The organism is Anaerotignum lactatifermentans DSM 14214 (assembly GCF_900142265.1).
In the GTDB taxonomy this organism is placed as follows: domain Bacteria; phylum Bacillota; class Clostridia; order Lachnospirales; family Anaerotignaceae; genus Anaerotignum; species Anaerotignum lactatifermentans.
In genome coordinates this window covers 1-51,950 of record NZ_FRAH01000018.1, presented here as the reverse complement: position 1 = coordinate 51,950, position 51,950 = coordinate 1, and the positions used below count along the sequence as shown (strand labels likewise).

General features: G+C 44.2%; 50 protein-coding genes, 2 tRNA genes and 1 other RNA gene. 10 read left to right on the top strand and 43 right to left on the bottom strand.

Features of this window, described 5'->3' with window-relative positions; genetic code table 11:
* Nucleotides 1–158: transposase (locus BUB35_RS06695; protein WP_143158952.1), on the bottom strand; the 158-nt coding region annotated here is incomplete at its 3' end.
* Nucleotides 159–234: 76 nt separating this feature from the next.
* Nucleotides 235–519 carry a hypothetical protein gene (locus BUB35_RS18835; RefSeq protein ID WP_143158951.1) on the bottom strand — a complete coding sequence of 95 codons (285 nt, stop codon included), beginning with the start codon at nucleotides 517–519 and terminating at the stop codon, nucleotides 235–237.
* A 137-nt stretch (nucleotides 520–656) separates the two neighbouring features.
* On the opposite strand from BUB35_RS18835, the gene BUB35_RS06690 reads away from it, so the two are divergent.
* Both BUB35_RS06690 and BUB35_RS06685 read left to right on the top strand, forming a co-directional pair.
* Nucleotides 657–1,133: a YbaK/EbsC family protein gene (locus BUB35_RS06690; RefSeq protein WP_072850301.1), complete on the top strand. Its 477-nt coding sequence runs from the start codon at nucleotides 657–659 to the stop codon at nucleotides 1,131–1,133.
* A 30-nt stretch (nucleotides 1,134–1,163) separates the two neighbouring features.
* On the top strand, nucleotides 1,164–1,589 hold the full coding sequence (locus BUB35_RS06685) for an RrF2 family transcriptional regulator (RefSeq protein ID WP_022254550.1): 426 nt from the start codon (nucleotides 1,164–1,166) through the stop codon (nucleotides 1,587–1,589).
* A gap of 39 nt (nucleotides 1,590–1,628) precedes the next feature.
* Here BUB35_RS06685 and BUB35_RS06680 read toward each other — a convergent pair whose 3' ends face one another.
* From BUB35_RS06680 to BUB35_RS06620, 14 genes are all read right to left on the bottom strand, one after another.
* Nucleotides 1,629–3,959, bottom strand: coding sequence for a SpoIID/LytB domain-containing protein (locus tag BUB35_RS06680; protein ID WP_072850300.1), 2,331 nt, complete (start codon nucleotides 3,957–3,959; stop codon nucleotides 1,629–1,631).
* A gap of 136 nt (nucleotides 3,960–4,095) precedes the next feature.
* Nucleotides 4,096–4,285, bottom strand: a non-coding RNA gene (gene ssrS, locus BUB35_RS06675) — 6S RNA.
* A 92-nt stretch (nucleotides 4,286–4,377) separates the two neighbouring features.
* Nucleotides 4,378–4,824: a signal peptidase II gene (lspA, locus tag BUB35_RS19025; protein ID WP_072850298.1), complete on the bottom strand. Its 447-nt coding sequence runs from the start codon at nucleotides 4,822–4,824 to the stop codon at nucleotides 4,378–4,380.
* Complete coding sequence (locus tag BUB35_RS19020; RefSeq protein ID WP_072850296.1) at nucleotides 4,821–5,147, bottom strand: hypothetical protein; 327 nt, start codon at nucleotides 5,145–5,147, stop codon at nucleotides 4,821–4,823. Before BUB35_RS19020 ends, lspA begins: the two co-directional genes overlap by 4 nt.
* 113 nt (nucleotides 5,148–5,260) lie before the next feature.
* The gene (locus BUB35_RS06660) at nucleotides 5,261–6,619 is read right to left on the bottom strand and encodes an MATE family efflux transporter (protein ID WP_072850294.1); all 1,359 of its coding nucleotides are present in this window, start codon (nucleotides 6,617–6,619) and stop codon (nucleotides 5,261–5,263) included.
* A 184-nt stretch (nucleotides 6,620–6,803) separates the two neighbouring features.
* Nucleotides 6,804–7,691: an MBL fold metallo-hydrolase gene (locus BUB35_RS06655; protein ID WP_072850292.1), complete on the bottom strand. Its 888-nt coding sequence runs from the start codon at nucleotides 7,689–7,691 to the stop codon at nucleotides 6,804–6,806.
* A gap of 166 nt (nucleotides 7,692–7,857) precedes the next feature.
* Entirely contained in the window at nucleotides 7,858–8,805 is a 948-nt protein-coding gene (gene fba / locus BUB35_RS06650) for a class II fructose-1,6-bisphosphate aldolase (RefSeq protein WP_072850290.1), read from the bottom strand.
* A 2-nt stretch (nucleotides 8,806–8,807) separates the two neighbouring features.
* On the bottom strand, nucleotides 8,808–8,969 hold the full coding sequence (locus BUB35_RS19015) for a hypothetical protein (RefSeq protein ID WP_159432867.1): 162 nt from the start codon (nucleotides 8,967–8,969) through the stop codon (nucleotides 8,808–8,810).
* A gap of 26 nt (nucleotides 8,970–8,995) precedes the next feature.
* On the bottom strand, nucleotides 8,996–9,409 hold the full coding sequence (locus BUB35_RS06645; protein ID WP_072850288.1) for a DUF3788 domain-containing protein: 414 nt from the start codon (nucleotides 9,407–9,409) through the stop codon (nucleotides 8,996–8,998).
* Between the two features lie 120 nt (nucleotides 9,410–9,529).
* Entirely contained in the window at nucleotides 9,530–10,777 is a 1,248-nt protein-coding gene (gene hisS, locus BUB35_RS06640; protein WP_330391119.1) for a histidine--tRNA ligase, read from the bottom strand.
* Nucleotides 10,774–12,225 (bottom strand): coproporphyrinogen dehydrogenase HemZ, encoded by a 1,452-nt coding sequence (hemZ, locus tag BUB35_RS06635; RefSeq protein ID WP_072850285.1) that lies wholly within the window; start codon nucleotides 12,223–12,225, stop codon nucleotides 10,774–10,776. The genes hisS and hemZ overlap by 4 nt, the downstream gene beginning before the upstream one ends.
* A gap of 15 nt (nucleotides 12,226–12,240) precedes the next feature.
* The gene (gene dtd, locus BUB35_RS06630; RefSeq protein WP_072850283.1) at nucleotides 12,241–12,693 is read right to left on the bottom strand and encodes a D-aminoacyl-tRNA deacylase; all 453 of its coding nucleotides are present in this window, start codon (nucleotides 12,691–12,693) and stop codon (nucleotides 12,241–12,243) included.
* Nucleotides 12,694–12,710: 17 nt separating this feature from the next.
* Nucleotides 12,711–14,963 carry a RelA/SpoT family protein gene (locus BUB35_RS06625; RefSeq protein WP_072850281.1) on the bottom strand — a complete coding sequence of 751 codons (2,253 nt, stop codon included), beginning with the start codon at nucleotides 14,961–14,963 and terminating at the stop codon, nucleotides 12,711–12,713.
* An 89-nt stretch (nucleotides 14,964–15,052) separates the two neighbouring features.
* Nucleotides 15,053–16,213, bottom strand: coding sequence for a glycoside hydrolase family 3 protein (locus BUB35_RS06620; protein ID WP_072850279.1), 1,161 nt, complete (start codon nucleotides 16,211–16,213; stop codon nucleotides 15,053–15,055).
* 139 nt (nucleotides 16,214–16,352) lie between these two features.
* On the opposite strand from BUB35_RS06620, the gene BUB35_RS06615 reads away from it, so the two are divergent.
* The 5 genes from BUB35_RS06615 (at nucleotide 16,353) to BUB35_RS06595 (ending at nucleotide 20,595) form a co-directional block, all read left to right on the top strand.
* The gene (locus tag BUB35_RS06615; RefSeq protein WP_072850277.1) at nucleotides 16,353–17,075 is read left to right on the top strand and encodes a tRNA 2-thiocytidine biosynthesis TtcA family protein; all 723 of its coding nucleotides are present in this window, start codon (nucleotides 16,353–16,355) and stop codon (nucleotides 17,073–17,075) included.
* Nucleotide 17,076: 1 nt separating this feature from the next.
* Nucleotides 17,077–18,138, top strand: coding sequence for a tyrosine-type recombinase/integrase (locus tag BUB35_RS06610; RefSeq protein WP_072850275.1), 1,062 nt, complete (start codon nucleotides 17,077–17,079; stop codon nucleotides 18,136–18,138).
* Between the two features lie 5 nt (nucleotides 18,139–18,143).
* Nucleotides 18,144–18,785, top strand: coding sequence for an NUDIX hydrolase (locus tag BUB35_RS06605; RefSeq protein ID WP_072850273.1), 642 nt, complete (start codon nucleotides 18,144–18,146; stop codon nucleotides 18,783–18,785).
* 215 nt (nucleotides 18,786–19,000) lie between these two features.
* Nucleotides 19,001–19,669, top strand: a complete 669-nt coding sequence (locus BUB35_RS06600; RefSeq protein WP_072850271.1) for an SMI1/KNR4 family protein — start codon at nucleotides 19,001–19,003, stop codon at nucleotides 19,667–19,669.
* A gap of 14 nt (nucleotides 19,670–19,683) precedes the next feature.
* Complete coding sequence (locus BUB35_RS06595; protein ID WP_072850269.1) at nucleotides 19,684–20,595, top strand: hypothetical protein; 912 nt, start codon at nucleotides 19,684–19,686, stop codon at nucleotides 20,593–20,595.
* 53 nt (nucleotides 20,596–20,648) lie between these two features.
* Here the strand turns inward: BUB35_RS06595 and BUB35_RS06590 are convergent, their stop codons facing one another.
* The 6 genes from BUB35_RS06590 to BUB35_RS06565 form a co-directional block, all read right to left on the bottom strand.
* The gene (locus BUB35_RS06590; protein ID WP_072850267.1) at nucleotides 20,649–21,395 is read right to left on the bottom strand and encodes an amino acid ABC transporter ATP-binding protein; all 747 of its coding nucleotides are present in this window, start codon (nucleotides 21,393–21,395) and stop codon (nucleotides 20,649–20,651) included.
* Entirely contained in the window at nucleotides 21,385–22,074 is a 690-nt protein-coding gene (locus BUB35_RS06585; protein WP_072850307.1) for an amino acid ABC transporter permease, read from the bottom strand. The genes BUB35_RS06590 and BUB35_RS06585 overlap by 11 nt, the downstream gene beginning before the upstream one ends.
* Nucleotides 22,075–22,206: 132 nt before the next feature.
* Nucleotides 22,207–23,016: a transporter substrate-binding domain-containing protein gene (locus BUB35_RS06580; protein ID WP_072850265.1), complete on the bottom strand. Its 810-nt coding sequence runs from the start codon at nucleotides 23,014–23,016 to the stop codon at nucleotides 22,207–22,209.
* Nucleotides 23,017–23,339: 323 nt separating this feature from the next.
* The gene (locus BUB35_RS06575) at nucleotides 23,340–24,599 is read right to left on the bottom strand and encodes a chloride channel protein (RefSeq protein ID WP_072850263.1); all 1,260 of its coding nucleotides are present in this window, start codon (nucleotides 24,597–24,599) and stop codon (nucleotides 23,340–23,342) included.
* Nucleotides 24,600–24,841: 242 nt separating this feature from the next.
* Complete coding sequence (locus BUB35_RS06570) at nucleotides 24,842–27,178, bottom strand: MFS domain-containing histidine kinase (RefSeq protein WP_072850261.1); 2,337 nt, start codon at nucleotides 27,176–27,178, stop codon at nucleotides 24,842–24,844.
* Nucleotides 27,153–27,851: a response regulator transcription factor gene (locus BUB35_RS06565; RefSeq protein ID WP_022254573.1), complete on the bottom strand. Its 699-nt coding sequence runs from the start codon at nucleotides 27,849–27,851 to the stop codon at nucleotides 27,153–27,155. Before BUB35_RS06565 ends, BUB35_RS06570 begins: the two co-directional genes overlap by 26 nt.
* Before the next feature lie 391 nt (nucleotides 27,852–28,242).
* Here BUB35_RS06565 and BUB35_RS06560 point away from each other — a divergent pair, with 391 nt between their 5' ends.
* Complete coding sequence (locus BUB35_RS06560; protein WP_072850259.1) at nucleotides 28,243–31,668, top strand: S-layer homology domain-containing protein; 3,426 nt, start codon at nucleotides 28,243–28,245, stop codon at nucleotides 31,666–31,668.
* A 171-nt stretch (nucleotides 31,669–31,839) separates the two neighbouring features.
* On the opposite strand, the gene addA is transcribed toward BUB35_RS06560, so the two are convergent.
* From addA to BUB35_RS06530, 6 genes are all read right to left on the bottom strand, one after another.
* A complete protein-coding gene (gene addA, locus BUB35_RS06555; protein WP_072850257.1) occupies nucleotides 31,840–35,526 on the bottom strand; it encodes a helicase-exonuclease AddAB subunit AddA in 3,687 nt (1,228 codons plus the stop codon).
* 21 nt (nucleotides 35,527–35,547) lie between these two features.
* Entirely contained in the window at nucleotides 35,548–36,126 is a 579-nt protein-coding gene (locus BUB35_RS06550) for a hypothetical protein (RefSeq protein ID WP_143158949.1), read from the bottom strand.
* A 172-nt stretch (nucleotides 36,127–36,298) separates the two neighbouring features.
* Nucleotides 36,299–36,490, bottom strand: coding sequence for a hypothetical protein (locus BUB35_RS06545; protein ID WP_022254577.1), 192 nt, complete (start codon nucleotides 36,488–36,490; stop codon nucleotides 36,299–36,301).
* A 91-nt stretch (nucleotides 36,491–36,581) separates the two neighbouring features.
* Nucleotides 36,582–36,854 carry a hypothetical protein gene (locus BUB35_RS06540; RefSeq protein WP_072850253.1) on the bottom strand — a complete coding sequence of 91 codons (273 nt, stop codon included), beginning with the start codon at nucleotides 36,852–36,854 and terminating at the stop codon, nucleotides 36,582–36,584.
* 18 nt (nucleotides 36,855–36,872) lie between these two features.
* Nucleotides 36,873–37,340, bottom strand: coding sequence for a transcriptional regulator NrdR (gene nrdR, locus BUB35_RS06535; protein ID WP_022254579.1), 468 nt, complete (start codon nucleotides 37,338–37,340; stop codon nucleotides 36,873–36,875).
* A gap of 91 nt (nucleotides 37,341–37,431) precedes the next feature.
* Nucleotides 37,432–37,695 carry a YlmC/YmxH family sporulation protein gene (locus BUB35_RS06530; protein WP_072850251.1) on the bottom strand — a complete coding sequence of 88 codons (264 nt, stop codon included), beginning with the start codon at nucleotides 37,693–37,695 and terminating at the stop codon, nucleotides 37,432–37,434.
* Nucleotides 37,696–37,955: 260 nt separating this feature from the next.
* On the opposite strand from BUB35_RS06530, the gene BUB35_RS06525 reads away from it, so the two are divergent.
* On the top strand, nucleotides 37,956–40,304 hold the full coding sequence (locus tag BUB35_RS06525; protein ID WP_072850250.1) for an anaerobic ribonucleoside triphosphate reductase: 2,349 nt from the start codon (nucleotides 37,956–37,958) through the stop codon (nucleotides 40,302–40,304).
* Between the two features lies 1 nt (nucleotide 40,305).
* Nucleotides 40,306–40,803 (top strand): anaerobic ribonucleoside-triphosphate reductase activating protein, encoded by a 498-nt coding sequence (nrdG, locus tag BUB35_RS06520; RefSeq protein ID WP_072850248.1) that lies wholly within the window; start codon nucleotides 40,306–40,308, stop codon nucleotides 40,801–40,803.
* An 81-nt stretch (nucleotides 40,804–40,884) separates the two neighbouring features.
* On the opposite strand, the gene BUB35_RS06515 is transcribed toward nrdG, so the two are convergent.
* The 15 genes from BUB35_RS06515 to BUB35_RS06445 all read right to left on the bottom strand — a co-directional run.
* Nucleotides 40,885–41,703 (bottom strand): histidinol-phosphatase, encoded by an 819-nt coding sequence (locus BUB35_RS06515; RefSeq protein ID WP_072850246.1) that lies wholly within the window; start codon nucleotides 41,701–41,703, stop codon nucleotides 40,885–40,887.
* A complete protein-coding gene (gene hisIE, locus BUB35_RS06510; protein WP_072850245.1) occupies nucleotides 41,700–42,350 on the bottom strand; it encodes a bifunctional phosphoribosyl-AMP cyclohydrolase/phosphoribosyl-ATP diphosphatase HisIE in 651 nt (216 codons plus the stop codon). Before hisIE ends, BUB35_RS06515 begins: the two co-directional genes overlap by 4 nt.
* A gap of 15 nt (nucleotides 42,351–42,365) precedes the next feature.
* Complete coding sequence (gene hisF / locus BUB35_RS06505) at nucleotides 42,366–43,124, bottom strand: imidazole glycerol phosphate synthase subunit HisF (protein ID WP_072850243.1); 759 nt, start codon at nucleotides 43,122–43,124, stop codon at nucleotides 42,366–42,368.
* Nucleotides 43,121–43,846 (bottom strand): 1-(5-phosphoribosyl)-5-[(5-phosphoribosylamino)methylideneamino]imidazole-4-carboxamide isomerase, encoded by a 726-nt coding sequence (gene hisA, locus BUB35_RS06500; protein WP_072850241.1) that lies wholly within the window; start codon nucleotides 43,844–43,846, stop codon nucleotides 43,121–43,123. Before hisA ends, hisF begins: the two co-directional genes overlap by 4 nt.
* A gap of 14 nt (nucleotides 43,847–43,860) precedes the next feature.
* Entirely contained in the window at nucleotides 43,861–44,478 is a 618-nt protein-coding gene (gene hisH, locus BUB35_RS06495) for an imidazole glycerol phosphate synthase subunit HisH (RefSeq protein ID WP_072850239.1), read from the bottom strand.
* Nucleotides 44,478–45,065 carry an imidazoleglycerol-phosphate dehydratase HisB gene (hisB, locus tag BUB35_RS06490; RefSeq protein WP_072850236.1) on the bottom strand — a complete coding sequence of 196 codons (588 nt, stop codon included), beginning with the start codon at nucleotides 45,063–45,065 and terminating at the stop codon, nucleotides 44,478–44,480. The genes hisH and hisB overlap by 1 nt, the downstream gene beginning before the upstream one ends.
* Nucleotides 45,062–46,135, bottom strand: a complete 1,074-nt coding sequence (gene hisC, locus BUB35_RS06485) for a histidinol-phosphate transaminase (protein ID WP_072850234.1) — start codon at nucleotides 46,133–46,135, stop codon at nucleotides 45,062–45,064. The genes hisB and hisC overlap by 4 nt, the downstream gene beginning before the upstream one ends.
* The gene (hisD, locus tag BUB35_RS06480; protein ID WP_072850232.1) at nucleotides 46,132–47,415 is read right to left on the bottom strand and encodes a histidinol dehydrogenase; all 1,284 of its coding nucleotides are present in this window, start codon (nucleotides 47,413–47,415) and stop codon (nucleotides 46,132–46,134) included. The genes hisC and hisD overlap by 4 nt, the downstream gene beginning before the upstream one ends.
* Nucleotides 47,416–47,425: 10 nt before the next feature.
* Nucleotides 47,426–48,064 (bottom strand): ATP phosphoribosyltransferase, encoded by a 639-nt coding sequence (gene hisG, locus BUB35_RS06475; RefSeq protein WP_191344923.1) that lies wholly within the window; start codon nucleotides 48,062–48,064, stop codon nucleotides 47,426–47,428.
* Nucleotides 48,057–49,175 carry an ATP phosphoribosyltransferase regulatory subunit gene (locus tag BUB35_RS06470; RefSeq protein ID WP_072850230.1) on the bottom strand — a complete coding sequence of 373 codons (1,119 nt, stop codon included), beginning with the start codon at nucleotides 49,173–49,175 and terminating at the stop codon, nucleotides 48,057–48,059. Before BUB35_RS06470 ends, hisG begins: the two co-directional genes overlap by 8 nt.
* Nucleotides 49,176–49,402: 227 nt before the next feature.
* The gene (locus tag BUB35_RS06465; protein WP_072850228.1) at nucleotides 49,403–50,500 is read right to left on the bottom strand and encodes an anti-sigma factor family protein; all 1,098 of its coding nucleotides are present in this window, start codon (nucleotides 50,498–50,500) and stop codon (nucleotides 49,403–49,405) included.
* Nucleotides 50,497–51,132 (bottom strand): sigma-70 family RNA polymerase sigma factor, encoded by a 636-nt coding sequence (locus BUB35_RS06460; RefSeq protein ID WP_159432866.1) that lies wholly within the window; start codon nucleotides 51,130–51,132, stop codon nucleotides 50,497–50,499. Before BUB35_RS06460 ends, BUB35_RS06465 begins: the two co-directional genes overlap by 4 nt.
* A gap of 127 nt (nucleotides 51,133–51,259) precedes the next feature.
* Nucleotides 51,260–51,333 (bottom strand) — tRNA-Pro (locus BUB35_RS06455).
* Between the two features lie 135 nt (nucleotides 51,334–51,468).
* Nucleotides 51,469–51,542, bottom strand: a tRNA-Pro gene (locus BUB35_RS06450).
* Nucleotides 51,543–51,778: 236 nt separating this feature from the next.
* The coding region (locus tag BUB35_RS06445) for a transposase (protein WP_200777573.1) at nucleotides 51,779–51,950 on the bottom strand (172 nt) is incomplete at its 5' end.

Here is a 51,950-nt window from a genome sequence, read left to right as displayed (position 1 = left end):
CCTTCAATAATTTCTACACCTTTCCATTTACACAAATCTTTAATTATTTTTTGAATATCCGCTCTCAATTCATAATAAATTATTTTTCTTCTATACTTTGGTGTAAATACGATATGATACTTGCATACCCATTTTGTGTGTGCTAAACTGTTTGCCATAAAAGCATCGTCCTTTCTTATGTAAAATATTTAGGCTTGAACACCCTTATTTTACAACAAGGACGATGCTTTTTGCTTAAGCTTTAATCTCACCCGCAGAGCGGGCGGTTGTTAAAGGCTGCTTTGCAGCCTTCAGCACTAAAGTAATAATAAAAAAACGGCTCGCATCCTCCGAGCCGTTTGTAAAAATCAAATTTGTTTCAAAGCATCTCAGAACAATTGCAAGTAACATATGAACATCACAAAAAGCATGCACATCATCATGCCCATGCTCATCATCATATCCATATGCAGTTTTCCAACAAATGTAAATTTCTGCATGTCGAAAACTCCTGTCCGTCGTCTGTGATCTTTTGCCCATTGTAACGCGACCTTTTTTATCTGTCAACACTTTTTTTCTAAATTCTTATGCACTTTATCTTGCATAAAGACTACTTTTCTGCTATGCTATTGCGTATAAGTAAATCTGAATATCCCAAAGAGGAGATGTATGCAACCATGTCTATTGAAAAAGTTAAAGCTTATCTGAAAGATATGAATTGTCCCAAGGAAGTATTGGAATTTGCTACCTCCAGTGCAACTGTAGAACTGGCAGCAGAAGCAGCCGGCGTTATTCCCGCCCGGATTTCCAAAACGCTCTGCCTGATGTCTAAGGAAGGACCCATTGTCATTTCCGTTGCAGGGGACGCAAAAATCGATAACCGCAAATTTAAAGACACCTTTGGTCTGAAGGCAAAAATGCTTTCTCCCGAAGAAACACTGGAAGCAACCGGACATGCTGTCGGTGGCGTTTGTCCTTTCGCACTGCCGGAAGGTACCCGTGCATTTGCCGATGTTTCCATGAAGCGTTTTGACACTGTATTCCCGGCTGCCGGCAGCAGCAACTCCGCAGTTGAACTGACTTGCGACGAACTTTTCCATTACGGCAAATGCGAAGCCTGGGTTGACATCTGCAAAGGCTGGGAAGAAGAATAAACACCCGTTTTTTTAGTAAGGAGTATTTTTATGAAAATATCTACAAAAGGCCGCTATGGCATACGCCTGATGTTAAGTCTGGCTCTCCATTACGACAAAGGCACACTGGCTTTGAAATCCATCGCCAGAGAGCAGGATATTTCCGAAAAATATCTGGAACAGATCATCAATCCACTGACAAAATCCGGTCTGGTAAAAAGCTACCGCGGTGCGCAGGGAGGTTACATTCTCACACGAGAACCAAAAGATATCACCATCGGAGAAGTCCTGAGAATTCTGGAAGGTTCCCTTTCTCCCGTGGATTGTGTGGACAACCCCATGTGCCCCAACTCTGACACCTGCGTTTCTCTTTCCATCTGGAAAAAGATGAAAGAAGCGCTGGATGATGTCGTGGACAACATTTCTTTAGCTGATATGGCAGAAGAATACAAAGAAAAAAATCATATTGAAATCTAAAAAAATAGCACGCAGGAAAAATTCCTGCGTGTTGTTTTTTTATGCAATCACTTGCTGTACGGTTGTTCCTGTATAGTAATGTTCCAGAATTTCTTCTGCTGTTTTTCCATCTTCTGCCATGCCTTTGGCACCATACTGGCTCATGCCCACACCATGACCGTTTCCACCGCCATAAAGAGCAACACCTGTCAATTTTCCTTCCGCATTTTTCATTTCTTTTACGGCAAAAAATCCACTGGGAAGCATGGTATTCCCTGTCAAAGACTCTCCGTCTTTCCTCTGCAAATAAATAGGGTCACCAACTGTCATTTTGGTAGGAGAAAGTACTTGCCGGATGGTATATTCTGTTTTCACCTGCACAGAACCTTTTTCGTAGTCCAATCGCAGTACTTCCATAACGCCGCTTTCTCCACGCTTTGCCACAGAAATTCCTGTGAGCCGTCCCAAATCTTCTGGTGGTGTCTGTGCCTTCCAACTGCCATCCTCCTGCAAAACTTCCACATGGGCTGGATGGGATTTTGCAGCTTCTTTCAGTTTGGCACTGGTGATTTCCGTTAACTGACCCGCACCAAAATATGTTTTCCACCGATACCAAGGGGACGCGTCATCATATCCCTCAATCTCCCAATCCTGCCAGAATGCCAGCCATTCCTCTTCTGTATTCGGTTTTTCCACAGAAATGCCGTAGGTTCCGCCTGTCAAATAGGGTTTGCTTTCTTCTGTGAAAGTACCGTCTGCCGACCATACTTCTTTTGCATCTGCGCCATACCCACAGGAAGTAGAATAAAAATACGTGGTCACCACTTCATTTCCTGCCGTCAGACATTTTCCTGCCGTTGCCTGGATTGCCGCGTCAGACAGTTCTGCCGTATCCGCCCCAAGATAAACCTGACTGGCTACAGTATCTGCCAAATGAGCGCCATATCCGCAATAGCTGTTAGCATAAAACTGATTATAGGCATAACTGCGGGCAGTGATTGCCTGAGCCTCAAGGGCTGTTTCTCCAAAATCCACAGGCATTTCATGAGGAACCACGCCCCGCAGATAGGTTTCCAAGGGCAATTCATTGATGACAGAAATGCCGTCCTGCCGCCGTTCTAACTCTACTGTGCCAAAATACTGACGTTTTATACCATCAGAAAAAGTTACGGATAAGGGGCTTTCTCCCGTTGGAGCCGCTTCCACAATACCGCTGTCAAACCATGGCAAGTCAGCAGTCATCACAGCCTGTTCTCCATTAGAAAATGTTTTTTCTGCTTCACTGCTTTTCAGGGTAAATCCTCCCTCTGCGGAAATGGTCACTTTTGTTTGCCCTGCTCCGCCAACAAGTACGCGGATATTCTCCGGCTGTACTGTCTGGGTAATGATTGCCCCTGCCACTTTTCCATCTTTGAGATAGTAATTTGCTCCCTTTGTGCCGCAAATCAACTTTGATACTTTTTGGCTCGTCCATTCTGTGCCAGTCGCATCATAAATACGAAAATCATCTGCCCAGGAGAGAAGCCCTTGTTCTGCCAGATAAATTTCCTGTCCATTGACTCGTTTTACGGTACAAAGACCTAATTCTGCCGCCTGTACCGCTTCTGTCGCTTTTCCTTCCGAGAGGGTCACATCGCAAATGCCGTTCACTGCCTGTCCTGTATAAGGTCGTGTCACACTGCCTGCGCCTGTTTCCATGTGAATGGTTCCGCCGGAAGCCGTACAGTAGATATTCTCAATGGTAGGGGTAGTATCGGTAACTTCCAGTAACGCCAGAATTTCCCCATCTTTTGCCCAATACCGCAGTGCCGTATTTTCATAGGGCTTCAAATCCAATCCGGCTCCGCCATAATAGCCATTATCAAACATGCCACCGCTATCTTCCGCTGTCAGAAGCACACGGGTTTCTTCCGTAATGCCATAGGCAGAAAGTTCTTCTTCCCTTGCTTCCAAGGCAGTCTGCAATAATTGTATCCATAGACTGTAAGCCACCGGCATATTCTGATTGCTTTCGTCCAGCACCATTCGGCTGTCATAATCGGGTGCCATTCGGTCTAATAACGCTTGTGCCTGTATCAATGTCAAATCTTTTTCTGGATAAAAATTACCGTCCTCATCACCGGATAGCAGCCCCAGTTTCACTGCCCCATTGATGTAGGGGTAAAAAGGGTCTGTCTGAGGCACATCTGGAAAATCTGCCACTTGCTCCAGCCCTTCCAATTCCTCTTTGGTGTAAAAAGTCAATGCCATAGTCTTAGCTGCCATGGCACGGCTGATGGATAAATCATCGCCAATACGTCCTATTTCTGCCATTTCTCCCGTTACTGCATTTCCACAGCCTGTCCAAAACAGGCTTGTCAGTATCAAAAGGAAAAAACAAATCCGTTTCATGTATGTCCTCACACTCCCTGTCAAACTTTATAACAGTATACGGACATGCACCGGAAAATAGAACCTCTTTTTTTATGCACGAAAAAACAGGTATATGAATATTATGCAATATCCATATACCTGTTCTCATACGCACGGAGATCCCGAAATGCCGTTCCCATCTCTTGACACCTAGCCTAAGCCAGGTGGGCAACCGCAGCCAAAGTCTCAGTCTTCCTCCGCCCAAAGGGAATTATCTTGAGGCCTGACATCACTTTAGCTTATAGGAATCCCTTTTCAGTCATGTAGGTTCAATAACGATGGGCTATCGAGCATCTCAGGATGTTTCCTGAGTGTATTATACTACGTTTATCGACATTCTTCAACCCCTAATCTATACAAATACCATAGTTTTTTTAAAAATAAAACCAATTCCTTGTTATCTTTTCCATAAAGAGGCAAGCAATCCCCAGATTCCGCCGCTTACGATGGCAATGTCAGCCAGGTTGAAAATAGGCGCTTTTTTCCACTTGATATAGAGAAAATCTGTCACACCACCACGTCGAATACGATCCCAAAAGTTACCCAAAGCGCCGCCCAACATCACAGAAAGCGACAGGAGCAAATGCTTTTTTTCCTCCTGTTTTGTGAGCATCATACAGAAAGCAGCGAAGCACCAACCGATGAGTCCGCCTGTGAGATATAACACTGCTTTGGGATTTCGCTCAAGGGTATTATATGCCATACCATCGTTTTTTATGCGCCGAAAATAAAATTTATCTTTGATGATTTCTGTTTTTCCACCCAGAGGCAGTTTTTTTCTTGCCCAGATTTTCGTCACTGTATCCAGACCAAATACGGACAGCATGATACCAAAATACTTCAATTTTGTCCCCTCTCTTCCTTCTGTATTTTTTGCAGAATCAACATGGCACGGATAAAACCAAGGCTGTAAAACAAAATAGAAACCGCTGCCAACACTCTCGGAAAATCTCCTGCCAGCATTCTCCAGAAAAAGCAGACTGCCATGAGTCCACCGCTGGCACAGGCGCATTTCCCTACAAACTGCAGTAAATTTCCAACTTGCTCTGCCGTCTCTTTTTTCTCTGTATACTCTTTCATCATATGACAGGTGCCTGTCTTTGTTTCCTTTCCCCATCGAAACGCCAGATATGCCATCACTGCCATGAGACAGATGTAAATAATCATTGGTAACCTCCTGCTTTTTTGATAAATTCAGTGTACCACACAAGAGGCATTTTTCGCAACCAAACAAAAAAAGATGGCTGTCCCGAAAGAACAAACCATCTTTTCTGATTCTCTTAAAAATCAAGCATTTTCAAAATCTTCCGCAGGAAGAAAATACAAATTGCTGCTGCCACAACTTCCGCAATGGGGAAAGACCACCAGATGCGGTCCAGAACGCCCATCTTGGAAATCAGGAACGCTACAGGCACCAATACCACCAGCTGACGGACAACAGAAACAATCAGACTGAAAACGCCATTGCCCATTGCCTGGAATACAGAGGAACAAATGATGTTGAAACCTGCCAGCAGGAAGCTGATGGAAATCAGACGCAATGCTGGAACACCAATGGCAAGCATGTTTTCCGATGCATTGAACATCAGCAGCAATTTATCAGGAATGATCTGGAATACTGCAAAACCAATGAGCATCATAGCAACTGCGTACATAACTGCCAGTTTAATAGTACCAATGATACGATCACGATGTCTTGCGCCATAGTTATAGGCAATGATGGGTACCATACCATTATTCATACCGAAAATCGGCATAAAGATAAAACTCTGTAATTTGAAATATACACCAAATACTGCAATGGCTGTTGTGGTGAATACTTCCAGAATACGGTTCATGCAGAACATCATGACAGAACCGATGGAAACCATCAGAATAGAAGGCACCGCAACTTTATAAATATGGAAAAGCACAAATTTTGTAGGCAGCATATTTTTCCAGTCAAATTTAATATCATGATTTACTCTCAAGTTGAAAAACAGTGCCAGCCCTGCTGCAATAAACTGACCGATAACGGTCGCCAATGCCGCACCTGCAACGCCCATTTTCGGCATACCAAACATGCCAAAAATCAGAATGGGGTCCAGAATGATATTCACAACCGCACCTGTTGCCTGCGTAATCATGGTATAGAAGGTGCGTCCTGTTGCCTGGAGCAATCTTTCCAGTGCGATTTCCGCATAAATACCCAGAGATGCCACACAGCAAATTCGCAGGTATGTATTGCCGTAATCAACGATTTCTGCCACTTTGGTCTGCCCCATCAAAAAGGGTTTTGCTACAAACAGACCAATCAGGATAAACAGAATCCAGTTCATGAATACCAGAAACATGCTGACATTTGCCGTTTTGTTTGCAATTTTGATACGCTTTGCGCCCAGGCTCTTGGAAAGCAGCGCATTGACACCAACGCCCGTCCCTGTACCTACAGCAATCATAAAGTTCTGCATGGGGAATGCCAGTGAAACCGCAGAAAGGGCATTTTCACTGATCTGTGCTACGAACATACTGTCAATGATGTTATACAGCGCCTGAATCAGCATGGCAATCATCATTGGCAAAGACATGTTCAAAAGCAGCTTGTTGATAGGCATGGTTCCCATTTTGTTTTCTTTGGGCTGAACCGCAGTGGTGCTCATTTTCGTTTTTCCTCCTTTGTGACATTTTCATTTTTTCTCCTAATAGAAAACCAAGGCACTGCCGAAGCAGTGCCGTTTCAATGGTCTATGCAATATAATAAAGCCTATCTATGAGCATGTCAACAAAAAACAGGAAATCTGTATACAGAATATAACAAAAAATGTCACAAACTTTTTCAGCAAATTATACAGTTTCTGCGGTCTTCCAAAGAAGCAGATTATTTTCCACATAAGCCTCCATTTGTCCCTTATCCAGCAGGTAGGATAAATAGGAACGAATGGTGCTGCCTACAAGGACATACTGTCCATAATCCATGGTCAGATCAAAGGCTTCAAAGATTTCTTTCAATACCAATTCAAAGTTTTTTGGTGTTTTGCAGATTTCCAGCAGCTTATTCAGAATTTCCAAAGACTTGTCACGGTTGACTTTCACCAGTGACACAATATCTTCTGTGGGTTCCGCATGAGCAGGAATACAGAGTTTTCCCTGAAACTGTTCCACAAAGTCCAGTGTATCCAAAAATGCCTGCAAGTCATAAACAAAGTTCACGTGGTATTTTGCCACGATATTTTCCCCAAACAGACAATCCGCCAGGAAATATACATCATCTGGTGTTTTCACACCAATCATCTGCCAGAAATGACCGCCCAGCGGAATGATTTCCATACCTTCCGGCAGTTTTGCTTCGGCAATATCCTGGGCTTTGGAAGGTGTTGCCATTAAGAATTTATTCCGCAGTTTTTTGAAAGGATAGCCCCCATAGAGGAAAGAGGGTTCCAGAATGGGTGCTTCAATGACAGCGTTTTCCATGGGTGTGCTGTAAACGGCACAATTCAGACGATTTTGCAGCAGCGTATTGCCGCCGATATGGTCTGCATTGGAATGAGTATTGATGATGGCTGTCAATTTCCACCCCTGTGCTTCCAGAATTTTCTGCACTTTTCTGCCTGCATCTTTGTCATTGCCACTGTCAATGAGCCATACATCATCGTCGCTGACACGGTATACGCCCATTTTAGACGGGCTATTGATATAATAGGTGTTTGCTGCCACCTGAACCAGTTCATACATAAGAATCCCTCCTTGGATAACAAATTACTCTGTTTCTATTTTATCCCATCCATAAAGGCATTGCAAGAACATGTATCTTTTCCAGTACAAAAAAAAGCAACATCTGCATATTCAAACAGATATTGCTCTTTCTATTTTTAGTTAAATATCATTGTTCTGATATTTCTTATTTCATAGAATCTACAGAACCGATCACGTTTTTGATTTTGTCTTCTACCAGTTCCTGAATCAGGTTTCTTGCGTCACCCAGGTAACCACGAGGGTCGAAAGCTGCGGGATTTTCGCCAAAGGATTTACGGATTGCAGCTGTCATAGCCAGACGCAGGTCTGTGTCCATGTTGATTTTGCAAACAGCCATGGAAGATGCTTTACGCAGCATTTCCGCAGGGATACCTTTTGCACCGTCGATTTTACCACCGTATTCATTGCACATTGCAACGCATCTCTGGTCTACAGAGGAAGCACCATGCAGTACAATGGGGAAATTATGGAAGCCGGCATCTTCCAATTTCTTTGTGATGGTTTCCAGACGGTCGAAGTCCAGTTTTGCTTCACCTTTGAATTTGTAAGCACCATGGCTTGTACCAATGGCAATTGCCAGAGAATCAACGCCTGTGCGTTTTACGAAGTCTACAGCCTGGTCAGGGTCTGTGTAAGTAGCGTTGGCAGCGTCTACTTTTACATCGTCTTCTACGCCTGCAAGTTTGCCCAATTCCGCTTCAACCACTACGCCCCTTGCATGCGCATATTCTACTACTTCTTTTGTTTTTGCTACGTTTTCTTCGTAGTCATAATGAGAACCGTCGAACATAACGGATGTGAAACCGCATTCGATGCATTCTTTACATGTTTCCAGATCGGGACCATGATCCAGATGCAGCGCAATGTCCAGACCTGTTTCTTCTACAGCCGCGTCAACCATAGCTTTCAGATATTTCGGGTGAGCATATTTCAGCGCACTTTTAGATACCTGCAGGATAACTGCGGAGTTCTGTGCTTTTGCGGCAGCCACAACGCCCTGTACGATTTCCATATTGTTGATGTTGAACGCACCAATCGCGTAACCGCCCTGGAATGCCTTTTCAAACATTTCCTTTGTTGTTACCAATGCCATTTTTAAAACACCTCTTTCTCTTTTTTAGGAATAAAATATCCTACATTAAAATTATAATACCAGAATGGGCATTGTGGCAAGGACTTTTGCCACAATACTGACATTCTTTTGTCAAAATCCTGTTTTTCTGAGGGAAAAGATTGTATTTCTGCTCTTTTCCGCATCCATTTTCCTCATGTGCAGAAACAAATTACGTTCTGTTAGGTTTTCTTTTGATCAACAGCAATTTCATGAAATCATCAAATAACGACTGATCCTTTGGCTCAAACATCAGCCACTTCCCATCGTGATAGGTCTTGGATTCTTCATAAACCTGCTGAATCTCTTTGGCATAGGCATCTTTGTCCGCTTCGAACTTTGCTCTCTCCTCTTTTCCAAGGATGACCATAAATCCTACACCGTTTTCCCGTGCATACAAGGCGCACAATGTCTTGCCGCCCCGACGATATTTGTACTCATATTTCCATGCCTTGCCGCCTTTGTTCCATGTCCGTTCCATATCATATTTTTCATCAATGCAAGCGGTTAACTGCGTCCAAACATCATACAGGGAATCTCCCAACAAACTTTTCATTTCATCCCCACCGGGGATACTGTCCAGCATGGTGCCCTCCTTTCTTCATGTACACTTGTTTTTCTTACATCATACCACAAGAGATTAGAATCGTCATTTCTTTTCTCAGATAAAAAAAGGACAGAATCCTTTCTGTCCCTTTTCTCTGTCTTATTTCAATTTTGCTTTCAGCACTTCTGCCAGTTCGGAAAGAACAACAGTTTCTTTTTCACCTGTTTCCATTTCCTTCAGTTCTACACTGTTGTTTTCCAGTTCGGAATCCCCAATGATAACGGAGTATTTCGCACCAATCTTGTTTGCGTATTTCATCTGTGCTTTTACGCTGCGTTCTACGGTATCGCATTCTGCGCGCACGCCTGCTTTCCGCAGTGCCAGTGTGATGCCCTGAGCTTTGATCAAGCCTTTTTCACCCATGGAACCGATGTAAACGTCACGTTCAGGTACTTCTTCGATGGGACCATTCTGTTTTTCCAGAATCATCATCAGTCTTTCAATACCCAGACCGAAACCAACGGCGCCGGTGGGTTTGCCGCCGCATTCTTCTACCAGATTGTCATAACGACCGCCGCCGCAAACAGTCAAACCATCGGATACAAATTCAAATACAGTTCTTGTATAGTAGTCCAGACCACGAACAATCTTAGGATCAATAACAAAATCAATGCCCATTTCTGTCAGGATATCCTGTACTTTCTGGAAGTGTGCAGTACATTCTTCATCCAGACAATCCAGAACGGAAGGCGCGTTTGCGATAACAGCCTGACAGCTTTCTTCTTTACAGTCCAGAACACGCAGAGGGTTCTTTTCAAAACGTTCTTTGCATGTAGGGCACAGCTTGTCCAGATTGTTGCCGATGAATTCGCGCAGCTGTTTGTTGTATCTGCTGCGGCATTCAGGACAGCCCAAGCTGTTCATACGCAGCTGTACACCATGGATGCCCATTTCTTCCAGCAGTGCTGCTGCAACGGAAATAGCTTCCGCATCCTGTGCTGCGCTGTAGGAACCCAGCATTTCCACACCAAACTGGTGGAACTGACGCTGTCTGCCTGCCTGTGTGTTTTCACAACGGAATGTGGGAGAAATATAATACAGCTTTGTAGGCTGTGCGTTGTTGTGCATACCATGTTCGATGTACGCACGAACAGCGCCTGCTGTACCTTCGGGGCGCAGTGTCAGGCTTCTGTCACCGTCGTCTGTGAAGGTATACATTTCTTTCTGTACGATATCGGTTGTTTCCCCTACACCTCTGACAAAAAGTTCTGTAAATTCAAAGGCAGGTGTTCTGATTTCCCCAATGCCGAATGTTTCGCAGAGATTGCGCATTTTGCCTTCGATGCGCTGCCATGCTTTTACCTCTGCACCGTAAATATCCTTTGTACCTTTTACCAACTGAATCATAATTTACCTCCCTGCGGCAATCTCTGCCGCTTTCTTTCTATCATTTCGTCAATTCTGCCGATATAATCTTCAATGCTCTTTACGTTAAACACACGCTCGATGCGGTCTGTAGATGGGTCAACAGTTTTTGTGCTTGCCCCTGCGCCTGCTGCCAGAATGGTCTGTTTTTCTTCCATGATCTGGATGTTGTAAACCCCTTCTTTGCCGGGTTTGCAGTATCCCACGTTTTCAAAGTTCCCTACCATATTTTTCTGGCGATACATATAATAAGGCTCCAGTCCCATTCTTTCCGCGTAATCCGCCGCAATTTCCAGCATTTCCTCCAGCACTTCCGCTGTGGTCATGGTATACAGGTCAAACTGTTCTTTCAAACGGGATGCGCGTTTTACCGCCAGTGTGTGAACGGTTACGTTATCCGGTTCCAGCGCCATGATTTCTTCCATAGTCTGACGTACATCTTCCGGTGTTTCTTCAGGCAGACCCAGAATCAAATCCATGTTGATATTATCATGTCCCACTTCTCTGGCTTCCCAGAATACCCGGCGGATGTCCTCCACCGTATGGCGTCTGCCAATACGTTTAAGAGTCTCCTCGTTCATGGTCTGGGGATTGATGGAAATACGGTTGACGCCATAAACTTTCATGAGCCGCAGTTTTTCCTTCGTGATGGTATCAGGACGACCAGCTTCCACAGTGTATTCCATATCTTCTGTTGGTGCGAACAATTCCTGTACCTTTTGCAGCAGACGTTCCAGCTGTTCCTCTGTCAAAGAGGTAGGTGTGCCGCCGCCAATATAGATATTTTTCAAATGGAAGTTCTGGGCGTACTCTGCCAGATATTCCATTTCTTTGAACATGGCATCCAGATACTCGTCCACTCTTTTTTCATACTGCTTCAAGGGATAAGCCGTAAAGGAACAGTACAGACAACGGGTAGGACAGAATGGAATGCCGATATACAGGCTGATGTCTGTTTTTTCATTGCCTGCCAAAAGTCTGCGCTCCGCTTTTGCCACCTTCAAAGTCAATTCCGCTTTCTGCTGCGCCACCAGATACTTTTCTGTGAGATACCGCAGACATTCTTCGTCGCTTTTGCCTTCGGAAAGAAGGGTATTGACAATTTTCGCAGGACGAACGCCTGTCAAAAGCCCCCATCTGGGATACATACCCGTTTCTCTGCTCAAAAGGGCAAAAATGGTCAGCTTTACCAGACGTTTTTTCTCTTTTTCTGTCAAAGGTTCTGTATAAGGCACAGACCAAGCAGAAACCTGCTCTCCACGCCGATAAAGCATTGCCGAAGCAATGCCTTTTTCCACGGAACTTTCTACAGTTGTTTCTTCGTCAGAGATTTCCTCTGTCCGATAATAATGCAAATTGGGGTAAAACACCTGTACCATGGTCTGCACGTCATTTTGCAGCTCATGTCCCCGTAAACGATAATATATCATATTCAAAATCCTTTTTTAGAACAATTTTTCACTATCCAGCAGCAGTGTTACAGGACCATCGTTGATGAGTGCCACTTTCATATCTGCCTGGAACTGACCGGTTGCCACTTTCTTAATGGGCATAGACTTTGCTTTCGCACAAAGTTTTTCAAACAGCACGGATGCCACATCGGGAGCCGCACCGCCGGAGTAACCGGGACGTCTGCCTTTTCTAGCATCGCCATACAAAGTAAAGTTAGGCACAATGAGCAGTTCCCCGTCAATATCCAGCAAAGACAGATTCATTTTACCGTTTTCATCTTCAAAAATACGCAGGTTTACAACCTTATCTAGCATATATTCAATGGTCTTGTCGTCGTCTGTTCCCAGCATGCCGAACAATACCATAACACCTTTTCCGATTTCACCGATGACCTGACCGTCAACGGCTACACTTGCCTGTGAAACTCTCTGCAATACTGCGCGCATGTTCATCCTCCTATTACTTAGCCGCTGACACGTTCAATATCAATGATGCCTTTGATGCCTTTCAATCGTTTATTGACACGTTCCAGCTGATCTTTTGTTCTGATTTCCATAGTGATGTTGAAAATGGCTGTCATATCCTTTGTGGTACGGATATTGAAGCCTTTGACAGAAATGTCCTCGTCTGCCAGATGGCGGCTGATTTCCAGCAGCAGACCAGTACGGTCGTTGGCAATGACACGAATTTCTGCCAGATAGGAAGCATCCACTTCCCCATGGGTATACTGGGTATCCCATTCCGCATCAATCAATCTGCCCCGTTCTTCATTGCTCAGGTTCAGAATATTGATACAGTCAGTACGGTGGATGGTAACCCCACGTCCGCGAGTGACAAAACCAACGATTTCGTCGCCGGGAACGGGACTGCAGCACTTGGAGAAACGCACGGCAACATCGCCGACGCCTTCTACCACAATGCCGCTCTTGCTCTTATGTTTCAACGGTTTCTGGCTGACAGTTTTCTCAAAGTCATTGAGAATATCTTCTGCTGTCTGCTGTTTCCGTTTTTCTTTCAGATATTCTTCTTTCAGTCGATTGACAACCTGACCTTCTTTCAGGCCGCCATATCCGATGGCTGCAAGGACAGCATTCCAATCCTTAAAGTCATATTTATTAATGACAAGTTCCTGCCATTCAGGACGGAGCAGGTCGGAAGGCTGCAAACCTTTTTTCTTCATATCCGCCAAAATCAATTCACGACCGCGGATGATATTTTCTTCTTTTTCTTCCTTTTTAAACCACTGCTTGATCTTGGTACGTGCCTGAGAACTCTTGACCAATGTAAGCCAGTCACGGCTAGGACCTTTGGAGTTCTGGGATGTCATGATTTCTACGATATCCCCGTTCTGAATCTTATAGTCAATGGTTACCATACGGTTATTGACTCTTGCACCTACCATCTTATTGCCGACAGCGGAGTGAATCATATAAGCAAAGTCAATGGGTGTAGAACCCTTTGGCAGCTGAATAACTTCGCCCTGTGGTGTAAAAGCGTATACCTGGTCAGTAAAGATATTCAAATCCAGCTTGATGGTATCCAGATATTCTTTATTATCAGACATATCTTTCTGCCATTCCAGAATCTGTCTGAGCCAAGCCAGTTTTGCTTCTTCTTTTTTGGTGCCTTTTTCGCCGGATTTGCCTTCTTTGTATTTCCAATGGGCTGCGATACCATATTCACTGGTACGATGCATTTCCCATGTACGAATCTGGATTTCGAAAGGTTCCCCGGAAGGACCGATCAGTGTATTATGGAGGGACTGATACATATTGGGCTTGGGCATAGCGATATAGTCCTTGAATCGTCCCGGCATGGGTTTATACATGGTATGGACGATACCCAGCACCGCGTAACAGTCGCGGACGGAATCCACAATGGCACGAACGGCAAACAGGTCATAAATCTGGTCCAGTGTCTTATTCTGGTTGACCATTTTTTTATAAATACTGAAAAAGTGTTTGCTGCGTCCTTCAATTTTGCCTTTGATACCCGCTTCTTCCATTTTTTCACGGACTTCTTTGACGATATCCGCAACAAATGTTTCACGTTCGATACGTTTCTTTTCAATTTTTGCAGCCAGATCAAAATAGGCTTCTGGATTCAGATACTTAAAGCACAGATCTTCCATTTCCGATTTGATCTTGGAAATCCCCAGACGATGTGCCAAAGGCGCATAGATATCCATGGTTTCCTGGGCTTTTTCCCGCTGTTTTTCCGGCGTCATATAGTTCAGTGTCCGCATGTTATGCAGACGGTCAGCCAGTTTGATCAAAATAACACGGATATCCTTTGCCATTGCCAAAAACATCTTACGATAGTTTTCTGCCTGAATTTCTTCTTTTGTGGAGTAAGACAACTTACCCAATTTTGTAACACCGTCAACCAGAACGGCGATTTCCTCACTGAAAATACGTGAAATATCTTCATAGGTATAAGGCGTATCCTCAATGGTGTCATGGAGAATCCCCGCAACGATGGATTCCATGTCCAATTCCAGTTCAGCCAGAATATACGCAACTTTCAAAGGATGAATGATATATGGCTCGCCGGACTTACGCTTTTGATCCTTATGGGCTTCTCTTGCCAGATTGTATGCTTTTTCCAGCATATCAAAGTCTTTTGCAGGATGGTACGTTTTGATTTTTTCCACCAATTCCTGATACAGTTGAACTTCAATAGCCATACCTGTCACCCCTCTTTCTTCCTCATTCATATGTTTTAACTCCCCGTTTTTCTTCGGATTTTTAAAAAAGATTAAAAAATATTATACCAATTTTTTGTTGTTTTTTCAATACTTTGCATTTATGGAACCAACATTCCCTTATCATACTTCAGAGACAGGATTCTTTCCACACTTTCATCCAGCCGGTTTTCTGAAATTTCCCCGGTCTGTACCGCTTCACACAGGCTGTTGTAGGCATCATCCAAATCCGCCGGCATCAGCACAATATCCACACCTGCTTCCACCGCTTTCACAGCCGCTTCTCCGTCAGGGTAATAATCCACAATGGCACCCATATTCATGGCATCGGTGATAACGATGCCGTCATAATCCAGTTCGTCCCGCAATAAATCAATGGCTTCTTTGGAAAGACTTGCGGGCAGACCATCATCTGTCACATTAGGCATGGTGATGTGTCCCACCATCATCAAATCAATGCCTTCATCTGCCAAACGGTGAAAAGGCACAAATTCCACTTCCTGCAGGCGCTGCAAATCATGTTCTGAAACCGCCATACCGTCATGGGAGTCTGTCCCTGTATCACCATGTCCCGGGAAATGTTTTGCCGTTGCACTGACACCTTCGCTTTCCAGCCCTTTTGCAAAAGCAGAAGCCATATCCGCTACTGTCTGGGCATCGGTTCCATAAGCACGATCGCCAATGACCGTATTTTCTGGATTGGTATGAATATCCGCAATGGGTGCGAAATCCACATTGATTCCCAATTCTGACAAGACACTGCCAATTTCCTTACCAGCGGTTTCCGCCTGCGCTGTATCTCCATTCATGTCTTTTGCATTGGGAATGGAAGTATGGGGAATCTGACTTTTATCCAGTCTGGAAACCATGCCGCCTTCTTCGTCAATGCCAATGAGCAAAGGCATGTCCGCCGCCTTCTGCATATCTGCAACAAGTTTTTTTGTCTGTTCTGCTGTATCAAGATTTTCCGCAAACAAAATAACACCGCCCAAATGGTAGTCAGCAATCTTCTTTGCCACATCTTCCGAAAGAACAGTCATGCCGCTGTCGTCAGGATTTTTCCGAAAATCCATCATGAGCATCTGCCCTACTTTTTCCTCTACAGTCATGTGCTCCATTTTTTCTGCCACAGCATCTTCTTTCAATTCTTCAGCCGTTTTTTCCACAGTCACTTCCGGCTGTTTCTCTACTGTTTCTTCCTGTCCGCATCCTGCGAACATTGCTACCGCTGCTGCCAGCAGAAAGGTCATTGACTTTTTCATATGGTTCCTCCCATGATACGTTTCAAAATCTATATTGCTTTCATTATATCCCTTTTCCAAAAAAATGAACAGTATTCCTTTGATTTTTCACAAAAATTCGCTATAATGGAAACCATGAAATGAGGAGGAACAAGCATTTATGAAATTACAGAAATTACTGAGTTATGTCCGCCGTGCTGTGGACGATTACCACATGATCGAGGAAGGCGACAAAATCGCTGTGGGCGTTTCCGGGGGGAAAGACAGCATCTGTCTGCTCATTGCGCTGAAGCATTTGCAGCGTTTTTATCCCAAGCACTTCGAACTGGAAGCCATCACCGTTTCTCTGGGACTGCCCGGGGCTGTTTATGATGACATTCAGGCACTTTGTGACAGCATCGGTGTGCCTTATACCGTTGTCAACACGGATATCGGACAGATTATTTTTGAAGAAAGAAAAGAAAAAAATCCCTGTTCCCTCTGCGCAAAAATGCGTAAAGGCGCTTTGAATACCAAAGCGGAAGAACTGGGCTGTAATAAAGTAGCATTAGGTCACAACAAAGACGACGTGGTGGAAACATTCTTCATGTCCCTGTTTTACGAAGGGCGCATCAACTGCTTTGCACCTGTTAGCTATCTGGATCGAAGCAAGCTCTATTCCATTCGCCCGCTCATGTATGTGCCCGAATGGGAATGTCGTTCTTTTGTGACAAAAAGCGGCATTGATATCGTAAAAAACCCCTGTCTGGCAGACGGTAACACCAAACGTCAGGAAACAAAAGAACTGCTGGCAGAACTGTCCAAAAATTACGATAACTTGCAGGAAAAAGTATTCGGCGCCATCAAGCGCTCACAAATCAAGGGTTGGAACGGAGAGATCTAAGATGTCTGTTTACCATGAAGAACTGAAGATCAAAGAAACGGAACTGCTGCGAGAAGTACAGGCAGACCTGCCACCATTTTTGCGGGAGTTTTTCCGTGGTATCGCTCAGACCACTTCCACAAAAACCAGACTGGCTTACGCCTATGACCTGCGTGTGTTTTTCCGCTACCTTTATGAAGAACATGATAAGCTGGGCGGTATGGAAACCCGCCATCTGGAAGTGGATGCACTGGATCAAATTACATCAGAGGATATCGAATGTTATCTGGAATATCTTTCCTATTATATTGCCCCTGACCAGAACCAGCCAGAGCAGCAAACAGCCCATCATAACGACGAAAAAGGCAAGGCAAGAAAACTGGCTTCTGTTCGTTCCATGTATAAATATTTCTATAAAAAAGGAAAGATCAAAGCCAATCCTGCCACCATTGTGGATACGCCAAAAATCCACGAAAAGAAAATTACCCGTCTGGATGTCAACGAAATGGCAAACCTGCTGGATGCGGTGGAAAGTGGCAATAACTTGACTGACCGGCAGAAAGCCCGCCATGAGAAAACAAAAAAGCGTGATTTGGCACTCATCACATTGCTGCTGGGCACTGGTATGCGTGTATCAGAATGTGTAGGCATCAACCGGAAAGATTTGGATTTTCAGAATTATGCTGTAAAAGTCCTGCGCAAAGGCGGTAATGAAGTGATGCTGTATTTCGGAGAAGAAGTGGCAGAAGCCCTTTCCGATTATCTTGAGGAACGGAATCAGGTAGTCACCAAAGACGAAAATGACGACGCCCTTTTCCTTTCTTCTCAGGGAAAACGCATTTCTGTTCGTGCTGTGCAGAATCTGGTAAAAAAATACGCCCACGGGGTTACGGCAAAAAACATTACGCCTCATAAACTGCGGAGCACCTACGGCACCAATCTCTATCAGGAAACAGGCGACATTTATCTGGTAGCCGATACATTGGGGCATGCAGACGTTAACACCACCCGAAAACACTATGCGGAAATTGAAGAAAACCGGCGGAAACGCGCCGCTTCCTATATCAAGCTGAGAAAGGACTGATTGTTTTGGCAGAAAAACCTACTACCTCGGACTTTCGCCAGACTTTTGGCGCAAAGGAACCGCAGCCCATACTGCAACTGAAAAAATTCGGCATCATGGCTCTGCTGACAGAGAAAAATAATGAACTGCATTTTGTTCTGACAAAACGCGCTGCCCATGTACGCCAGCCCGGCGACATCTGCTTTCCCGGTGGGCATCAGGAAAAAGGCGAAAATCTGAAACAAACCGCTCTGCGGGAAACAGAGGAAGAAATCGGCATTCCTGCGGAACAAATCCAGATTTTAGGCAAAAGTAACTTCATGCTCACCGTTTATGGTGCATTGATTCAGCCATATATTGGATTCGTTTCCTATGACCATTACAAGAATCTGACTTGCCAGAAAGAAGAAGTGGCAGAAGTCTTTACAGTGCCCATTTCCTTTTTCATGGAACAGAAACCGGAAGTACATTATATGTACTGGCGGGCAGATATGACTGTGTCTTTTCCTTATGAACGCATTGAAAACGGCAAGGAATATGGTTTCCGGGATTACAAGGTTCCCGAACTGTTCTACAATTATGAAGGGAAAACCATTTGGGGACTGACTGCCCAAATCATCGACCATATTATCACCACATTACAGAGTGAAAAAGCTGAACGGAAATAAAAATACATAAAAAGCAAAATCAAATAAAATCTTATAAAACAAAAGAGCTGAAATCCTCTATAAATGGATAAGGATTTCAGCTTTCTTTATTTTCTGATGAAGATGCTCCTAAACCAGCTTTGATAAAACCTTTAAAGCTGTTTTTTCTGGACAAAATCTTCCTTTTTCTTTATGATGAAAAAAAGAGCTTTTTTCGGAAGAATGGAGGGAGCTATATGGACTATGAAGAAATTGTGAAAACCATGTCCCGCTGGATGGAGGCATATACGCCAATCTGTGAGAAAGATAATCCCCCTTTATTTCAGTTGGAACCGCCTGCCACAGAAGAAGAAATCTCCGCTGTGGAAAAACAAATCCATCGCAGACTTCCTGACAGCCTGCGGACATTTTTTCTCCATCATTCACGCTATCTGAAATTGACTGCGTATTTTTCTGATGATTTCTTGAAAAAATTACCGTCTTCCATCCATAGTTTATTTTCCGCTTTTCTGGAACTTTCTCTGGATGACCTGCCGTTATTAAACCAAAGCTGTCAAGAGGCGATTCGCGTCTGTCTGGCAGAACCAGAACATCCCTCTGCTGCACAGCTGCAAAATGTACTCCCTCTGACTTGGGTACCCTGCGGAGATCTTCTGGTATTTGATTACAGTCAGGATGCTTTCGATCCGCCCGTTCTTTATTTAGATTCCTATGCCGCAGAATATCACCTCTATGTATTGGGACACTCCTTCAGGGATTTTCTGGAGCGATACGCGGCAGTGGGGCTCTGCGGAACAGAGGATACACAGATGGCTCCCTTTTTGCCAAACAAAACCGATGGCATCCAGCCTGACTGTCCCAACGCCAAACTTTTTCGCAGTTTCTTTTTCCAAAACCAAAAATAGAAAGGAGCAAGCATATGATGAACAAAACCCATATTGCCTTAGGTATCTGCGCTGGTCTGCTTGTGGTTAACACCGGATTCCTGTTTCAGATTTCCAACAGGCAAAAAGCGCTGGAACAACAAATGGCAAATATGCAGAATCAAGTCATGGACAGCATTTCTGTCAACACATCCAGCATCACCCAGCGAATGGAAAATATTTTAGATAAACAGTCCAGTCTCCTTTCCAGCTCCAATTTTTCTGTTCAAAAACAAGATGGTGCCATTGTGCTTCTAGCGGAAGCTACACCAAAAGCCATTACAGATGGAGAAATGGCTGAGTTTCGCGTGAAAAAAGCAGATGGTTCTGTACAGTCCCAAAAAGCCACCTTGGAAAACGGTGTATGGAAAGCCGCTATGGTAACAGGGCTTTTTGATGATGGAATCCTTTCCATTGCCATTTCATCCAATGGTGTCACCAGACAGGAAGAACTGGGCAGCGTTTCCACAGCCCAATACAGCAACATAGACGCTCAAAGCCAATGGGGACAAAATTCTTCTACATTATATCTGCTGGTATATCCATCGGATTCTTTCTATGAAGCAAAGGACATCGTAAAAGCAGAAGCTAATGTGGAAAACGCTAATACTGGGGAATGTTTTACGGTTCCCATGTCTCTTATGGACAATCCGGATGATGCTTTAGAAGATGTTTACACCGATGAACCTATGGCACCCACGCCAGATGTGGAAAACTTGCAGCGGTTAGGATTTTCCGCGGACTTTACAAACAAATTTGAGGAAGGCACAGATTATCTCATCACCTTCTCTGTGACAACAACTGACGGAACCGTTCTTTCCGGCGGCGAGAATAGCACTTCTTATAGAAAAGAAAAAGCCGGTGGAACCACTTCTCTTTCCGGTGGTTCCTTGACATTACAACCTTAATATATTTTGACATAGAAAAACCCCTTTTGTATATAAACAAAAGGGGTTTTTGATTACAGCACTTTCGCAAGGAATGTCTGCAAACGTTCGCTTTTGGGATTTGTAAAGATTTCTTCTGGTGTGCCTTCTTCCACCTGACGGCCATCTGCCATGAACATAACACGGGTTGCCACTTCACGGGCAAAGCCCATTTCGTGGGTAACCACTACCATGGTCATGTTTTCTTCCGCCAGCTGTTTCATAACTTCCAGAACTTCGCCAACCATTTCGGGGTCAAGAGCGGAAGTAGGTTCGTCAAAAAGCATCACTTCCGGCTGCATACACAGAGCACGCACAATGGCAATACGCTGTTTCTGACCACCAGAAAGCTGAGAAGGATATGCGTTTGCTCTATCTTCCAGACCAACACGGCGCAGCAGACTCATTGCCATTTCCGTTGCTTCTGCTTCGCTTTTTCCCTGCAGTTTCATAGGCGCAATGATCATATTTTTCAAAATGGTCATATGGGGAAAGAGATTGAAGTGCTGGAACACCATACCCATTCTCTGACGATGGATATTGATGTCTGTTTTGATATCTGTAATATCTACGCCATCAAAATAAATGTGTCCGCCAGTAGGCACTTCCAACAGATTCAAGCAGCGCAGAAATGTGGATTTACCAGAACCGGAAGGACCGATAACAACCACAACTTCGCCTTTCTTGATTTCTGTATTGATGCCGTCCAGTGCTTTGATGGCACCTTTATTATAATGTTTCTGTAAATTTTCCACACGGATCAAGGATTCATTACCGCTCACTGTTTCTCAATCTCCTTTCCAGTTTATTTACCAGGAAGGTAAAGAACATAACCATAACCAGGTAAATCAACGCGACGCCGATCAAAGGCATAAAGGGGCTGTATGTAACGCCGCGGATAATGTCGCCGCCTTTTGTCAGGTCCTGCATAGCGATGTAACCTGCAACAGAGGTTTCTTTCAGCAATACAATGAATTCGTTTGCCAGTGCAGGCAATACGTTCTTCAGTGCCTGTGGAATGATGATGTAACGCATGGTCTGCACATAGTTAAAGCCCAAACTGCGTCCTGCTTCAAACTGACCTGGATCGATGGACATGATACCGCTTCGTACAATTTCCGCTACATAAGCACCGGAATTGACACCGAAAGCAATCATACCAACCAGCAATTTATTATTAGAGGATGCCAGAATGATATAGTACATGATCATCAGCTGTACAACAACAGGTGTACCACGAATCACTGTCAGATAAATTTTTGCGATAACATTTAAAATCTTCAGCATAAAACGTCCGAAACCGGGACGCATTTCCTGATAGTTTTTATCATATGTAGAACGGATCATTGCCAGAATGACACCCAGAACAATACCGATCAGTACAGCGCAGAATGTCAACTGCAATGTAACGCCCAGACCGTTCCAAAGATATTTCCACCGATCATCCTCAATGAAGTTCATATAAAACTGCTGCTGGATTCCTTCCCACCAGGTCTGTATTCCTTCCAAAAAAAGTCCTCCTTTTTTCCTGTAATGCCAAAACAGGGACGGTTTCCCGTCCCCGGTTTATGGTTCTTTATTGATTTCCAAAAATTATTCTGCTGTGATGTATTTGTCGATGATGGACTGTACTGTACCGTCGTCTTTCAGTTCCTGCAGAGCTGTGTTGATGGATTCTGTCAGTTCGCTGTCTTTTGCCAGAGCGATTGCATAGTCTTCTGTGATATATTCTGTATCCAGAATTTTCAGACCTTCGTTTGCTTCAACGAATGCTTTTGCGGGTTCGTTGTCGATTACAACACAGTCGATTTTGCCGGATGTCAGAGCTGCTACTGCGTCAGTACCTTTTGTGTAACGTTCTACTGTACCCAGACCAGCTTCTTCGATATCGCCTGTTGTGTACAGGTCACCAGTTGTTGCTGTCTGAACACCGATTGTATGATTTGCACCTTCTGCAAACAGATCATCAACGCTTGTGATGTCAGAATCTGCATTTACGATAACTACCTGCACGCCTGTTGCATAGCTGTCTGTGAAGTCAACGCTTTCCTGACGTTCAGGTGTTACAGTCAAACCTGCCATTGCGATGTCAGCTTTGCCGGAAACAATGGAAGGGATGATGGAGTCGAAGTTCATATCTTCGATCTGTACGTCATAACCCAGTTTTTCGCCCAGTGCTTTTGCAATTTCAGCGTCGATACCAACGATTTCCTGACCTTCGTAGTATTCATAAGGAGGGAAGTCTGCGCTGGTTGCCAGAACCAGAGTTTCTTTTGCTTCGCCGCCTTCAGCTGCTGTATCATCTGTTGTAGCTGTTTCACCACTGCCGCCGCAGCCAGCCAGAGCTGCTGTCATAGACAGTACCATTGTTGTTGCAAGAATGCCTTTTAAATATTTTTTCATACCAATTTACCTCCCTAAAACTTCTTTTCTCTTTTTTGAACTTGCTTTACAGTCATTGCTGTCTTACAAATAGGATTATACTAGACTCATGCATAAAATGCAATCAGAATGTTTCACCAGAAATTCTTTGATTTTCAACTTTTTTTATTCACATTGCACAGTTTTTCCCATTTTTCAAGTTTTTCGAGCCATATTTTCATTTTTCCAAACTACTTTTGTAATTTTGACAAATCATTTTTATGTATAAAATAATGCATAAAACTCATTTATTCAAAAATTCTATTCGTTCTTTTATTGCAAAAATCCCTTTTTCTGCGCAGACATCAATGAACGCTCTTGTTAATAAACTCTGGCTGCATTTTGGAATACATGATTTTCTGTTCCGAATATAAGCCATAATATCCAGACAGCATATAGCTGACAGCACAAGCCAGCGTGTAGTATGCAATCCCTTCTGCGCCAAAGAGTTCCACACAAAGAATCACAGAAGCAATGGGGCAGTTTGTTACACCGCAAAACAGCGCAGCCATACCTGTTCCTGCTGCAAAAGATGCCGGCAATCCAATCCATGGACCAATGACACACCCAAAGGTTGCCCCCACAAAAAAGGATGGTACGATTTCGCCGCCTTTATATCCTGCTCCCAGTGTCAACGCTGTCAGCAGAATTTTCCACAAAAACGCCGGATATTCCGCTTCCCCTGCAATGGCACGGGCAATGACATCCATCCCTGCCCCGTTATAATCACGGGTACCCAGCAGCAATGTGATTGCCACCACAATACATCCCCCGACAAAAATACGGATATATCCATTCTTAAAGATTTGTTTATAGTATTTCCCTGCCGTTTCCATAGCCAGACAAAACAGCACACTGACACCAGCACAAAACATTCCTAACAATATGACAGACCCAACACCTGATGGGCTCAATGACGGTACAGACTCCAATGTAAATGCTGTTGGCGTCACCCCGCAGGCCATGGAGATACCTGTTGCTGTAATGGCAGCAATAATACTTGGCACAATGGCTGAGTAATGCATAATACCAACAGTAATGACTTCCATAGAAAACACCACCGCCGCTACAGGTGTACCAAATAATGCCGCAAAGCCAGCACTCATACCGCACATGGTAATGATTCTTTCATCCTTTTCATCCAGCTTGATTTTTCTGCCGATAAAAGATCCAATGCTTCCCCCAATCTGAAGCGCTGCCCCTTCTCTGCCGGCAGAACCGCCCAGCAAATGAGTAATGATGGTACTGATAAAAATCAGCGGTGTCAAACGCAAACTTACTTTTTCATTGACACGAACGGCAATCAAAATCAGATTGGTACCGCGGTCATTCTGCATCCGAAGCAAGTGGTACAGCCCTGCAATGACAAGACCGCCCAAAGGCAGCAGAAACAGTATCCATGGATGGGACATGCGAAATGCAGTCACTTCCTCCAGCAATATATGAAATATAATTCCTACCACACCAACAACTGCACCAATGACAGCACCGATGAAAGACCATATCAAAAAAACGTAAACGCCCTTTTCACTGCCCTCTAAATAACGGTTAAGTCTTTCCAGCAAACCGAATCTCTCCTTTTATTCTAATTTCTTCCTGCAGAATCCATCCTTAGAAGATTTGTTCTTCCTATCAAAACAGTTTGCAGTCATTATACCATAGCCCATCTTTCCTGCAAAACAAAACCCAGAATTTTTGCAAAGAAAAAGCAATTTCCTCAAAAGACACCTTCTGAAAAAATTACTTTTCCAAAAAATTTCTACCTATTAGATATTCTGATATAACTCATTCAATCTATTACTTTGGTTCATGGCTTCTGTTCTTCTTCGTCTGTTTGCATTTCTTCCTGTTCTTCCGAAGAACATTCTTCCATTTCCATCATTCCTGTTTCGTCTTTGGTTTCTTCCACAGATTCTTCTTCCATTTCATCGTCTTGTTCTTCCTCTTCGCTGGGATCATTTCTCCAAAGCTGCATGCTAACAATGGCTTTAAACAAATCGCCATCTACCTGAATACCAAAAGTACCGCCCTGTACTTCTGCCAGACTTTGGGCAATGGAAAGTCCCAGACCACTGCCTTCTGTAGTACGAGAACTGTCCCCACGGACAAAACGTTCCGTCAGTCGAGTAGCATCAAAGTCAATAGGCGCTGCGGAAATATTTTTCATTACCAGAATCCCGTGTTCTTCCGTCTGGAAAATATCAATATATACTCGAGAACCTACCATAGAATACTTGATGACATTTGACAGCATATTTTCCAGAATTCGCCACATATGTCTGCCATCTGCTTCGATAAAGACTGGTTCTGGACAACTGAGCCTGAATTCCAGTTTCGCTTCTTCAATCTTTTCTTCCATTTCCCCAATTGCCTGCATAGTCAACTGACGATAATCAATGCGCATTTTTTCTACAGCCACATTGCCGCTGGAAACTTTGCTGGCTTCGATCAGATCTTCAATCAATTGTTTCAAACGATAGGACTTCACTTGCAGCACATCCACATAATCTCTGGCAACCGGGTTGTCCAGTTTCTGCTGTTTCAGCAAATCCACGTAAGTGACGATGGATGTCAGCGGTGTTTTCAAGTCATGGGAAACATTGGTGATCAATTCTGTTTTCATACGCTCCCCTTTTACCGCTTCTTCTACGGCGTTTTTCAACCCATCCTGAATATTTGCAATATCTTCCGCAAAATTCAGGAAAGACGGAGAAATCTCTGCCAAATCCAACTGGTAAGTCAGATTGCCTTTTGACGTTTCTCTCGCAGAAATCATAATGCGCTTCAAAGAACGCAAGGCACGCAAAAACAGATACAAGCAGAATATATTAAACGCAATCAAAAGCCCAAAGAACAAAAGTACCAGACTACTGTTAAAATACATACAGATCATAAACACCAGGAAACAGTTGCCAACGCCATATGCCAGCATCACTAACAGCATCCAACCCCTAAAAGTTGCCCCAGTGAAAAGAGATGCTATTTTCCGCAGGAATACAGAAACCAACGTATTCCGTGCCAAAATCTTTCCTTTGATCTGTCTACTCAGGGACAAAACGTAACTAAGCCCCACTGCTACGTCTGCAATATACAAAATGCCCAGCAGCGTCAAGAATACATAGGACCAGAATGGCATACCGCGGTAAAGAATAAACTCCAGCAGCGTCAGTGCCATAAAGAAGGAAAAGATTCCAAACAACGCCACCAACAGGAAATGTATTTCATTATAGATTCTGTCTACAAGGAGGTATTTCACCTGACCGCCTTTTGTTTTCTGACCTGCCACACGAATCAGATATACCAAACAAATCATAAACAGCAAAAAAGCAACGGTGGATACCACAAACAGGTAAGGCATACTGGTCTTTGCCAATACAAATTCCTGATATAAATCATAGAAATCATCGCCCTCTCTAAGCGGCTCATCCACTGCGGCATACACACGGTAATTGCTGTTTTCCACATAAGCATTGCTGTATGCGTAATAAGACTTATCGCTGAGGTTATCACTGGAGAATTCTGCAGAAAGCATGATGGTATGGCTTTTACTGCTAACTTCTGCTCGTGTTGCATTTCCGGCAATGACACGCCCCTGCTCATCTTCTACAAAATAATAAAAATTCGTTAAACCTTCTAGATACCGCACCGCTTCTCGGTACTCATCCAACTGATCTTGAATGTACATCTGGCGGTACTGAGGCAGACGAGTTTCTACCAATTCCTCATATTCTATGAACTTGTCCTCCAGCCTTTCGGGAATGACTCCATAAACAATAAGTCCGTCATAAGTATCATTGATTTCTGTATTACCAGTTATGACCCCATCAATGATGTTGTAATATCTCTTGAACCCAGCCAGCAGTGCTTCCCTGTCCACTTTTTCCCCTGACTGTATCTTGGCTTCGCTTTCATAATAAACATCAGCCAAAACTGCTTCGTCTAATGCAGAAAAAAACAGGTTCCGCAACTCCACAGTGTCATAAAAATTTTCTTCCGTCAGGATGCTCCTGCCCCAGTTTTTCGTTATGCTGGAAAAGACAACCCCACAGAAAAAAATCACCAGCGCCATGATAAAGAGTATACAGGCAGCACATACCTTCCAGCCAGTCTGATACAGCTTAGATTTTTTCGATTTTGTAGCCAATACCCCACACCACCTTCAAATACTTTGGCTCTTTCGGATTGATCTCGATTTTTTCACGAATACGACGAATATGCACAGAAACCGTATTTTCCGGTGCGAAAGATAATTCATTCCATACTTTTTCATAAATCTGATCAATGGAGAATACTTTTCCGGCATTTTCCATCAAAAGCTGCAAAATGCCATATTCCGTTGCAGTCAGTTTTACAGGTTCCCCTTCCACACGAACTTCCTTGGCATCTTTGTCCAGTTCCAGACCACCAATTTTAATCACATTGCTTTTTTCTGCGATACTGCCCAAAGAGGTATACCGACGCATCTGGCTTTTTACTCTTGCCAGCAGTTCCAGCGGATTAAACGGTTTTGTGATATAATCATCGGCACCGAAGTTCAGACCCAGAATCTTATCTGTGTCTTCAGATTTGGCAGACAGAATGATAATGGGAATATTCAGTGTTTCACGGATTTTCACTGTTGTATTGAGCCCGTCCATTTTAGGCATCATCACATCCAGCAGAATCAGATGGATCTCATTTTCTTCCAATGCCTGCAATGCTTCCAGACCGTTATAGGCTTTGATTACATTATAGTTTTCCTGTTTCAGATAAATTTCGATGGCATCCACGATGCTCTTGTCGTCATCACAAACCAGAATATTAAATTTATTTTCCATAATATTTCCCCCTGTATTGCATTTTTTCTCAACGATATCATAACAAGTAAATTTTACAAAAAAACGGTGACTTCCTTACAAAAAAATTAAATTATCTAAAAACAGTTTACCATGTTCCGGGATAAAACACAAAGGCGGAATGTTCTAACTGACAAAAATATCATTCTTCTATTATTTTTTAATCCCTACTATTTCTATGTATTTTTTATGTTTTATCACAATACATAATTATTTTTATGATATATGTAAATTTTACCTGTATACCCTTGTAATTTTTTCACAAATGATGTATAATGCAGGCGTAATGAGTTATGTTTTTTCTGCCATACCATTCGGGGCAAAAGTGTAACGGTGTGACAAGAAAAAAATTTATGTTTTAAGGAGGAATATCATGAAAAAACGTACAGGAAAAATGATTTCCCTGTCTCTGGCAGTTGCTATGGCTGTGACAGCGGCTCCTGTGACTGCATTGGCAGACGAACCTGTCAAAACAGACGTGATTGAAGCGCCTGCTTTGACCTCTGCGGATCAGACAGAGGAAACAACAACCGAAGAAGGTACCGCTTGGGCAGAACTGACACCTGCGGAAAAGACAGAGGAAGAAGAGGTTCTTTCTGATGAAGGTACTGAAACAACAGAGGGTATCACTACTGTTGAGGAATTAAATGATGAAGCCAGCGCAAAAGAAAATGTTTTCTACGTTGACGAAACACAAGGAAACGGATATACTACATTGTCCGATGCTTTGAAACAAGCCGGTACAACCGAATCTACTATTGTTTTGAAAAATAATGTAACAGGCGATTTCACAATTGCAGAAGATCAGAATATCACATTAGATTTGAATGGTTATACCATCACAAATACATCCAATCATACCATTACTAATAATGGGAAGCTGACAATCAAAGATTCCAGCGAAGAAAAAACTGGTACAATCACTAACTCTACCCATGGCAAAGGTGCTTTGGTAAACAACTACGGCGGCACTGTTGATATTGAAAGTGGTACTTTGACTCGTGAAGAAGCCACAGATAATTCTTGGTACGTAATCAGCAATGATGGCACAATGAATATCAAAGGTGGTTCCATTATTAATAAAGTTGTTAAATCAACATCCTCTCTGATTCGAAATGAAGGTGAGATGGACATTTCTGGCGGATATCTGAAACATGATTTTATTGCTGTAAAAAATGATGATACAGGCAAAGGCGAACTGAGCACCTTGACTGTCCGTGGTGACGTTGTCATCGAAAGCCCTGAACAAGCCATTCAGAACTGGACAACCGCCGTTATTTCCGGCGGTACTATGAATGGTAAAGTTTCCACTTGGGGTTATAATGGACAGTGCGGAAATACAGAAATTACTGGTGGAACCATCAATGGAAATATTACCATTGGTATTGATAAGTCTAATCTTTTAAACTCTTCAAAGATTCCTGAAGTAACAATTTCTAATGGTACCATCACTGGAGATATTGAATTTTTGACAGGCGGCACCAGTACTGCTGCTCCAGAAAATACTAAAGGTTCTTTTGTTATCAATAATGGTGTAACCATTAATGGTGATGTTAAAAACCCTTCTGCTGGTACTGTTGAAATTACAAACGCAACTGTTGAAGGCGCTATTTCCAATACTGGTTCCGGCTCCATGGCTGTCATCGAAAGTAAAATCGGCAGCTATACTTCTGGACAGAATATTACCTTTGTAGATAGCACTACAACCAACGGTGACACCATTGAAAACACACAGGATGTAAGTGCTGCCTGCGCAAGAATTGGCGCTAAATATTACAATACATTGAAAGAAGCTTTGACAGAATCCAAATCTGGTGACACCATTACATTGGTCAAAGATGTAACTGTATCAAACACTCAGGCTATGGCAAATTCTAACTACAATGAAGCTGTCATTACACTGAAAGATGGTGTTACTTTAGACGGCGATACCCACACCATTTATGCATCTGAATCTTGGGTCAAGAGTACAGATGGTAATAATATCGATAAACCTGCAAACCATATTGTAGGTGTAAGTGGCGTTTCCGCAACCATTAAAAACCTGACAATCGTCGGAAATGAAAATACAAAACATGGTATCAACGCATTTGGTACAAATGGTACTAATACTTTGATTGTCAATAATGTTACTATCAAAAATTGCGGTACTGCTGGTATGGTAATAAAAGGCGCAAAAGTTACAGCTACCAACATCAATACAGAAGGTAACCCTTGGGGTGCTATCAATGTTGATAAAAGTAATGGTTCTACATTGGATTTGACAGGTGGTACCTTCAAAGAAAATGTTCAGATTTGGACTGAATCCGATGGCTCTAATGTTTTACTTGATGGCGTTCAGCTTGATAAAGTAACTGGCGAAGGTACAAACTTGAAAGGTTATACCTACTTTACTGATGATGTTTCTAAGCTGGGTGCAGCCTACAACGAAACAACCGAAACAATTTACGAATCTTTGGCTGATGCTTTAACTGCAGCTCGGAGTGGAAATACAATTTCCGTTGTTAAAGACACTGAATTGACTACAGATAAAACTGTTGCAGAAGGTGTAACTTTGGTAGTCAACCCCGATGTAACTCTGTCTATTGCAAAAGATGCAACCTTGACCAACAATGGTACCATTGAAGAGAAAGGTAAAATTAATGGTACTGTAACAAACAATGCAGGAACTGCAACAAAATATTACACTGTAACATTTACCTCAAACAAAGAAATCGAAAGTGTTGAAGTAAAAGACAGAAATGATAGCACAATCAAACCAAATGTTGAAGGAAAATTTGTTTATAGTCTGAAAGATGGCACATACACCTATACTATGGAAACTGTACGTGGTACAAGAACCGGTTCCTTCACTGTTGATGGAGAAGAATTGACCATTAATGAAAGATTTAGTTCCGGCGGTTCTTCCCACAGCTACGACGGCTACATCACCATCATCAATCCCAAAAACGGTGAAGTTACTGTCAGCGATGACTGGGCTTACGAAGATGACAAAATCACACTGACTATCACACCTGACAAAGGCTACGAAGTTGACAAAATCGAAATCGTTGACGACGAAGGCGACAAAATCGACGCAAAGAAAGTAGAAGACAAAGACAACAAATACACCTTCCGCATGGCAAACTGTGACGTAACTGTTACCGTAACATTCAAAGAAGAAGGCAAAACAACAGAAGATACTGACAAAGAAGAAGACAAGGACGAAGAAAACACAGAAACAACAGAACTGAACTTCACAGACGTGAAGGAAAGCGACTGGTTCTTCAAAGGCGTAGAATATGTTGTAGATAAAGGCATCATGAGCGGCATTTCCGAAAACGAATTCGCTCCTTCCGGCAAACTGACACGTGCAATGCTGGTACAGATGCTTTACAACATGGAAAGCCGTCCCGCATGTGATGCTGAAAACGCATTCATGGACGTTCCCGTTGGTCAGTGGTACACAGATGCAGTCATCTGGGCAAATGACGAAAAGATCGTCAGCGGCATGGGTGATGGTCTGTTCGCTCCTAACATGGAAATCACCAGAGAACAGATGGTAGTAATGCTGTACAACTACGCAAAATACAAAGGCTATGACGTAACTGCTTCTGCAGGCCTGTCCAAATTTGCGGACAACGCAAGCGTTTCCACATGGGCACAGCCTGCAATGCAGTGGGCAGTAGCTGAAGGCTACATCAGCGGCATGGGTGACAACCAGCTGGCTCCTCAGGGCACAGCAACCAGAGCAGAAATTGCTTCCGTAATCATGCGTTTCATGGAAGCAACAGCAGAATCTGCTGAAACTGCTGAATAATCATACGATCTATAAGAGATAGATAAATTTCCACCTCAACTCGCACGAAATATAAAAGGACAGTCTCCTTTCCATAGGGCTTATGCCCTTTCCCCACAGGAAGCTGTCCGCTATCTCTCACAAAAAAACCGGAAACACCTGATTCATTCAGGTATTTCCGGTTTTTATATTTTAATCAAAATTCATAGGAATCATTTTTCCCGGTGCAAAAGCGTAGATATAACATGCCTTCACGGGCAAATCCGTTACACGCTCCAACGCTTCTTTATAAAGCCGCAGCTGGATTTTATATTTCTCACGGAAAGCATCTTCCTGCCAAAGTCGGTCGCTTTTATAGTCCATCAGCACAACTGCATTTTCTTCCACGAAATAACAGTCGATAATACCATTAATCTGGATAAATTCCTCCATATTCTGATAAATATCATCCAGAAAAACTTCTTTTGGCTCCACAAGCATAGCAAAAGGCTGTTCTTTATGAATTTCATCCGCCTTCTGCATCCGTTTTGCCAAATCAGAAGAAAAGAAAGTCAGAAGTTCTTTTCTGCGAATAGCTGCTTTTTCTTCTTCTGTCAGTCTGCCCTGCTGCTGCAGCTCTGTCAACAGTTCTTCCAAAGCATCGGCATCATAAGCTTTCCGCAGGTCTGCCGCTTCCATGACCGTATGCATGGCTGTACCGATTTCTGCCGCTGTCAGCCCTTCTTTTTTCTGCCCAAACTGGGGAATCTGCAATTCCTGCGGCACCTGTGCTTCTTCGCCAGAAATTTCCGCCTGATACCGCCGTTTGATTTCAGAAATGGAAACTTTTGTAGGCAGCATGGTTGCTGTTTCGTGATCATATTTCCATGACAGGATACGGAAAATCTCCTCTTTTCTGCCGCTGTAATCCGGTTTTGTATCCCAATTTTCAAAGACATTCTGCTGTTCTTCTGCCAGTTCCTGTTTTTCCTGCTCTGCTCCGTAGATATCGCCTTTTTCCAAAAAGGTGAATTTCCATTTGGAAGGCTCATCCAAAAATTGTCGTGCCTCTCCCCGATCTGTTGGTTCCCAAGGCTCCGGCAATACCCTTACCTGGGGATGTCGCAGAAGTGCCGGCATAATCCAATCCAGATAGCTTCTTCCTCGGCGCAGACGGAATACAGGCAGCAATTCTTCCACAGAATCTGCTGTTTCTGCCCATTTTTCCACAGATCTTTGCAGATTACGCACCGTTCCTGTCAAAATCAGTTTTTCCTTTGCTCTGGTCAACGCTACATATAATACACGCATTTCCTCTGACAGATTTTCCAACTTGATGGCTTCTGCCAAAGCAGTTTTGGACAACGTCCGATAAGAAGCCCGATGGTCCAAATCCATATAATCCATGCCATATCCCCATTCCTGATGGGTGATGACAGCGGCACGGGTATCAGCTTCGTTGAACTGTTTCCCAAGGTCTGCCACAAAGACCACAGGAAATTCCAGCCCCTTACTTTTATGTATGGTCATGACACGCACCAGATCATCCGCTTCACTTTGGAGTTTTGCGGCGGAGGATTCTGTTTCTGCCGTCTTCATATCCTCCACAAATCGAATGAAATGGAACAGCCCTTTTCCGCTGTTATTTTCATAAGTTTCTGCTTTTTCCAGCAACAGCCGCAGGTTTGCCTGTCGCAGACTGCCACCGGGGGTCATACCCGCATAATCATAATATCCTGTTTGCTGATAGAGATACCGCAGCAATTCACAAAGGGACAATTCTTTTGCCATTTCCCGCCAATCCTGCAAGTCTGCTTGGAAGCGTTCCAGTTTTTCCAGAATTTCCTCTTCCGCCCCCTCCGCCAGATACCGCAGGACACATTCATAAAACAGACCATCGCCGCCAAAAAGACGGATTTCCGTCAAAGCATCGGCACTGATGCCATAAAGGGGCGAATGGAGTACAGAAAGCAAGGGAATATCCTGATAGGGATTGTCAATGAGGCGCAGAAAATTCAAAACTGTATCAATTTCTGGCACATCGAAGTATCCTTCTGCTGTTTCTGCATAATACGGAATGCCTTCTTTGCCGAAAATATCATCCAGCGTCGTGCCCCAACTGCGGATACTCCGCACCAGAACTGCCACATCCCGATATTCCATAGGGCGATAGCTTTCCAGCCCACGGTCATAAACCTGATAGCCAGCTTTCATCATTTCTCTGATCTTTCCAGCAATCATGGTAGCTTCCATTTGCCGTTTATCCAGTTCTTCCAAATCTGTCAGCTGCTCTTCTGTCTCTTCCGAGGACAAATCCAGCAGCATCATTTCATTTTCGCCACCGCAAAGCCCATCAAAGTCAGGGAAATCCGCTCCGGCATACAATGCCGCTTCGTCATTATAATCCACATCCCCAAAAGCTTCCGACATGGTCTGGCGGAAAATGAAGTTAATGCCATCCAGCACATTTTTCCGGCTGCGGAAGTTTTTGGAAAGAATGATTTTTCGGGTTTTGCCGCCTTTTTCCACAGGATACGTGCGGTATTTCTCATTGAACAGCTGAGGCATAGCAAGGCGGAAACGATAAATGCTCTGCTTCACATCCCCTACCATAAAGCGGTTGTTATTGCCGTCATAAGCGCCGGATACTGCTGTCAGCAGCATTTCCTGCACCACATTGCTGTCCTGATACTCGTCAATCATAATCTCATCATACTTTTGCTGCATCTGTTTTGCGGCGTCTGTAGGAATGATATTGTCTTTGGTACTGCCGGGTTCCGTGAGGATTTGCAGGGCAAAATGTTCGTAGTCATTGAAATCCAACCAGAGTTTTTCTTTTTTCGCCTGTGCAAAGGCTTCCGCAAAACGAATGACTGTTTCCGATAAGGCTTTGGCAATGGGATACAGAGAGGAAATGAGTTTTGTTTGGGTTTCTGCTCCATAGCAGAAATAAGTTTCTCCCAGCTTGCCGATAGACGCCTTGGCTTCGTTTCGCAGGTTTTTCACCCATTCCGCTGTATCTTTCTCCTGACCACGATAAGCAGGCATGCGTGCAAAATCAACGGCAACATAGGCTTGGTGCCAATCCGCGTAGCTGGGATGTTCCAATGCCTGCCGCAGGGCTTTTACGCCTTCCAATTCCGCCTCTAAGCGTTCTCCATAAGCAGTAAATTCCCCATTTCCACAGATGCGGTCATAAGCCTTTTGAAGGGTATAAAAGGCATATTCCACCCCATTGGTAATACCTTCCCCAATGAGGGGCATCCATGCGCACTGGTCAATGGTATCGCCATCAGCCATATAAAACTGCTCTGCCATCTTCCGCAGAAGATTTTCTGGGTCAGGATACCCCTGAGAGAATTTATAAACCTGCAAAATCAAATCTTTCAGCCGCTGATCCCCTGTATTTTCTCCATAGGTTTCCAGCAAACGAAGAAAACCTTCATCCTCTGCTTCATAAAGGGTTTCAAACAATTCTCCCAGCACATCTTTTTGCAGCAAAGCGATTTCCGCTGGGTCTGCCGTTTTCACTGCCGGGTCAATATCCAGTCTGTCATAATACTCCCGAATAACTTGCAGACAAAAAGCGTGAATGGTTTTGATGTCTGCCCGACTCAAATAGGTGAGCTGGTTCTGCAAATGGACATCATCGGGCTTTTCTTCCAGTTTTTTTGTAATGGCAGCACCGATTCGCTGGCTCATTTCTGCCGCTGCCGCTTTTGTAAACGTCACCACCAGCAAACGGTCAATATCCAGCGGGTCTTCTTCTGCTGTAATCCGCTGAATGATACGCTCTACCAATACGGCTGTTTTGCCGCTGCCTGCCGCCGCAGAAACAAGGATATCGCTTCCTCTGGCATCAATGGCTTCTTTCTGCTGTGTTGTCCACTTTGCTCCCACGCTGTTTCACCTCATCTTTTCTTACGAACCAGACGCCTTTTGCAGCCGGATATGAAAAGGCACATACCCCACAAAAGACGCCATAAAGCTACTGTAAGAATTATACCAGAAGTTCAGCAAAAACGCCAACGTCTGAGGGGTCATCTCTAAGGTGTGAAACAAATACCTCGCCGTGGTGCGGGCAAATAAATCTGCAAAGCCACTTTGATACAAACTGGCGCAACGGTATAGGATATCTGCCATCTGTCTTTCTTTTTCGTCCAGTTCATAGACCCTTGCCATTGACGCGGACATTTCCTCCCAATCCAATTGTTTTTTCCTGCGGCGCACCACACGAATGGTATGATGGATGCCAGCCAGCTTAAAAAACCGCTTTCCGCTTTCCAAATCCAGTCGTTCCACATTGGCTCTGAAATAATTCTCCCGGCTGAAATCCAGCAAAAACATCTCATAGCCATCGGCTACGGTACTTTCAATACACTGCATGTAATATGCTTCATAAAAAGGTGTTTCCTGTGCTGCCCGGGAAAGATAGCTTTCTTTCTGCCTTTCCAGATAAAGGGTAACAGGGTCCTGTTTCTGTCTGATATGTAACTGCATGAAAATTCCTCCTTCTTTTTCTATTGTAAAAGAAAGCAGACCTGTCCATGGGGAATTTTCACCGCAAATGACAACAAAAAAAGAGTGTTTTCGCATAGGAAACACTCTTTTTGAGAGAACAGGCGGCTGTGCACCGCCGCCCGCTTTTTGCACTGTCTGATCCCTGAGGGTATCAGCAGTTACCGCAGTTGTTCAGCTGACCGCCGCAGTTATTGTTGCCGCAGCAGCACAGCAGGATCAGAATCCACAGCCAGGAATTGTCATTGCCACAGCCGCAGTTGCTGTTGTTGTTATTGCCGCACAGGCACAACAGCAGAATTACCCAAATGAAACTGTCATTACCGCAACCACCAAATCCACACATAATAAAAATACCTCCTTAAGTAAATTGTATCGACTTACAATTTAATCTTATGAGGTATTTTTTGCTTTCTTGCCTGTCTACTTAAAATTTTTTATCGGGGAAGCTGCAGATCGGAAACCAGAATGTCCACAGTAAAACCACCCATTTCATCCATGAGACTCACCATAGTAATGTGTTCCGCATCATGGAAGTACAGCAAATGGCTCATGCCTTTTTCCACTGCCAGTGCCTGATTTTCCTCCAGACCTTCCAGCTGGCTTTCCAGCACTTCCATCCCTGCCGCCAGATACGCTCTGGCAATGCGTGCCGCTGTTTCCTGTCCATCAGGATGGGCAGCAAAAACTGCTTTTACTTTCTGTTCCATATTGTGCCGCCTCTTTTCTCAGGAATTGCCGTTCTTTTCATGGAGCATTTTTTCCAGTTCGTCAATAAAACTGTTGATGTCCTTAAACTGACGGTATACGGATGCGAAGCGTACATAAGCCACTTCGTCCAAGTCTTTCAGCCGTTCAATGACCATATTCCCCAGCTGTTTGCTTTCCACTTCTCTTTCGCCGCTGCCTGCCAGTGTATTTTCAATATCATCCACCAGCTTCTGAATCTGCTGGGCGGTGACAGGGCGTTTGTTGCAGGATTTCATGATCCCGTTCTGAAGTTTTGCCTTATCAAAAATTTCTCTGGTGCCATCACGTTTGATGACGGTAATGGGGATCATATCCACCCTTTCATATGTGGTAAAACGCTTGCCGCATTTTTCGCAGACTCTGCGGCGGCGAATCACGGAATTATCGTCCTGCGCCCGGGAATCAATTACCTTCGTATCCGCAAAATTACAAAAAGGACATTTCATGCCCAATCCTCCTCCTGTGTTTCTCAATTTCTTTGGTTTTTAGTATAAAGCAGAAATGCCCGCAGGTCAAGCACAAAGGGCAGTTTCTGTCCTATAGGGTCTCATCCCGTTCCATGCTGTCCGCATCCACTTCCACCAGTATGATATCGTCCCCGATACGACGGATACATCGCCAAGGGATATAATAGGCTCTGCCTCTGCCAAAGGGGTTCCATCGACAGCCTTCCATGGGAATAATCAATGTGCGTATCTTCCCGGAAGGAATATCCAATTCCAAGTCTCCCACAAAGCCCAACCGTCTGCCATCACAAATGTTGATGACTTCTTTTTCCTGCAAATCGGAGAATTTTTCCATTGACTTTTCCTCCTTTTTGTTCTTATTTTACTTTATGCCTTCCTTACAAAAATACTTGCACAAAATTACAAAAGTGTGACTTTTGCCCCTTGACGCTCTATAGAAATCGTAATACAATATATGCACGATATCACCGCACAAAAATCAATATATTGTATTTCTATGAATTCGAAAAGCCCATGGTTTCAATCATGGCGCTCTGTGCGGACGAAAAAAACTTACAACCGATCAGGTGGAATGAGGCAGAAAGAGGGATTGACATGATTACAACGATTACGAAACGAGATGGACGTGTGGCTTATTTTGACATCAATAAAATCGCCAATGCCATCGAAAAAGCCTTTCAGGCAACCAGCGGTGCCAAAAGCTATGCAACTTGTCTGGAAATGGCTCAGGAAGTATCTGATTATTTTGAAAATGAAAATATGGACTCCCCTTCTGTAGAACAAATTCAGGACAGAGTGGAACGGGTACTCATTGACCATGGCTTTGTGCAGACTGCAAAAGCCTATATCTTGTATCGTGCGGAACGTACCCGTATCCGTAACATGAATGACCGTCTGATGAAAACATTCGAGGACATCACATACAAAGATGCAACAGACAGTGATATCAAGCGTGAAAATGCCAATATCGACGGCAATACAGCCATGGGTTCCATGCTGAAATACGGCTCTGAAGGGGCAAAACATTTCTACGAATCTTATGTGCTGAACCCCAAGCACTCTGAAGCACACCGCAATGGTGACATTCACATTCACGACTTGGATTTCTATACCCTGACCACTACATGTTGTCAGATCGACCTGCTGAAACTGTTTGAAGGCGGTTTTTCCACAGGTCATGGTGTACTGAGAGAACCTAACAGCATTGCAAGCTATGCTTCTCTGGCATGTATCGCTATCCAGTCTAACCAGAACGACCAGCACGGCGGTCAGTCTGTACCAAACTTCGACTACAGCATGGCTCCCGGCGTTGCAAAGACATACAAAAAACGCTATCGTTCCAATCTGGCTTCCCTCATCGAAGTCATGGACAGCGAAGAACATGCAAAGGCAATGAAAGAAGCTTTTGCCAAACTGGAAGATATGGGTCTGGTGCCTACACTGGACAAAAACGAAGCATATGATGCAGAAGAAGCCAAACTGGCAGAAGAAATCGGCATCCCTACAGAAATCTATCAGAAAGCACATACTTTCACTGTAAAAAAATCCACAGAAGAAACAGACAAAGAAACATATCAGGCAATGGAAGCTCTGCTGCACAACCTGAACACTATGCACAGCCGTGCCGGCGCACAGACACCCTTCTCCTCCATCAACTATGGTATGGATACTTCCACAGAAGCCAGAATGGTTATGAAAAACATGCTGCTGGTAACAGAAGCAGGTCTTGGTGACGGGGAAACAGCCATCTTCCCTATTCAGATTTTCCGTGTGAAAGAAGGCGTCAACTTCAATCCCGGCGAACCCAACTACGACCTGTTCAAACTGGCATGCCGTGTCAGCGCAAAGCGTCTGTTTCCCAACTTCTCTTTCCAGGATGCGCCTTTCAACCTGAAATACTACAAAGAAGGTCATCCCGAAACAGAAATCGCATACATGGGCTGCCGCACACGTGTTATGGCAAATGTCCATGACCCTGAAAAAGAAATCACTCCGGGCAGAGGCAACCTGAGCTTCACCAGCATCAATCTGCCCAGAATTGCCATTATGGCAAACAAGAACATTGACTGGTTCTTCAACGAACTGGATCGCAAAATGGATCTGGTTGTGGAACAGCTGCTGGAACGTTTTGAAATCCAGGCAAAGAAAAAAGTACACAACTATCCTTTCCTCATGGGCGAAGGTATCTGGATTGACAGCGATAAACTGGGCTGCAATGACGAAGTACGTGAAGTGCTGAAAAATGGTACTCTTTCCGTTGGTTTTATCGGTCTGGCAGAAGCCCTGAAAGCCCTCATTGGTGTACACCACGGCGAAAGCGAAGTGGCACAAAACTTGGGTCTGGACATCATCAGCCACATGCGCAACCGTCTGGATGCACTGTCTCAGGAAACAAAACTGAACTTCACCCTGCTGGCAACACCTGCGGAAGGTCTGTCCGGCAGATTTGTAGAAATCGACCGGAAACGTTTCGGTTCCATCGAAGGCGTGACTGATCGGGAATACTATACAAACAGCTTCCACATTCCTGTATACTACCCTATCAGCGCTTATAAGAAAATCCAGTTGGAAGCACCTTATCACGCACTGACAAATGCAGGTCATATCACTTATGTGGAACTGGATGGTGATCCGTCTACAAACCTGGATGCCTTCGAAAAAATCATCCGTTACATGAAGGCTCAGGGCATCGGTTACGGCTCCATCAACCATCCCGTTGACCGCGACCCTATCTGTGGCTACAACGGCATCATCGGTGATACTTGCCCCAAATGCGGCAGAAAAGAAAATGAAGGCGAAGTAGGCTTCCAGAGAATCCGCCGTATCACCGGTTATCTGGTAGGTACACTGGATCGTTTCAATAACGCAAAACGTGCGGAAGTACGGGACAGAGTGAAACACTCCGTTGTGACTGAAGTAAAACTGACACCAAAGGAAGATTGATATGAGAATCAAAATCAGCGGCGTTGTCAACGATTCCATCGTTGACGGCGCAGGCTTTCGCTTAACGGTATTTACACAAGGCTGCCATCACAACTGTCCGGGCTGTCATAACCCTCAGACCCATGACCCCGAAGGCGGTTTCTGGTCTGATACAGAAGATATTCTGAACGTAGCAGTGGAAAATCCTCTGCTGGACGGCATTACCCTTTCCGGCGGCGATCCCATGGAACAGCCTGCTCCCTGCACTGCTCTTGCAGAAGGCGCACATAAAATGGGACTGAACGTCTGGACTTACACCGGCTACACATGGGAAGCCCTGCTGGAAGAAAACAATCCTGAACGAATGATGCTGCTGAAAAGCACCGATGTTCTGGTAGATGGACCTTTTCTTATGGATCAGCGTTCTTTGGAACTGCGGTTCAAGGGCAGCAAAAACCAGCGTACTATCGACGTAAAAAAATCACTGGAAACAGGCGAAATCATCCTTTGGGATAACTAAGTCAACTCACCATAAAATTCATATAGAAACAAAAAAAGCACAAAATCTCTTACAAAAGAAATTTTGTGCTTTTCTATTTTGTCAATCCAAAGGGATTTCCTTCATGCCTTCCGGTGTCCAGATTTTTGTATAACGGAAACCAAATTCCCGACAAGCCTGTGCCACCTCTCCAAAGGCAAAACCAATGGAATTACAGTCGTGGCTATCGCTGGAGAGAACAATCTCCCCGCCCCGTTTCTGCAATTCTTTCAGAAGTCCATAGGAGGGATATGGTTCTGTCCGAAGTCCTCGATACATGGCGCCTGTGTTGATTTCGAAAGGCACTCCTGTCCGCAGCAATTCCTCCATGGCTTCCAATGCCAGAAAACGATAGGTCTTTTCGTCCATATCAAAATACTTGTTTCCTTCATTGAACTTGGAAATCAAATCGAAATGCCCGATGATATCCGGTTTTGTTTTCGCTACCACTTGTGCTTCTGCTTCAAAGTAAGCAGCGGCATATTTCAGAAAATCCCCACCGAAAAACTCCCGCACAATGGTGTTTGTTTTTTCTTCGGACTCGTCTACAGTGTGGTACAGCCCATCTTTGTATACATAATGAGTAGAACCAATGACATAGTCATAAATATCTGTCGGTTCTGTGGAAAAACAATCCTGTTCTACACCGGCATAAACTTCCATTTTTCCGGCATATTCCGCTTTTACTGCCGCAATATCCCGCAGATAATTCTGGATATTTTCTCTGGACATGCAGTAGCTTTCGTCGAAATCCGTATAACCATGACCGGAGAATCCCAAATGGGTAAATCCTTTGTCAAAAGCGGCTTTTGTCATTTCCGCCACCGTATTTTTACCGTCACAATATTTTGTATGGGTATGATAATTGGCTTTTGGTATCATTTTGTCATCTTCTCCTGTTTCACTTTATGGTCGATGATATGACGGGAAGCCAGTTCTTTCCGCACATCTTCCAGAGAGATGCCAGCTTCCACCATCAATACAAGTACATGATACGCCAGATCCGCAATTTCGTAAATGGTTTCTTTTTTATCTTCTGCCTTTGCGGCAATGATGACTTCTGTGGATTCTTCCCCTACTTTTTTCAAAATCTTATCCAAACCTTTTTCGAAAAGATATGTGGTGTAAGAACCTTCAGGTTTATCGGCTTTTCTGCCTTCCAGCAATTCCATGAGCCCATCAATGGAAAAACCATGGTTTTCTTCACTCTGGTACACTGTTTCATTGAAACAGGATTCTGTACCCAAATGACAGGCAGGACCGTCCTTCAGCACTTCCACTGTCAGGGCATCTCTGTCACAGTCGGCAGTGATGCTAACAATATGCTGATAATTGCCGGAAGTTTCTCCTTTCCGCCACAATTCCTGACGGGAACGGGACCAGAAGCAGGTTTTGCCTTCTTTCATGCTGATTTCCAGACTTTCCCGATTCATATAAGCCACTGTCAGAACTTTTTTGCTGAGGACATCCACCACAACAGCAGGAATCAGCCCTTTTTCGTCAAACTTCAATGTATTCAAATCAAACATACGTCCAATCTCCTTTTATAACCGCATGGGAATGTTTTCTTTCGCCAGACGTTCTTTCAATTCCTTGATATTCACTTCGCTAAAATGGAAAATAGATGCCGCCAGACCTGCATCCACTTTGGGCAGTTCTTTGAACAGTGTCACAAAATCCTCCATAGACCCTGCGCCGCCGGACGCGATGACAGGAACGGAAACGGCATCACATACTGCTTCCAGCATTTCCAAGTCAAAGCCTTTTTTCACGCCATCAGTGTCAATGCTGTTGACCACCACTTCCCCAGCGCCCAATGCCACACATTTTTTGATCCATTCGATGGCATCCATGCCTGTGTTTTCCCGTCCGCCTTTGGCAAAGACCGTAAATTTACCATCTACCCGTTTCACATCCACAGAAAGGACAACACACTGGTCACCGTATTTCTGTGCCGCTTGTGCGATGAGGTCAGGATTTTTGATGGCACCAGAATTGACACTGACTTTATCGGCACCGCATTTCAGTACGCGGTCAAAATCCTCCAGCGTATTGATGCCGCCGCCTACAGTCAGGGGAATGAAAATGGTTTCTGCTACTTTTTTCAGAATATCTGTAAAAAGGGCACGTCCTTCCGCTGACGCTGTGATATCATAAAACACCAGTTCATCGGCGCCGTTGTCGCTATAATATTTCCCCAGTTCAATGGGAGAAGAAACGTCATTCAGCCCTTGAAAATTGATGCCTTTGACTACCCGTCCGTCCTTTACATCCAGACAGGGAATGATGCGTTTTGTAATCATTTGCCTTCCCCCTTTGCCAGTTTTACGGCTTCTGCCAAATCAATATGCCCTGTATACAAGGCTTTGCCCAAAATAGCGCCGTACAGCCCCATTTTTTCCAGAGCCGCTACATCTTCCAAAGAAGAAACGCCGCCGGATGCCACAATATCCATGTGGTATGTTTCGCCTAAGTGACGGTACAATTCCAGATTGGTGCCGGAAAGAAGCCCGTCTTTAGAAATATCTGTGCAAATGATGGTTTTCACGCCCATCTTTTCCAGTTTCTCACAAAAAGCGTCACAGGTCAAAGCAGAAACTTCTGTCCAGCCTTTGATGGCAACCATACCATCTTTGATGTCTACACCAACGGCAATTTTTTCACCGTATTTTGCCACCATATTTTCCAGAAAATCCGGCTGCGTGATAGCCGCTGTACCTAAAATCACACGGTATACGCCCGCATCCAGATATTTCCGAATGGTTTCTTCAGAGCGGATGCCGCCGCCCACTTCTGTTTTCAAGCCGCTTTTTGCCACAATATCCCGAATGGTTTCCAGATTGGGCGTGGTGCCATCTTTTGCGCCTTCCAAATCCACCAGATGTAAAAACTGGGCACCTGCTTTGGCAAAGGACTGTGCCACTGCCGCAGGATTATCGCTGTAAACGGTTTTCTTGGCATAGTCCCCACGTACCAAACGCACCGCACAGCCTTCGATCAGATCAATGGCAGGAAAAATAAACATGTGCCTTCCTCCTCTCACAGGTTACAAAATGCTTTCAGTATCTTCAGTCCCACTTCTCCGCTTTTTTCCGGATGGAACTGACAGCCATATACATTTCCTCTTGCCACTGCCGCTGTCAGTTCTGCGCCATATTCCGCTGTAGCTGTCACAAAATCCGCGCAGTCAACAGCTGCAAAGGAATGTACGAAGTACACACAGTCATTTTCTGCCAAGTCCGCAAAAATAGGGGATTTTTCTTTCTCTTTTGGAAAATGCAGTCCATTCCAGCCGATGTGCGGCACTTTCAGCCCTTCGCTAATCATAGGCGCGATAGGACGCACTACACCAGGAATGAGCTCCAGACCTGCATATTCGCCATATTCATAACTTTTTTCAAAAAGCAGCTGCATCCCCAGACAAATGCCCAGCAAAGGCTTGCCTGCCGCCGCTTCTTTCAGCACCACTTCCGCCATGCCGCTTTGACGCAGTTTTTCCGCCGCGTCCCCGAAAGCGCCAACGCCCGGCAGGATAATGTGGTCGCATTTCTGCAATACAGCAGGGTCATTTGTCACCACTGCTTCTTCTCCGATATATGCCAATGAGCTTTTCAGGGAAAAGAGATTCCCTACGCCATAATCAATGATTCCTACCATTACAGCACCCCTTTTGTTGACGGGATTTCATCCCGATATTTTTCGTCAATGGAAACTGCCTGTGCCAGCGTTCTGGCAAGGGCTTTGAATGTGCCTTCGATGATGTGATGGCTGTTTCTGCCAGAAATCTGTTTCACATGGAGCGTCATGTTTGCCTTCCGTACAAAAGCAATGAGAAATTCCTCTGTCAGTTCCGTGTCGAAGGTACCCACTTTTTCTGTAGGGATTTCCAGCCCATATTCCAGATGGGCACGACCGGAAAGGTCTACGGCACACAAAATCAATGTTTCATCCATAGGCAGGATGATATGTCCATAACGGCGGATGCCTGCACCATTGCCCAAGGCTTCCGCAAAAGCCATACCCAGACAAATGCCGATATCCTCTACGGAATGATGGTCGTCTACATCCACATCCCCGTGGCAAGTCACATCCAAATCAAAGCGACCATGTCTGGCAAAGAGGGTCAGCATGTGATTGAGAAAGCCACATCCGGTATCTATGTTACTTTTGCCTGTGCCATCCAGATTCAGGGCAAGAGAAATGTTCGTTTCCGCTGTTTTCCGTTCGATTTCACTTCTTCTCATGCTTTACCTCCTTCCGCCAGCAGTTCTTTTGTTTTTTCCAATAAAACATCCATCTGTTCATCGGTACCGATGGTGATGCGCACAAAGTCTTTGATTTTTTCTTTGCCGAAATACCGTACCAATACACCTTTTTTCTTCAAGCCAGCATACAAATCCGCACCACTTATGGCATCGGACTTAGCAAAAATAAAGTTTGCCACAGAGTCCAGCACCATAAAGCCGATTTCCCGCAGTTCTTTTGTGGTTCTTTCTCTGGTTGCGGCAATTTTCTTGCAGTTTTCCATATAGTAATCATTGCTGTCCACAGCTGCTTCCCCTGCTGCCAATGTAATGCGGTTGATGTTATAGGGGTTTGTGGAGTATTTGATTTTATTCAAGTCCTCAATGATGCCTTTGGAAGCGATGGCAAAGCCCAATCTTGCCCCAGCCATGGAGCGGGATTTGGAAAAGGTCTGCACCACCAGCAAATTATCGTATTTATGAATCAAATCCACACAGCTGGTACCACCAAAATCAATATATGCCTCATCAATGATCACCACATGGTTGGGATTGGACTGGATGATTTTTTCGATGTCATTCTGAGGCAATTCCAGCCCCGTAGGCGCGTTTGGATTGGCAATGACTACCATTGCCTCATTCTTACAGTAATCCGCCGCAGAGATGGTAAAATCCGCCTGTAAGGGCACCTGTTTTGCCTGCACCCCATAGAGGTCAGCATAGACAGAATAAAAACCATAGCTAATCTCCGGGAACATAGCTCCATGGGTTTCATCACAGAATGCCATGAAGGCAAAATTCAAAATATCATCAGAGCCATTGGAAAGGAAAATATTCTCCGCCATAACTCCGTAAAGGTCAGCCAGTTTCTGCCGCAGAATTTTTCCTTCCGGGTCTGGATACAGCTGTAATTTTCCAATCTCATCCCCATTTATCCTTGCAAACACTTCCGGTGAAGGAGGATACGGAGATTCATTTGTATTCAGTTTTACATACTGCATATCTTGGGGCTGTTCCCCAGGGGTATATGCTTCCAGTCCCGCAAAACGGGCGCTTAAAAATCTGCTCATAACGTTCCTCCTTTTTCCAGGCGTACCGAAACAGATTTTCCGTGTGCCTGCAAACCCTCTTCTTCTGCAAAACGCACAATCTTTTCGCCCACCTGTTCCAGAGCCTGTTGGGTATAGTATGTAAAAGAGGATTTCTTGATAAAATCATCTACGGACAAAGGGGAAGAAAAGCGAGCTGTACCGCTGGTAGGCAGGGTGTGGTTTGGTCCTGCAAAATAGTCCCCCAAGGCTTCCGGTGCGTGTTTCCCAAGGAAAATAGAACCAGCATGGCGAATCTGTGCCAGATACGCAAAAGGATTGTCTATACAAACTTCCAGATGTTCCGGTGCAATTTCATTTGCAATATCCACCGCCTGTGTCATGGATTCTGCCAAAATGATTTTGCTGCAATTATCAATGGATGCTCTGGCAATTTCTGCCCGAGGGAGCAGAGGAATCTGCCGTTCCAGTTCCGCAGAAACGGCATCTGCCAATCTTGTACTGTCTGTTACCAGTACAGCGCTTGCCATGGTGTCATGTTCTGCCTGAGAAAGCATATCCGCCGCAACAATCTCCGCATCACAGGTATCATCCCCCAGAATCAGGATTTCGCTGGGACCTGCAATCATATCAATGGAAACCCGACCAAAAACCTGTTTTTTGGCTTCTGCCACAAAGGCATTGCCAGGTCCTACAATCTTATCCACACGAGGCACACTTTCTGTACCATAAGCCAATGCACCAACAGCCTGTGCGCCGCCGATTTTAAAGATACGGTCTACGCCAGCAATTTCTGCTGCAACTAAAATAACCGGGTTGATTTTACCGCCTTTAGCTGGAGTGGTCATGATGATTTCTCTTACACCTGCAATTTTTGCCGGAATGGTGTCCATCAAAACCGTAGACGGGTAGCATGCTGTACCGCCAGGTACGTAAATACCAGCTCTGTCCAAGGGAATGATTTTCTGTCCCAGCACTACGCCGTCTTTTTCCGTGATCACAAAGTCTGTCCGTTTCTGTTTTTCATGGAAAGCACGAATGTTTGCTGCCGCTTCTTTCAAAATGGCAATGAGTTCTGGGTCTACTGCTTCCATTGCAGCCGCTCGTTCTTCTGCGGACACTTCCAACACATCCAGTTTCGCACCGTCAAAGCGTTCACAATAACGCCGAAGGGCTTCATCGCCATTTTTTCTTACATCTGCCAAAATTTCCGCTACCGCATCTGCCACATCTGTTTTTTCTTCTGTTCTATGAAAAATATCGTCAATAGATATTTCTGCATAACGATACTGTTTAATCATTTGTACCACCTCATTTTGCTTTCTCTCGAAGTTCTTCTATTTTTTCACACATTTTCCGTACCCGTTCATAATTGAACTGGTAGCTGGCTTTATTGGCAATAAGCCTTGCACTAATGGGCACGATATCCTCCAAAGGCTCCAGATTATTTTCTTTTAGCGTCGTGCCCGTTTCCACAATATCCACAATTACATCTGACATATGGAGAATCGGTGCAATTTCGATGGAGCCATGAAGCTTGATGATTTCAATTTCCATACTCTGTCTGCGGAAATATTCCCTTGCGATATTGGGAAATTTCGTTGCTACACGGAGGGTTTTGTCTGTAGTAAGTCTTGTGCCTTTGATACCTGCCACTGCCATACGGCATTTGCCAATACCCAAATCCAACAGTTCATAAACATCAGACCCTTGTTCCAGCAAAATATCTTTGCCTACTATACCCACATCAGCAGCGCCCCGTTCCACATACACAGCAACGTCAGAAGGCTTTACCCAGAAATACCGCACATGGTTTTCCTCATTTTCAAAAATCAGCTTTCGGTTCTGTTCCCGAATGGAGGGGCAGCCAAAGCCAATGCCTTCCAAAATATCATAGGCTTTTTCCCCCAACCTGCCTTTGGGCAACGCAATATTCAAATACTCAGCCAATGACTTCCACCCCGCTTTCACTCAACCGGCATAGCTGTTTGTATTTCAGTCTGCCGTCATCCTGTTTCTGCACTGCCACAGAAAGCCCCATGCTCTGAAGCATCTGCACTGCCCGCAGTTTTCCAATGGTATCGGTATTTTCGTCACACAACAGCAATGCATCTACGTCATAAGACTTTTCTTCTTCCCCATAACGTTCCAGCATATCCATATAAACTGCAAATCCCAGTGCGTCGGCATTCTTACCGCATTTATGCACCAAATTGTCATATCTGCCGCCGGAAAGCACCCCTGTGGGGATACCATCCACAAATCCTTGGAAGATAATGCCGTTGTAATAATCCATATCGTTGACAATGGAGAAATCCAGATGGATGCCATGGTCATACACGCAGGCTTTCAAGTTTGCATAGAGCCGTTCCAGTTCTCCAATGGCTTGTTCTGCTTTTTCATTGCCGCAAAGGGCTTTTGCTTTTGGCAGGATTTCTGCCAGACTGCCATGGAGGGATGCCAATGTCTGCAAACGCCTTGTAAGTTCTTCAGAAACACCGTTTTCCTTGCAAATCTGTGCAATGCCATGGGCATTTTTTTCACCAATGCAGACCAGAATTTTCTCCTGCTGGGAAGGCGGAAGGGCTGTTTCTTCCAATAATCCCTGTACAAAGCCCATGTGAGAAATATTCAGCACACTGCGGCTGGAAATACTGTCCAAACTTTTCTTTGCCAGCAGCACCACTTCACTGACAGCGTAATCATCCACTTCGCCAATATATTCCAGTCCCACCTGCATAATTTCTTTATATTCTCCGTCGTCTTTTCTGGCACGGTATACATTTTCGTTGTAATATACTCTCTCAGGGCAGTCGTAATTGCCCTTTGTATGCTTTACAATAGATAATGTCACGTCAGGTTTCAATGCAAGCAAATGCCCCTGTAACCCCTGAAACGTGATGATATTTTTCGTTGTTAAAAAACTTCTGTTTTCTGCATAAAAATCATATTCTTCAAACTTGCTCATTTTGAATTTACGATAGCCGTACTGTTCAAAGAGCGCCCGCAGACGAAACACCGTCTGTTCTTCTTTTTTCAATAATCCATCCCAATCAGTCATAAGGCACCTCCCATATGCTTTTCTTCATATTAAGCCAGTTTAGCACTTTAGTCAAGTAGATTATTAAAGTTTGGTATGTATATACAAATTGCTAAGTTTTTATTCAGATATTTATACAAATTGTATAAGATTTTGTACAATCATTTCTTTCTATATTGAAACAAAATAATAGACAATAAAAAAACCGGAATTCAACACATCTGTTGGTTCCGGTTTTTCTGATCCGCTTATTTTTTGGTTTCTACACAAACAACCTTCACATCAATCTTTGTTTCCGCTGTGCTTTCGCTGACTTCTGTTTCAGGCAGTGTACCGATTTCGGATAATTCATCAAAGAATGTCTGTTTCTGATTTTCTTTCATGGTCACTGTGATGGAAGATTCTGTTGCTTCTTTTTCTGTCAATTCCATTTCTGTGATAATGGTACGGATGCCATCCATAGCTTCCTTGACATCATTTACCTGCAAGGAAACCTGTTCCGGCATCTGCATATCGCTGGCACGTACAACAACTGGCTGACTGGATTCTGCTGTTCCAGCGCCTGCTGCGTCGTCTGACATGGTATTCATGGAATATGCTCCCACCAAAGGCTGCTCTGCTGCCTCTTCCTGTGGCTGATTTGTTGTGGATTCTGGCGCGGCTGCTTCTTCCTGCACACTCTGTACAGGTGCTTTCTGTTCGCTGTCTGCCGGTTTTGTCGTTTCTGTTGTGGTTGTTGTTTTTGGTGTCGTCGTAGAGATTTTCGGCTGAACTGTCGTCTGTTTGGGTTCTGCGGATACAGTGCCTGTAGTTTCTTCCACCACTGCATCCTGCAATGTTTCTGTTGTTTCGTCAGCCGTACTGTTGTCTGCTGTGATTGTTTCTTCTGTTCCATAACCGGATGCCTCCGGTGTATTTTTTGCCTCCTGAATGATGGCTTCCTGCGGTGCCCGCAGCTGCTGAATGCCCTGGATTCCGCCTGCCGCTGCCACCAGCACCACTGCTGCGGCAACCAGACCGAAATTCTTCCAGTTTTTCCGACGTTTCTGAGGGAACGGTACTACTTTACCTGTTTCCTGTTTTTCTGTCTGATCTATAGAAGCATCTGAAACTTTCGCCAAGTTTTCTTTTGCGATTTTTCCCATTAATTCTTCATGATAGCCTTCCGGCAAAGCAGCTTCGGGAAGGGTATGCAGGCTTTCCAGCATTTGTTTGACCATTTTTGCTTCGGCTGCGCATTCCGGGCAGCTTTCCAGATGTTTTTCCAGTTCTGCCGCTTCTTCCGCAGTAAGTGTGCCGTCGTAATAATCCCAGAATTTCTCCTGATACTGGCTACATTTCATCATGTCCTTCCCTCCTTTCTGCTTTTTTGACGTAAATCATTTGATTTTCGTTCCCTAATTTTTAAAATTTCTTCCTTTAATTGTATTCTGGCTCGGGAAATGCGTGATTTTACGGTTCCCAGCGCTGTATCTGTCATTTCTGCAATTTCTTCATAAGAAAAGCCACGGATATCCCGCAGCACAATGGCTGTTTTATGTTCTGGCGACAAAGTTTCCAGCGCCCGAAGGACTTCACTCTGCCCTTCCTTACGCATCAGGCTTTCTTCCGGTGTTTCTCCTGTATCGGCAAACTGTTTTTGATAGCTGCCTTCTGTATCCTCGATCTCTGCCTCCAAGGAATAGGTTTGTTTTCCTTTTCGGCGACGCATTTCATCAATGCATGTATTGACGGCAATGCGGTAAATCCAGGTGGAAAAAGCAGATTTTTCATCGAATTTTGACAGATTTCGATAAACCTTCAAAAAAACTTCCTGGGAAAGATCTTTCACATCTTCACCAGGGCCCATCATACGAAGCACGATGTTAAAAACGATTTTTTCATGCTGCAAAAGCAACTGTTCAAATGCCTGCATATCCCCATTTTTCGCGCGGGATACCAATGCGCTGCTTTCTACGGCATCGTTCTTTTTCTCCACATACTCACCCCAATTCGTGGTTGTTACCTTAAAATATTCTTTCTCCATTGTACCGTGAAAATTCTTTTTTGAAAAGAAAAAAACTCGTCAAAACATTGCAGACAACGTTTTAACGAGTTAAAAAAAGTCGAGGCGACAAGATTTGAACTTGCGACCTCTACATCCCTAATGTAGCGCTCTACCAAGCTGAGCCACGCCTCGACGACTTGTTTATCTTACTATATTTTGTTTCATTTGTCAACTTCTTTTTTCGTTTCTTTTGGGAAACATTTCCTTTGAAGCTGCTTTGGAAAAAAGAACCGAAAATGCCGTTTCCGACATTTCCGGTCTGTCCAATCGAGGCGACAAGATTTGAACTTGCGACCTCTACATCCCTAATGTAGCGCTCTACCAAGCTGAGCCACGCCTCGACGACTTCTCTATCTTACTATATTTCATTTCGTTTGTCAACTTCTTTTTTTGTTTCTTTTTGGAAACAATTTCTTTGAAGCTGTTTTGGAAATCAAAACCACCCGTTGAACGGGTGGTTTGATCAGACCCTATAAGGGTCTATCTCTTGTGGTAGCCCCCTAAAGGTGGCATTGAATAGTCTGGCAACCACACTTTTAACTCTGGCTGCCCCCTACTCGGGGGCACTTTTTATGCCTTATTTCACCGGCTCACCCGTGAACGGGTCTGTAAATTCCTTTAAACTTATTTGATCATTCATAATATCATCTTCCAGCTGATTTTTGATGTATTCTTTTATTGCCGTTTCATATCTGCCTACTGTATCTACAAAATATCCTCTACACCAAAAATGTCGATTTCCATACTTG

Coding starts and splice junctions, on each gene's coding strand:
- BUB35_RS06465 (WP_072850228.1), bottom strand. CDS start 50,500: ATGATGAAATGTAGCCAGTATCAGGAGAAATTCTGGGATTATTACGAC.
- hisS (WP_330391119.1), bottom strand. CDS start 10,777: ATGATTCAGTTGGTAAAAGGTACAAAGGATATTTACGGTGCAGAGGTA.
- hisB (WP_072850236.1), bottom strand. CDS start 45,065: ATGAGAAGAAGTGAAATCGAACGGAAAACAGCGGAAACGAACATTTCT.
- BUB35_RS06655 (WP_072850292.1), bottom strand. CDS start 7,691: ATGTATGAACTGGTTCAGGTGGCAGCAAACACCTATTATATCAATAGC.
- BUB35_RS19020 (WP_072850296.1), bottom strand. CDS start 5,147: ATGATTATTTACATCTGTCTCATGGCAGTGATGGCATATCTGGCGTTT.
- BUB35_RS06690 (WP_072850301.1), top strand. CDS start 657: ATGTCTATTGAAAAAGTTAAAGCTTATCTGAAAGATATGAATTGTCCC.
- hisF (WP_072850243.1), bottom strand. CDS start 43,124: ATGATTACAAAACGCATCATTCCCTGTCTGGATGTAAAGGACGGACGG.
- BUB35_RS06625 (WP_072850281.1), bottom strand. CDS start 14,963: ATGAATGAGGAAGAAAGAGGGGTGACAGGTATGGCTATTGAAGTTCAA.
- nrdR (WP_022254579.1), bottom strand. CDS start 37,340: ATGAAATGTCCTTTTTGTAATTTTGCGGATACGAAGGTAATTGATTCC.
- hisH (WP_072850239.1), bottom strand. CDS start 44,478: ATGGTAGGAATCATTGATTATGGCGTAGGGAATCTCTTTTCCCTGAAA.
- BUB35_RS06680 (WP_072850300.1), bottom strand. CDS start 3,959: ATGAAACGGATTTGTTTTTTCCTTTTGATACTGACAAGCCTGTTTTGG.
- hemZ (WP_072850285.1), bottom strand. CDS start 12,225: ATGATATATTATCGTTTACGGGGACATGAGCTGCAAAATGACGTGCAG.
- fba (WP_072850290.1), bottom strand. CDS start 8,805: ATGGCATTGGTAACAACAAAGGAAATGTTTGAAAAGGCATTCCAGGGC.
- BUB35_RS06610 (WP_072850275.1), top strand. CDS start 17,077: ATGTCTGTTTACCATGAAGAACTGAAGATCAAAGAAACGGAACTGCTG.
- hisD (WP_072850232.1), bottom strand. CDS start 47,415: ATGATTAAACAGTATCGTTATGCAGAAATATCTATTGACGATATTTTT.
- BUB35_RS06660 (WP_072850294.1), bottom strand. CDS start 6,619: ATGAGCACCACTGCGGTTCAGCCCAAAGAAAACAAAATGGGAACCATG.
- BUB35_RS06645 (WP_072850288.1), bottom strand. CDS start 9,409: ATGCTGGACAGTATCCCCGGTGGGGATGAAATGAAAAGTTTGTTGGGA.
- BUB35_RS19015 (WP_159432867.1), bottom strand. CDS start 8,969: ATGCGGAAAAGAGCAGAAATACAATCTTTTCCCTCAGAAAAACAGGAT.
- hisA (WP_072850241.1), bottom strand. CDS start 43,846: ATGTTTATTTTTCCTGCCATTGATCTGATCGAAGGCTGTGCGGTGCGT.
- BUB35_RS06550 (WP_143158949.1), bottom strand. CDS start 36,126: ATGCAGTTACATATCAGACAGAAACAGGACCCTGTTACCCTTTATCTG.
- BUB35_RS06525 (WP_072850250.1), top strand. CDS start 37,956: ATGATTACAACGATTACGAAACGAGATGGACGTGTGGCTTATTTTGAC.
- BUB35_RS18835 (WP_143158951.1), bottom strand. CDS start 519: ATGGGCAAAAGATCACAGACGACGGACAGGAGTTTTCGACATGCAGAA.
- BUB35_RS06565 (WP_022254573.1), bottom strand. CDS start 27,851: ATGGAAAATAAATTTAATATTCTGGTTTGTGATGACGACAAGAGCATC.
- BUB35_RS06530 (WP_072850251.1), bottom strand. CDS start 37,695: ATGGAAAAATTCTCCGATTTGCAGGAAAAAGAAGTCATCAACATTTGT.
- hisC (WP_072850234.1), bottom strand. CDS start 46,135: ATGAGCAGATTTTTAAGCGCCCGTTTTGCGGGACTGGAAGCATATACC.
- BUB35_RS06470 (WP_072850230.1), bottom strand. CDS start 49,175: ATGACTGATTGGGATGGATTATTGAAAAAAGAAGAACAGACGGTGTTT.
- BUB35_RS06620 (WP_072850279.1), bottom strand. CDS start 16,213: ATGAAAAAGTCAATGACCTTTCTGCTGGCAGCAGCGGTAGCAATGTTC.
- BUB35_RS06545 (WP_022254577.1), bottom strand. CDS start 36,490: ATGTGTGGATTTGGTGGTTGCGGTAATGACAGTTTCATTTGGGTAATT.
- BUB35_RS06595 (WP_072850269.1), top strand. CDS start 19,684: ATGATGAACAAAACCCATATTGCCTTAGGTATCTGCGCTGGTCTGCTT.
- BUB35_RS06585 (WP_072850307.1), bottom strand. CDS start 22,074: ATGAACTTCATTGAGGATGATCGGTGGAAATATCTTTGGAACGGTCTG.
- nrdG (WP_072850248.1), top strand. CDS start 40,306: ATGAGAATCAAAATCAGCGGCGTTGTCAACGATTCCATCGTTGACGGC.
- BUB35_RS06540 (WP_072850253.1), bottom strand. CDS start 36,854: ATGGAACAGAAAGTAAAAGCAGTTTTTGCTGCCCATCCTGATGGACAG.
- dtd (WP_072850283.1), bottom strand. CDS start 12,693: ATGCGCGCAGTATTGCAGAGAGTTTCACAGGCAAGTGTAGCCGTTGAC.
- BUB35_RS06580 (WP_072850265.1), bottom strand. CDS start 23,016: ATGAAAAAATATTTAAAAGGCATTCTTGCAACAACAATGGTACTGTCT.
- BUB35_RS06685 (WP_022254550.1), top strand. CDS start 1,164: ATGAAAATATCTACAAAAGGCCGCTATGGCATACGCCTGATGTTAAGT.
- BUB35_RS06560 (WP_072850259.1), top strand. CDS start 28,243: ATGAAAAAACGTACAGGAAAAATGATTTCCCTGTCTCTGGCAGTTGCT.
- BUB35_RS06615 (WP_072850277.1), top strand. CDS start 16,353: ATGAAATTACAGAAATTACTGAGTTATGTCCGCCGTGCTGTGGACGAT.
- BUB35_RS06600 (WP_072850271.1), top strand. CDS start 19,001: ATGGACTATGAAGAAATTGTGAAAACCATGTCCCGCTGGATGGAGGCA.
- BUB35_RS06515 (WP_072850246.1), bottom strand. CDS start 41,703: ATGATACCAAAAGCCAATTATCATACCCATACAAAATATTGTGACGGT.
- hisIE (WP_072850245.1), bottom strand. CDS start 42,350: ATGTTTGATTTGAATACATTGAAGTTTGACGAAAAAGGGCTGATTCCT.